We start from the raw sequence: 55910 nt of genomic DNA, 5'->3' as shown, positions 1-55910 counted from the left end.
AACTCGGTATTGACCTGTCCCGGCGAGAGCCGAGCAGCGTTGAGGAGGTCTGACGAGTAGTGGTCTGCGGCCGGGTGACCGCCAGCGGCCGGAGGCGGCGCGATCGCGAGGGGCCACGGGGGATCACGAGGTGATCTGCCCGAAGTCGCTGCGTTCGCGTCGCCGTGGCCGCGGACCACGCGGTCGGGACACGGTACCCGGTAGCCCGGAAACACCGGCCGTGTCGCGGTATCCCCGCAGACCTTGGACAAACTGACGGCCCAAGCCCACAGCCGCCGCCATCCTCACGAAGCCTGCCGGCGACAGCGGGCAGCCAGACGGCAGAGAGAGAAGACACGTGCTCGACGTCAACTTCTTCGACGAGCTGCGCATCGGCCTCGCCACGGCGGATGACATCCGCCAGTGGTCACACGGCGAGGTCAAGAAGCCGGAGACAATCAACTACCGTACCCTCAAGCCGGAAAAGGACGGGCTCTTCTGCGAGAAGATCTTCGGTCCGACCCGGGACTGGGAATGCTACTGCGGCAAGTACAAGCGCGTTCGTTTCAAGGGCATCATCTGTGAGCGCTGCGGTGTCGAGGTCACCCGCGCCAAGGTGCGTCGTGAACGGATGGGCCACATCGAGCTGGCCGCACCGGTCACCCACATCTGGTATTTCAAGGGTGTCCCGAGCCGTCTGGGCTACCTGCTCGATCTCGCGCCGAAGGACCTTGAGAAGGTCATCTACTTCGCCGCCTACATGATCACAAGTGTGGACACGGACGCGCGCCACCGCGACCTGCCCACCCTCGAGGCCCGTATCTCCGTCGAGAAGCAGCACCTCGAGGACAAGAAGAACGCCGACGTCGAGACCCGGCAGAAGAAGCTGGAGGCCGACCTCGCCCAGCTTGAGGCCGAGGGCGCCAAGGGCGACGTCAGGCGCAAGGTGCGGGAGGCGGCCGAGCGCGAGATGCGCCAGATCCGTGAGCGCGCCCAGCGGAAGATCGACGATCTGGACCGGGTGTTCGACCGTTTCAAGAGCATGAAGGTCCAGGACCTCGAGCCGGACGAGCTGCTCTACCGTGAGCTGCGGGATCGGTTCGGGCAGTACTTCGAAGGCGGCATGGGAGCCGAGGCCCTGCAGCGCAGGCTCAGCGACTTCGATCTGGCGGCGGAGGCCGAGTCGCTGCGGGAGACCATCCGCAGCGGCAAGGGGCAGAAGAAGGCCCGGGCGCTCAAGCGCCTCAAGGTCGTCTCGGCCTTCCTCAACACCCGCAACTCCCCGAACGGGATGGTGCTCGACTGCGTTCCGGTGATCCCGCCGGACCTGCGCCCGATGGTGCAGCTCGACGGTGGCCGGTTCGCCACGTCCGACCTGAACGACCTCTACCGTCGGGTGATCAACCGTAACAACCGCCTCAAGAGGCTGCTTGACCTCGGTGCGCCCGAGATCATCGTCAACAACGAGAAGCGGATGCTGCAGGAGGCCGTCGACGCGCTGTTCGACAACGGCCGCCGTGGCCGGCCGGTGACCGGTCCGGGCAACCGTCCGCTCAAGTCGCTGTCGGACATGCTCAAGGGCAAGCAGGGCCGGTTCCGCCAGAACCTGCTGGGCAAGCGTGTCGACTACTCCGGCCGTTCGGTCATCGTCGTCGGCCCGCAGCTCAAGCTGCACCAGTGCGGTCTGCCCAAGCAGATGGCGCTCGAGCTGTTCAAACCGTTCGTGATGAAGCGGCTGGTCGACCTCAACCACGCGCAGAACATCAAGTCGGCCAAGCGCATGGTGGAGCGGGCCCGCCCGGTCGTCTGGGACGTGCTGGAAGAGGTCATCACCGAGCACCCCGTGCTGCTCAACCGTGCGCCGACCCTGCACCGTCTGGGCATCCAGGCGTTCGAACCGCAGCTCGTCGAGGGCAAGGCCATCCAGATCCACCCGCTGGTCTGCACCGCGTTCAACGCGGACTTCGACGGGGACCAGATGGCCGTGCACCTACCGCTGTCCGCGGAGGCGCAGGCCGAGGCGCGCATCCTGATGCTGTCGAGCAACAACATCCTCTCGCCGGCGTCCGGGCGTCCGCTGGCCATGCCGAGCCTGGACATGGTGACCGGGGTATTCCACCTCAGCCGGATGGCCGTGGGCGGGGTCGGCGAGGGCAGGGCGTTCTCCAGCGTGTCCGAGGCACAGATGGCCTTCGACGCCAAGGAGATCGACCTACAGGCGAAGATCAAGGTTCGGCTCCGCGACACCACGCCGCCACTGGACTGGACCCCGCCGCCCGGCTGGGTCAGCGGCGACCCGTTCATCCTGGAGACCACCTTCGGTCGTTGCCTGCTCAACCAGGCGCTCCCCGAGGGCTACCCGTTCCTCAACTACCTGATGAACAAGAAGGCCCAGGCCGTCATCGTCAACGACCTGGCGGAGCGTTACCCGAAGATCCAGGTGGCCGCGACGCTGGACGCGCTGAAGAGCGCCGGTTTCTACTGGGCCACCCGCTCGGGAGTGACCGTCGCGATCGAGGACGTTGTCGCGCCGCCGAACAAGGCGCAGATCCTCGACGAGTACGAGCAGCGGGCCGAACGGGTGCAGAAGCAGTTCGACCGGGGCTTCCTGTCCGACGACGAGCGCCGTGGTGAGCTGGTCCAGATCTGGAACGAGGCGACGAACAAGGTCGCCGAGGCCATGGAGGCCAACTTCCCGGAGACCAACCCGGTCGCCGTGCTGGTCAATTCCGGGGCCGCCGGGAACATGATGCAGATCCGGCAGCTCGCCGGGATGCGTGGACTGGTCGCCAACCCCAAGGGTGAGATCATCCCGCGTCCGATCAAGGCGAACTTCCGCGAAGGGCTGAGCGTGGTGGAGTACTTCATCTCCACGCACGGCGCCCGTAAGGGTCTGGCCGACACGGCGCTGCGGACCGCGGACTCCGGGTACCTGACCAGGCGTCTGGTCGACGTCAGCCAGGACGTCATCGTCCGCGAGGACGACTGCGGCACCGAACGGGGTATCGGTACCCGCATCGCGCGCAGGGGAGCGGACGGCGTACTCGTCCGCGATCGCTATGCCGAGACTGCGGCCTACGCCCGGACGCTTGCCTCGGACGCGGTGAACGCTGCCGGCGATGTCGTGGTGCCGGCCGGCGCTGACCTCGGTGACGTGGTCATCAGTAAGATCATCGATGCTGGGATCGAGTCGGTGAAGGTGCGTTCCGCACTCACCTGCGCAGCCCGGATGGGTGTCTGCGCACAGTGCTACGGCCGGTCATTGGCTACGGGCAAGCTCGTCGATGTCGGCGAGGCCGTCGGCATCGTCGCCGCACAGTCGATCGGTGAGCCCGGCACGCAGCTGACGATGCGTACCTTCCACAGCGGTGGTGTTGCCGGTGACGACATCACCCAGGGTCTACCCCGGGTGGTGGAGCTCTTCGAGGCCCGGTCCCCCAAGGGCAAGGCCCCGATCAGCGAGGTCTCCGGGCGGGTGCGCATCGAGGAGACCGAGAAGACCATCAAGGTTGTGATCGTTCCCGATGACGGTAGCGAGGAGATCTCCTACCCGGTGTCCCGCCGGTCGCGGCTGAAGGTCGAGGAGGGTCAGCACATCGCCGTCGGTCAGAAGATCGTCGACGGTGCGGTCGACCCGCACGAGGTGCTGCGGATCCTCGGCCCGCGTCAGGTGCAGCTCCACCTGGTCGACCAGGTCCAGGAGGTGTACCGCTCGCAGGGTGTGTCGATCCACGACAAGCACATCGAGATCATCATCCGGCAGATGCTCAAGCGGGTGAACGTGCTGGAGTCGGGGGAGACCACGCTCCTGCCGGGCGAACTGGTCGAGCGGGCCCGGTTCGAGGAGGAGAACCGTCGAGTGGTCGAGTCCGGCGGTCAGCCGGCTTCGGCCCGCCCGGTCCTCATGGGTATCACCAAGGCGTCCCTGGCAACCGAGTCGTGGCTGTCGGCCGCGTCCTTCCAGGAGACGACCCGGGTGCTCACCGACGCCGCGATCAACGCCCGGTCGGACTCGCTGGTCGGTCTGAAGGAGAACGTCATCATCGGCAAGCTCATCCCGGCGGGTACCGGCATTTCCCGGTACCGCAACATCCGGGTCGAGCCGACCGAGGAGGCGCGGGCGTCGATGTACTCGGTGGGCGCGTACGAGGACGGTGCGACCGTGGAGTACGGCGCGTTCGGTACCGGCAGCGGCCAGGCCGTTCCGCTGGACGACTTCGACTACCGCAGCACCGGAGGCGACTACCGGTAGGTCCTTCTGCCTCGGATCCCCGGACTACCAGGCGGCCCGGGTGAGCGTCCTCGTTGGGCGCACACCCGGGCCGCCTGCCGTGTGGAGCCGGATTGCTGGTGAATGACCGCCGACCCGGTGACAACAGCGGGTGGTGGCAACAGCGGGTGACAGCCGCGGATGGTGACAGCCGTCTGCGAGGACAACCGCTCCAACACTTGTGCCCGGACCGCTATGGCGTGCGGTCCGGGCACAAGTGTTTTCCGGTGAGTTTTCCGATGGTTCTGCGGTGGTTCCTCCGGCGGTCCTACCGGCCGCCGTTCCTTTCCTTCTTCGCTTCCTTCCTCGACGTCCTCTCCGCCGGTCCACGGGTCAACTGGGCGTAGATACCGCCGCTGCGGATGAGCCGGTCGTGCGGGCCGGCCTCCATCACCGTGCCGTTTTCCAGTACGTAGATGCGGTCGGCGGCGACGGTCATCGTCGCCCGATGAGCGACGACGAGGCAGCTGCGATCGGCGAGAAGACGTTCGAGGGAGGCGCGCAGGAGATCCTCGGTCAGCGTGTCAAGGTTCGACGTGGCCTCGTCGAGGATGACGGTTCGCGGATTCTGAACGAGTACGCGGGCGATGGACAGCCGTTGCCGCTCCCCACCGGAGATCTGGTAACCGCTGTGTCCCAGCGGCGTGTGGATTCCCTCCGGAAGGGAGCGCACGAGCGTGACCAGACCGGTCGTCTCCAGGGCGGCCCAGAGCTCGTCGGTCGTTGCAGCCGGATTCCCGAAGCGGAGGTTCTCCGCAACAGTACGGCGCTGGATGAACGGTTCCTGCGAAACCAGGCCGACGGCGGCTCGGGCCGCGGTGGGGGAAAGCCCGGCGGCATCACGGCCGCCGAGCAGGACGCGCCCGCTGGTGGGGGTGAGCAGGCCGCTCGCGAGATGGCAGAGCGTGGTCTTCCCTGCGCCGCTGAATCCGACGACAGCCACCATTTCACTGCGCTCCACGACGATGTCGACGGAACGGACGGCCCAGCTGGGAGCCGGTACGTCGGGCGCGTAGGAGTAGGAGACGTTCTCCAGGACGAGATCGCCGTGAACCGGTGGTCTGGGAGTGCTTTCGGGGCCGGGGGCCGCTGGGTCCGTCGGCGCCGGAGTGCCCTTGGGCGGGTGCGGCCGATCGACCGTCGCCAATGGTCTGACATTGCTGCGGTCAGCCGCGTGCGCCGTCTCCAGCGGGATGTCGAGAAAGGCCAGGATGCGGATGAGGGAGGACTCGCCGTCGAAGAGCTGGGTACGTAGGTTGGCGAAGCCGGCAATGGAACGAAATGCCAGGAGGAGCACGCTGAGGAACGCTACGAAAGTGCCGACCGTCATCGTCTGATCCAGGGTGAGCCACACCCCGAACCCGATCACGGTTATGGTTGCCAGCACCGAACTTCCCGCGGCGATGAGCTGCAGGCGGGCGAAGACCTGCACGCGGGTGCGGGCGGCTGTCGAAATGGCCGAGCCCAGCCGTTCGAACTCCTCCTGGCCGACGCTCTGCGCGCGAAAGGCGCGCATGTGCAGCGCTCCCACCGGCCCGGTCAGCTCGACGAGATGATCGACCATGCGGCTGTGCCGTTCGATCTCCACCCTGCTGATGGCCCGGACGCGTCCACGCACCAGCCGCAGCAGGACGAGCGGAATCACGCTGATCACGGCCACGGCGAACGCGAGGCGCCACTGGAGCAGGTATGCGACCACTCCGGAGACGACGAGTTCGACCGCCATGGTCGCGATGGTGGGCAGACAGAGCGCGGCCGCGGTCTGGACCTTGGTGGTGTCGATGGTGAAGAGGGTGACGACATCACCGTGTCGGGCCCGGGCGAGGTGGGGGAACGGCAGCGCGATCGCGTGCTGGTACAGGTCGCGCCGGATCCGCAGGGCGAGTTTCTCGCTGAAATAGCCGATCAGTATGTATCGCAAGGTCGACACGGCGGCGCTGAGCACAAAGGCGCCGAGTATGAGGAATACCGGTAGGAGTATGCCGCTCGTCCGCAGCCGCAGGAGCCATCCGTCGATCAGGTTCCGAATTGCGAACGGGGCGACCACCAGTGCCGACGAACCCAGCAGAGAAAGAGCGGCGTGCGCGACGGTCGCCTTGTTCTGGTCCCGGATGAAATGCTCGACGCGGGCGGCCGCGGGATTCCCGGTGAGCCAGGCGAACAGGCGTCCGTACAGCCAGGATACAGTGGCGGTGGTCTTCGGGAATGTCGTCCCCGCCGAGGTCTGTTGGTGGTTCGGCTGCCCGATCCACCCGCTGGTCCCGGTGGACGACCGGCGAGATGTCGTCATTGTGAGCCGCTTGCCTGGTACTGGTCCGGAACTCAGCCGTCGCTGGGCGGGGTTTTCGTTGTGTTCTCGGCGCTGTCGGCCGCCGTTTCCAGATCGGGGATCGGGCCGGTGTCGGTGTCAGGGCCGGGATGGATGCTCAGAAGCTGGTTGTCGTGGCCGTCATCCGGCTGCGGGGCGCGGGTGACCAGCGATGCCAGGATCGGCTTTTCAGCAGCTTCTTCCGTTCCACTGAAAACGGATATCTCCACGTCCTCGGATACCTCTATAACCAGCCCGAAGGTGCTTGACGGGATAATTTCTGCGCAGTCGGTGGGCTGAAAAGAAGTGGGCATCTGTCCTCCATCGTGGTCAGCCGAACTTGACGGTGACAAAACCGAAGTTATCGGGACGCCGATTACTGGGCAAGGATCCAACATCATGACTCGGATCACAGCTTTCGCAGTACCCAAGTATTTGGTCTCGAACACGACATGTGCGATGTGACAAAGGCTGTGATGTGGCGGCGAATTTTTTTTGGTGACGCTGCGGCCCGCGGCGTTTTCGCAGGTGGCCAGGGGTGCCGGCGGGGGTAACCGGGGCCGGCGATGCCGGCCCGGGAAAACAGGCGCACCAACCGCTGCCCGCGGCCGCAGTCGGCAACCGGACCGGCGCGGCTGGGCCGGGCCTGTGACCCTCGATACGCTCGGCATGCCAGGCGTATCAAGGCCGGTGTCGGATGAATCGCACGGGCGTGACCGGCAGGGCGTCCGCGGTACCGTCACCGGCTGGTGGCTGGTGGCTGGTGGCTGGACCGATGGTGGGTATTTTGGCGATGGAGACGGTGTTGCCGGACCGGCGTACCCGTGGCCGGCGGCGCGATCAGGATGTGGCAGGGGGTTGGGTGAGCCGGAAGCGGACGCTGTTCGTGCGGCGGTTGTCCGAGATCCTTCAGCTGGCCGAATCCGAGGTGGTCGACCGTCTGTGCCTGGACCGCCGTACCGGCGTCCGGGTCAACCAGCTCTCACCGCTGGGCGTGGATGCGGTCCACCGCGCCATCGCGGATCTCGGGCTCACCCTAGACCCGCTCGGCTGGTGCCCCGACGGCTATCTCCTGCGTGGCGACAAGCGCGTGCTGTCGCGGTCGGAGGTGTTCGGCGGCGGCCACGCCTATATCCAGAACATCTCCAGTCTGGTGCCCGCGTTGGCCCTCGAGCCCGCACCGGCCGGGTCGATCATCGATCTGTGTGCGGCGCCGGGCGGCAAGACGGCGCACATCGCGGCGCTGGTCGGCAATGACGCGCGCCTGTGGGCGAACGACGGCATCAGACCCCGGCTGGACAAGCTGCGCGAAGTCACCCAGCAGTTCCACGTCCGCCTCGCCGAGACGACCTGTCACCCCGCGCAGTACGCCGACAAGTTCATAGCCGAGCGCTTCGACCGGGTGCTGTTGGACGCCCAGTGCAGCGGTGAGGGCCTGGTCGATCTGCGGGAGTCCTCGGCGCTGCGGTACTGGACCGAACAGCGAGTGATCGACTATGGCTGGCTGCAGCGCAAGATGCTGGTGGCGGCCTGCCGGCTGCTGCGTCCCGGCGGCATCCTCGTCTACTCCACCTGCACGTTCGGCCCGGAGGAGAACGAGGCGCCGCTGAGCTACCTTCTGCGTCACCATCCCGTCGAGGTGTGCCCGATCGAGGTCGACATCGATGGCTTCGCGCCGGGCACATGGCGGCCGGGTCTGCGGCACTGGCGGACCGAGACCTTCCATCCGGCGCTTGCCGGCGCCCGGCGCATCCTGCCGGGCCCGGCGTTCGAGGGCTTCTTCGTCTGCAAGCTGCGGAAACTGCCGGACTAGACCGCGGCCCGCAGCCTTTCGGCGCCGCGACAGCACGACCTGCCGACCGGGATGTCGTGCTCCTCGAGGCGCTTGCCGCACCCCGATTCGACACAGCCGTTGCCGGTTCTGTAGTCTCGCTTTCTGCGGCGCTATGCGTTGCAAGGTTGACCTGTGTCTTGCGCCATCTCATGGCACTGTGGCCCGTCCTGCCGGGCCGGCGGTGACGGGGATGACCCCGCCTTCACGAAGGCGGGCGGGCGTACTCCCATGGCAGACCGTCCCGATTGTTCCGGTCTTCCCAGGGATTGCGACACGCCCGACCGCGTGGGTCGGACACAGCTGACATAACAGCAGGTACCGGCAGGAACGGAACAGGAACGGGAGCGGCGTTGCCGACGATCCAGCAGTTGGTCCGCAAGGGCCGGCAGGACAAGGTCGAAAAGACCAAGACCCCGGCGCTCAAGGGGAGCCCGCAGCGTCGTGGCGTGTGCACCCGCGTCTACACGACCACGCCCAAGAAGCCGAACTCGGCGCTGCGCAAGGTTGCCCGGGTCCGGCTCCACAGTGGGATAGAGGTCACCGCCTACATCCCGGGGGTAGGGCACAACCTGCAGGAGCACTCGATCGTCCTGGTGCGCGGCGGCCGAGTGAAGGACCTTCCGGGCGTCCGCTACAAGATCGTTCGCGGGACGCTGGACACGCAGGGTGTCCGCAACCGCAAGCAGGCACGCAGCAAGTACGGAGCAAAGAAGGAGAAGGCCTGATGCCACGCAAGGGCCCGGCTCCCAAGCACGTCGTCGTCGTCGATCCGGTCTACGGCTCACCGCTGGTGACAGCGCTGGTCAACAAGGTTCTCCTGAGCGGCAAGAAGTCGCTGGCCGAACGGATCGTCTACGGGGCGCTGGAGGGCGCTCGGGAGAAGACCGGCAACGACCCCGTGGTCACGCTCAAGCGCGCTCTCGACAACGTCAAGCCGACCCTGGAGGTGCGCAGCCGCCGGGTCGGTGGCGCCACCTACCAGGTACCGGTCGAGGTACGCGCGAGCCGGAGTACGACACTCGCGCTGCGCTGGCTTGTCGGCTACGCCCGGCAGCGGCGTGAGAAGACCATGACCGAGCGCCTCATGAACGAGCTGATCGACGCCAGTAACGGTCTCGGCGCGAGCGTGAAGCGGCGCGAGGACACCCACAAGATGGCGGAGTCCAACAGGGCCTTCGCTCACTACCGCTGGTAACCAACAATGTCTGCTGACGTACATGCCGCGCTGGCCTCGACCCGCAACATCGGGATCATGGCCCATATCGACGCGGGCAAGACCACCACCACCGAGCGGATCCTGTTCTACACCGGCGTCAACTACAAGATCGGTGAAGTCCACGATGGCGGCGCCACCATGGACTGGATGGAGCAGGAGCAGGAGCGGGGGATCACCATCACCTCCGCCGCCACCACCTGTACCTGGCGCGATCACACCATCAACATCATCGACACTCCGGGGCATGTCGACTTCACGGTCGAGGTGGAGCGGTCGCTGCGTGTCCTCGACGGTGCCGTCGCGGTCTTCGACGCCGTGGCCGGTGTCGAGCCGCAGAGCGAGACCGTCTGGCGCCAGGCCGACCGTTACGACGTCCCGCGGATCGCGTTCGTCAACAAGATGGACCGGGTCGGCGCGGAGTTCCACCGGTGTGTGGAGATGATGGTCGACCGGCTCGCCGCGACCCCGGCCGTCATCCAGCTGCCGTGGGGTGTCGAGGCCGACTTCAAGGGCGTCATCGACCTGGTCCGGATGAAGGGCCTGCTCTGGCACACCGAGGACAAGGGCGCCTCCTACGAGACCGTTGACATCCCGCGCGACCACGTCGAGGCCGCGCAGGAGTGGCGGGACAAGCTCGTCGAGACCGTCGCCGAGAACGACGACAGCCTGATGGAGCTCTACCTGGAGGGCGAGGAGCCGACCGAGGAGCAGCTGCGGGCGGCACTGCGCCGGGCGACGCTGACCGGTTCGGTCAACCCGGTCCTGTGCGGGTCGGCGTTCAAGAACAAGGGCGTGCAGCCCATGCTCGACGCCGTCGTCGACTTCCTCCCGAGCCCGCTGGACATCGGCACCACCGTCGGCCACGCCATCGGCCGGGAGGACACCGAGGTCTCCCGCGAACCGGACGAGAACGAGCCGTTCGCCGCGCTCGCCTTCAAGATCATGACGGACCCCTACGTCGGGAAGCTGACCTACATCCGGGTCTACTCCGGACGCCTCACCTCGGGCTCTCCGGTGCTGAACTCGACCAAGGACCGTAAGGAGCGCGTCGGCCGCATCCTCCAGATGCACGCCAACCACCGGGAGGACCGTGAGGGCGTCGGCGCCGGCCAGATCGTCGCGGTCGTCGGTCTGAAGAACACCACGACCGGTGACACGCTGTGCGACCCGAACGCTCCGGTCATCCTGGAGTCGATGACCTTCCCGGCCCCGGTCATCAGCGTCGCGATCGAGCCGAAGACCAAGGCCGACCAGCAGAAGCTGGGCACGGCCATCGGCCGGCTGGCCGAGGAGGACCCGACCTTCCAGGTCCGCACCGACGACGAGACCGGTCAGACGATCATCGCCGGCATGGGCGAGCTGCACCTCGACGTGCTCGTCGACCGGATGCGCCGCGAGTTCGGCGTCACCGCCAACGTCGGCAAGCCGCAGGTCGCCTACCGGGAGACCATCCGGCGCAAGGTCGAGAAGGTCGACTACACGCACAAGAAGCAGACCGGCGGCTCCGGGCAGTACGCCCGCGTGATCATCAATCTTGAACCCTCCGGCGGCGACGGCGGCGGCTACGAGTTCGAGAACAAGGTCACCGGTGGCCGCATCCCGCGTGAGTACATCCCCTCGGTCGACGCCGGCTGCCAGGAGGCGATGGAGTTCGGCGTGCTCGCCGGGTACCCCCTCGTCGACGTGAAGGTCACCCTGACCGACGGCCAGTACCACGACGTCGACTCGTCCGAACTTGCTTTCAAGATCGCCGGTTCGATGGCGTTCAAGGAGGCGGCGCGGCGGGCCGACCCGGTGCTGCTCGAACCGATGATGGCGGTCGAGGTCACCACCCCTGAGGACTACATGGGTGACGTGATCGGTGACCTGAACTCGCGGCGCGGGCAGATTCAGGCCATGGACGAACGGTCCGGTGCACGCATCGTGAAGGCGACCGTCCCGCTGTCCGAGATGTTCGGCTATGTCGGGGACCTGCGGTCGAAGACCTCGGGCCGGGCCGTCTACTCGATGCAGTTCGACTCCTATGCCGAGGTTCCGGCAGGGGTCGCGAAGGAGATCATCGCAAAGGCACGTGGGGAGTGACCGGTGACCGGACGTAGCGATACTGTTCGCGAATCCGGCACCACCACTGATCATTAGCAGGCTACCAGTGGTCGGAAGGCGACGCGATCACAGATCTCGCGTCGCCGGAGGCCCCAGGGATCACTAGCACGGCACGACACCACCCGTCCTTGGAGGGACACCCGTGGCGAAGCAGAAGTTCGAGCGGAACAAGCCGCATGTCAACATCGGGACCATCGGTCACATTGACCACGGCAAGACCACGCTGACCGCGGCCATCACCAAGGTCCTGCACGACGCGCACCCGGATCTGAACCCCTTCACGCCGTTCGACCAGATCGACAAGGCGCCGGAGGAGAAGGCCCGCGGCATCACGATCTCGATCGCCCACGTCGAGTACCAGACCGACAACCGGCACTACGCCCACGTCGACTGCCCCGGCCACGCTGACTACATCAAGAACATGATCACCGGTGCGGCGCAGATGGACGGTGCGATCCTGGTCGTGTCGGCGACCGACGGCCCGATGCCGCAGACCAAGGAGCACGTGCTGCTCGCCCGCCAGGTCGGCGTGCCCTACATCGTCGTGGCGCTGAACAAGGCCGACATGGTCGACGACGAGGAGATCCTCGAGCTCGTCGAGCTGGAGGTCCGGGAGCTGCTCAGCTCGTACGAGTTCCCCGGCGACGACGTTCCGGTGGTGCGGGTCTCGGCGCTCAAGGCGCTGGAGGGCGACAAGGAGTGGGGAGCCAAGCTCCTCGAGCTCATGCAGGCTGTCGACGACTCCATCCCGGAGCCCGAGCGTGACATCGACAAGCCCTTCCTCATGCCGATCGAGGACGTCTTCACGATCACTGGTCGTGGCACGGTCGTCACCGGTCGCGTGGAGCGCGGTGTGGTCAAGGTCAGCGAGACGGTCGAGATCGTCGGCATCCGGCCGGACGTCACCACGACGACCGTCACCGGCGTGGAGATGTTCCGCAAGCTGCTCGACGAGGGGCGCGCCGGTGACAACGTCGGCCTTCTCCTGCGTGGTGTGAAGCGTGAGGACGTGGAGCGCGGCCAGGTCGTCACCAAGCCGAAGTCGATCACGCCGCACACCAACTTCGAGGCGCAGGTCTACATCCTCAGCAAGGACGAGGGTGGTCGTCACACACCATTCTTCAATAACTACCGTCCGCAGTTCTACTTCCGGACCACCGACGTGACCGGTGTGGTGACCCTCCCCGAGGGCACCGAGATGGTCATGCCGGGTGACAACACGGAGATGACGGTCGAGCTCATCCAGCCGATCGCCATGGAGGAAGGTCTGCGGTTCGCCATCCGTGAGGGCGGTCGTACCGTCGGTGCCGGTCGCGTCACCAAGATCCTGAAGTAGCCACCGCGGCGGCGGGCCCGGTATGCCCGATCCGGGGCATACGGCCCGCCGCTTGCGCAGTGCATGCACCTGACAACAAGCGGTACATCCGGCGGCAGCTCCGGCGAAGGAACGGACCCTGCAGGGCCTGCGAGCCGGACGAGACAGACAGGACAGGCGAAGCCCACCATGGCGGCACAGAAGATCCGCATCCGGCTCAAGGCCTACGACCACGAGATCATCGACAGTTCGGCGCGAAAGATCGTCGAGACGGTGACGCGGACTGGTGCGCAGGTCGCGGGACCGGTGCCGCTGCCGACGGAGAAGAACGTCTACTGCGTGATCCGGTCGCCGCACAAGTACAAGGACAGCCGCGAGCACTTCGAGATGCGTACGCACAAGCGGCTGATCGACATTCTTGACCCGACACCGAAGACGGTCGACTCGCTGATGCGGCTCGACCTTCCCGCCGGTGTCGACATCGAGATCAAGCTTTAAAGGGGCCGGCGCAGTCATGCTCAATCGCAACTACAGGGGGCTCCTGGGCACCAAGCTCGGGATGACCCAGGTATGGGACGCGAACAACCGCGTCGTTCCGGTCACGGTGATCAAAGCCGGGCCGAACGTGGTGACGCAGGTCAGGACACCGGATCGGGACGGCTACTCGGCGGTCCAGCTCGGCTACGGCGAGGTCGACCCCCGCCGGGTGACCCAGCCGCTGCGTGGCCACTTCGCGCGTGCGGGTGTGCCGCCGCGGCGGCATCTGGTGGAGCTGCGCACCGCGGACGCCGCCAACTACCGCCCTGGCCAGGAGCTGGCCGGCGAGGTCTTCTCCGCGGGCAGCATCGTGGACGTGACCGGCACATCCAAGGGCAAGGGCTTCGCCGGTGTGATGAAGCGGCACGGCTTCAAGGGCCTCGGCGCCGGCCACGGTGTCGAGCGCAAGCACCGCTCGCCCGGCTCGGTCGGCGGGTGCGCCACCCCCGGCCGCGTCTTCAAGGGCCTGCGGATGGCCGGGCGGATGGGGCACGAGCGGGTCACCATTGCGGGCCTGAGCATCCACGCCGTCGACACCGACCGCGGCTTCCTGCTGATCAAGGGTGCGGTTCCCGGCCCGGACGGTGGCCTGGTGCTCGTCCGCAGCGCGGCCAAGCGTCCCGCGCCGGCGGACTTCGAGCCCGTCGCCGAGACGGCCGCCGTCGAGGCACCCGCCGACGGCAGCGCCGCGACGTCCAGCGAGGAGGTATCGGCATGAGCGCCGTGACGGCGTCAGCGCGTAGGCGGTCGCGGGGTGTGGGTGACGACGACCAGAGCGCGCCGCCCCAGACTCGGACGGTCGTCGTCCACGCCCCTGTCGGCGGTGAGGCCGGCAGCGTCGAACTGCCGGGCGGGATCTTCGACGTGGCGGTGAACGTGCCGCTCATCCACCAGGTGGTGGTGGCACAGCTCGCGGCAGCCAGGCAGGGAACCCACTCCACACTGACCCGCGGCGAGGTCCGCGGCGGTGGGCGCAAGCCGTACCGGCAGAAGGGCACCGGTCGGGCCCGGCAGGGTTCGCTGCGTGCTCCGCAGTTCACCGGTGGTGGCATCGTCCACGGTCCCAAGCCCCGCTCCTACGACCAGCGGACGCCGAAGAAGATGAAGGTCGCCGCATTGCGCGGCGCCCTGTCCGACCGGGCGCGCAACCAGCGGGTGCATGTCGTGTCGTCGCTGCTGATCGGTGACACACCGTCAACGAAGGCCGCGCTCACGGCCCTGCGGACGATCACGGACACCCGCCGGGTGCTGGTGGTGGCGGCTCGTAACGACGAGCTCACCTGGAAGAGCCTGCGCAACGTTCCTGCCGTGCATCTGCTCGACCCCGGCCAGCTCAACACCTACGACGTGCTCGTCAGCGACGACGTGGTGTTCACCCGCAGTGCCCTGGCCGCATTCCTGGACCGTTCGCAGGCTCAGGCCTCCCGTGGCCGTGGGGTAAGGCCTGCCACCGCCGCGACCGACGCGCCGGAAGTGTCGGGGGCCCAGGCGCCGGCCGAGTCCGATGACGACGCGGAAGCCGAGGAGGAAGCCAAGTGATCCCCGACCCGCGCGACGTGGTCATCAAGCCGGTCGTGTCCGAAAAAAGCTACGGCCTGCTGAACGAGAACGTCTACACCTTCATCGTCCGCCCGGACGCGAACAAGACCGAGATCAAGATTGCGGTCCAGCAGATATTCAACGTCCGGGTGCTCAGCGTCAACACGAGCAACCGCTCGGGCAAGCGCAAGCGCACGCGCACCGGCTGGGGCCAGCGCAAGTCCACCAAGCGGGCCATGGTCAGTCTGGCGCCGGGAGACTCCATCGAGATCTTCGGAGGTCCCGGTGCGTGACATGCAAGCCGACGAGTACGCAGCCAGGGGCCTGCTGGGCCTGGCGTGCGGGGACTAGGACACGGTGGATAACGATGGGGATTCGTAGGTACAAGCCGACGACGCCGGGACGCCGTGGCTCGAGCGTCGCCGACTTTGTCGAGATTACTCGTGACCACCCGGAGAAGTCGCTGGTCCGCCCGCTGCACTCCAAGGGCGGTCGCAACGTCCACGGGCGCATCACCACCCGGCACCAGGGCGGTGGCCACAAGCGCGCCTACCGTCTGATCGATTTTCGGCGGGACAAGGACGGCGTGCCGGCCAAGGTCGCCCACATCGAGTACGACCCGAACCGGACCGCCCGGATCGCGCTGCTCCACTACGCCGACGGCGAGAAGCGCTACATCCTCGCCCCGGTGAAGCTCAAGCAGGGTGACGTGGTCAGCTCGGGTACGACCGCCGACATCAAACCCGGCAACTCCCTCCCACTGCGCAACATCCCGACCGGCACGGTGGTGCACGCCATCGAGCTGCGTCCCGGCGGTGGTGCGAAGATTGCGCGTAGCGCCGGGACCAGCGTCCAGCTGGTCGCGAAGGAGGGCCCTTTCGCCCAGCTGCGGATGCCGTCGGGGGAGATCCGCAACGTCGACGTCCGCTGCCGGGCCACGGTCGGCGAGGTCGGCAACGCCGAGCAGAGCAACATCAACTGGGGTAAGGCTGGCCGGATGCGCTGGAAGGGCCGTCGTCCCACCGTCCGCGGTGTGGCGATGAACCCGGTCGACCACCCGCACGGTGGTGGTGAGGGCAAGACCTCCGGTGGTCGCCACCCGGTGAATCCGAAGGGCCGTCCCGAGGGACGTACCCGCAGAACCCGCAAGTCGAGCGACGCGCTGATCGTCCGTCGTCGGAAGCAGAACAGGCGGCGGTGATCACGATGATTCACATCCGGCGTCCCACAACGCCTGACCACCGATTCTGAGCAGGAAGGAGGAGACACACGCCATGCCACGCAGCCTGAAGAAGGGCCCGTTCGTCGACGACCACCTGCTCAAGAAGGTGGACCTTCAGAACGCCAAGGGCACGAAGAACGTCATCAAGACCTGGTCACGGCGCTCGACGGTGATCCCGGACATGCTGGGTCACACGATCGCCGTACACGACGGTCGCAAGCACATCCCGGTGTTCATCACCGAGGGGATGGTCGGCCACAAGCTCGGTGAATTCGCACCGACCCGGACCTTCCGCGGCCACGTCAAGGAAGACCGGAGGTCACGTCGTGGCTGACGCTCTTGTTGACGGGCTGACCAGGTCCGGGCTGGAAGGCGCCCGCGCGTCGGCCCGCTACGTCCGAGTATCGCCGACAAAGGCCCGTCGGGTCATCGACCTGGTTCGTGGCCGGTCCGCCCGCGAAGCCCTCGACATCCTCCGTTTCGCCCCGCAGGCGGCGAGCGAGGACGTCTACAAGGTGGTCGCGAGCGCGGTGGCCAACGCCGAGCACAACCACGGCCTCGACCCGGCAACGCTCTGGGTCGGTGAGGCATATGTCGACGAGGGCCCGACCCTCAAGCGCATCCGCCCACGGGCGCAGGGCCGTGCCTATCGGATCCGCAAGCGGACCAGCCACATCACGGTCGTCGTGGAAAGCCGAAAGCCGGTTGCGGCGACCCGCGGCGCGTCGACCGGCGCACCGAAGACTGCAGGGAGGGCCCGGTAGTGGGTCAGAAAGTCAACCCGCACGGGTTCCGGCTGGGTATCACTTCGGAGTTCACCTCTCGCTGGTACGCCGACAAGCAGTACAAGGCGTACGTCGGTGAGGACGTGAAGATCCGAAAAATGATGTCCCGGGGTATGGAGCGCGCGGGTATCAGCCGGGTCGACATCGAGCGCACCCAGGGCCGGCTGCGGGTGGACATCCACACCGCCCGTCCCGGGATCGTCATCGGACGTCGTGGCGCCGAGGCCGATCGCATCCGTGGCGACCTTGAGAAGCTGACCGGCAAGCAGGTCCAGCTCAACATCCTCGAGGTGAAGAACCCCGAGGTGGACGCCCAGCTCGTCGCGCAGGGCGTGGCGGAGCAGCTGTCGAGCCGGGTCAGCTTCCGGCGGGCGATGCGCAAGGCCATGCAGTCGGCGATGAAGGGCGGTGCCAAAGGCATCCGGGTGCAGTGCTCCGGACGTCTTGGCGGGGCCGAGATGAGCCGCTCGGAGTTCTACCGTGAGGGTCGTGTGCCGTTGCACACGTTGCGTGCCAACATCGACTACGGATTCTACGAGGCCCGGACCACCTTCGGTCGCATCGGCGTGAAGGTCTGGATCTACAAGGGCGACGTCGTGCAGAGCCGTGCGGAGCGGGAGGCCCAGGAGGCACTTCAGCGCCAGCACCGCCGCGAGCGTCCGCGCCGTGGGCCGCGGTCGGGTTCGTCCGGTACCACCACGGGTGGTACCGATGCCGGTCGTGCGGCAGCTCGTCAGGGCGAGCGCCGTGGCCGCGGCGGCGGCGGTGGCGGCGATGCCGCGGCTGCCGGCAGCAGTAGCGCGGCTGCGGCCGAGTCGGCGCCGGAGCCTGCGGCCGCGCCCGAGGCCGCAGGCTCCGCGGTACCGGTCTCGCCTCCGGCCGACACCGCCGTGTCCGCTGGCGCGGCCACGCAGGAGACGGAGGGCTAGGACGATGCTGATTCCCCGCAAGGTCGCACACCGCAAGCAGCACCATCCCAGTCGTGACGGTGCGGCCAAAGGTGGCACCAAGATCGCGTTCGGTGAGTTCGGCATCCAGGCGCTCGAGTCCGCCTACGTGACGAACCGGCAGATCGAGTCGGCGCGTATCGCGATGACCCGCCACATCCGTCGTGGCGGCAAGGTCTGGATCAACATCTACCCGGACCGCCCGCTGACCAAGAAGCCGGCTGAGACCCGGATGGGTTCCGGTAAGGGTTCGCCCGAGTGGTGGATCGCCAACGTCAAACCCGGGCGCATGATGTTCGAGCTGTCGGGTGTTGCCGAGCCGGTGGCACGGGAAGCGATGCGGCGGGCCATCCACAAGCTGCCGATGAAGTGCCGGTTCGTGACCCGTGAGGGAGGTGCGTGATGGCGGCCGCGACTGTGACTGCGGACGAGTTGCGGGCCCTGTCCGGGCAGGATCTGGTGGACAAGCTGCGCGAGGCCAAGGAGGAGCTGTTCAACCTCCGCTTCCAGGCCGCGACCGGCCAGCTCACCAACAACCACCGGTTGCAGGTCGTCCGGCGTGACATCGCGCGTATCTACACGGTGCTGCGGGAACGCGAGCTGGGTCTTGCCGACGATCCGGAGCTCGTGGAAACCGGCGTGGCTGTCGTAGCTGACGACGCCGAGCAGTTGCAAACGGCAACCCAGGCGGAACGGGCGTGAGTGGGATGACAACGGACGACACCCCGACGACGGACAGCGCGGCAGCGATCGCGCAGAACGAGACGCCGGCCGCGGAAACCGGTCGTGGCTTCCGCAAGGTCCGTGAGGGCCTGGTGGTCAGCGACAAGATGGCCAAGACCGTGGTTGTCGCCGTCGAGGACCGGGTGCAGCACCCGCTCTACGGCAAGACGATCAGGCGTACCAAGAAGGTCAAGGCGCACGACGAGAACAGCACCACCGGTGTTGGTGACCGGGTTCTTCTCATGGAGACCCGTCCGTTGTCGGCGACAAAGCGCTGGCGTGTGGTGGAAATTCTGGAGAAAGCCAAGTAGGTCGACCCGCCGAAGGCGACGCGATGATGCTTTTCGCGTCGCCGGAGGCGTTGCAGGTCTGGGGATGGCCGAAGGTAACGCGATGATGTTCTTCGCGTCGCCGGAGGCCGCACAGTAGGTCCAGCGAGCCGGCCGCCGGCAGGCGGGCGCCGACGCAGTTCGGGAGCGGGAAGTGATCCAGCAGGAGTCGCGACTTCGGGTCGCCGACAACACGGGTGCCAGGGAACTGCTGTGCATCCGCGTACTCGGTGGTTCGGGGCGTCGTTATGCCGGTATCGGCGACATCATCGTCGGGACCGTGAAGGACGCCCTGCCCGGGGCCGGCGTCAAGCGTGGTGACGTGGTCAAGGCGGTCGTCGTACGCACTACCAAGGAGCGTCGGCGCCCCGACGGCTCCTACATCCGGTTCGATGAGAACGCGGCTGTGCTCATCAAGGACGGCGGAGATCCCCGAGGCACACGTATCTTCGGGCCGGTTGGTCGCGAGTTGCGTGACAAGAAGTTCATGAAGATCATTTCGCTGGCGCCGGAGGTGCTGTGACCGTGGCCGGAATGAAGATCAGAAAAGGTGACACGGTCCAGATCGTGACGGGCAAGGACCGCGGTCTGAAGGGAAAGGTCATCAAGGCCTTCCCAACCGAGAACAAGGTGCTCGTCGAGGGCGCCAACCGGGTCACCCGGCACACCCGGGTGAACACCTCGGCTCGCGGTTCGCAGTCCGGCGGGATCATCACCCAGGAAGCGCCCATCCACATCAGCAACGTCATGATCGTGGATCCTTCCGACGGCCGCCCCACCCGGATCGGCTACCGCATCAACGACGACGGCACGAAGGTGCGGATCTCCCGCCGTACCGGCACCGAGCTGTAGACAGACATGGCTAATGTGATCGACGGGATTACCGGCGGCGCCCAGGCGGCGCCTGGCGGCGTTCCTGTCGGCTTGCGTGCCCTCCGGGCACGCGGCGTCTCCCACGGCCCTGCCGGGTCGCCGTGGGGATCGCGGTCCGTTGGGCAGAGGCTGCAAGGAAACGAGAGATGACAACTACCACTGAAGCCCGTCCGCTGCCGCGGCTCAAGCAGCGGTATCGCGAGGAGATCGCGGTAAACCTGCGTGAGCAGTTCCAGTACGCGAACGTGATGCAGATTCCGACCGTGGTCAAGGTCGTGGTCAACATGGGCGTCGGTGACGCCGCCCGGGACGCCAAGCTCATTGACGGGGCGCTGCGGGATCTTGCTTCGATCACCGGCCAGAAGCCGGCCGTCCGGCGGGCGAAGAAGTCCATCGCGCAGTTCAAGCTGCGCGAGGGAATGCCCATCGGCGCGAAGGTGACCCTGCGCGGCGACCGTATGTGGGAGTTCCTGGACCGGCTGGTCTCGATCGCCCTCCCGCGTATCCGCGACTTCCGGGGGCTGTCGCCGAAGCAGTTCGACGGTTCCGGCAACTACACCTTCGGCGTGATCGAACAGTCGATCTTCCATGAGATCGACATCGACCGGATCGACCGGGTCCGCGGTATGGACATCACGGTTGTCACGACCGCAACCACCGATGACGAAGGTCGGGCGTTGCTCCGGGCATTGGGCTTTCCCTTCCGGGAGAGCTAGCCAGGCAAAGGCCGTGCGATGATTTTTTCGCACGGCCGGAGGCCTGGGAGAGGCTGTTGGCCAAAGGCCGTGCGATGATTTTTTCGCACGGCCGGAGGCCCTGGAAGAAACAGGTCAGATGGCGAAGAAAGCACTGATTGAGAAGGCGATCCGCAAGCCGAAGTATGGTGTGCGGGGTTACACCCGCTGCCAGCGGTGCGGGCGTCCGCGGTCGGTCTACCGGGCGTTCGGCCTCTGTCGGGTCTGCCTGCGGCAGATGGCGCACCGCGGCGAGCTCCCTGGGGTCACCAAGAGCTCGTGGTAGCGGCCGTACCGCTGTCCGTCAGTACGACGCACTGCTAGACGCACTGCTAGTCGTTGCATGGCGAACTGCGCCGACGTCGGCGAAGCCTCCGGCAGCTGACGCACACCACCCACCGTTCGCGGTAGGCCCCGTACCTGTGCTGCGGGGAACCGTCGCGAGGAAGGTTCCAGCCCCATGACGATGACAGATCCGATTGCGGACATGCTGACTCGTGTCCGCAACGCCAACCGGGCGTACCACGATCAGGTGGTGATGCCGAACAGCAAGATCAAGACGCATATCGCGGAAATCCTCCAGCAGGAGGGGTACATCGCCGGGTGGCACGTTGAGGAGCCACCGGACGGGGCTGTTGGCGCGTCCCTTGTCGTGGAGCTGAAGTACGGCCCGAACCGGGAGCGGTCCATCGCCGGTGTGAAGCGCATCAGCAAGCCGGGCCTGCGGGTCTACGCGAAGGCGACCAACCTTCCCAAGGTGCTGGGTGGGCTTGGCGTGGCGATCATCTCCACGTCATCGGGTCTGCTGACCGACAAACAGGCGAACAAGCGCGGGGTAGGCGGGGAAGTCCTCGCCTACGTCTGGTAAGGAGTCGCGCGATGTCACGTATCGGACGTCTACCGATTCCGGTGCCAAGCGGTGTGGACATCTCCGTCGATGGCCCGGAGATCGTGGTCAAGGGCCCCAAGGGCACTCTCAGTCACTCGGTGGCAGAGCCGATCACTGTCAGTGCACAGGACGGCCGGTTGCTCGTCAGCCGTCCGGACGACGAGCGTCGCTCCCGTGCGCTGCACGGTCTGACCCGCACCCTCGTGGCGAACATGGTGACCGGCGTCACCGCCGGATACTCCAAGACGCTTGAGATCGTCGGTGTCGGCTACCGCGTGCAGGCTCGGGGTTCCGACCTGGAGTTCGCTCTCGGTTTCAGCCACCCGGTCGCGGTGAAGGCTCCCGAGGGCATCAGGTTCGAGGTGCAGACGCCGACCCGTTTCGTCATCTACGGGATCGACAAGCAGCAGGTCGGTGAGGTGGCAGCCAAGATCCGGCGGCTCCGCAAGCCCGACCCGTACAAGGGCAAGGGCGTGCGGTACCAGGGCGAGGTCGTCCGCCGCAAGGTCGGCAAGTCCGGGAAGTAGAGGAACGGATCATGGTTGTCAGTGTCAGCGCTCAGCGGCGTACGGCGAAGCTTCGCCGGCACGTGCGGATACGCAAGAAGGTGGCGGGTACTCCCACCCGCCCGCGACTCGTGGTCACCCGCTCGGCCCGTCACATCTACGCCCAGGTCGTGGACGACCTCGCCGGCCACACGTTGGTCTCGGCGTCCACGCTGGACGCCGCGCTGCGTACCGTGGACGGCGACAAGACCGCCCGCGCGAAGGCCGTCGGCCAGCTGGTCGCCGAACGCGCCCGCAAGGCCGGGATCACCACGGTGGTCTTCGACCGCGGCGGTCGGACCTACCACGGGCGTATCGCCGCGCTGGCGGACGCCGCCAGGGAAGGCGGGTTGGAGTTCTGATGCCTCGGCCTTCCACGCGCGGACATTCAACGAACAGGGAGATTGACTGATGCCAGGCCAGCAGCGCCGCGGAGGCGGCTCCGGCGGCTCTGACCGTCGGGAACGCCGCGACCGCCAGGGCGGCGGTCCGGCGCAGGACAAGAACGCCTACGTCGAACGGGTTGTCGCCATCAACCGGGTGGCAAAGGTCGTCAAGGGCGGTAGGCGCTTCAGCTTCACCGCTTTGGTCGTGGTCGGGGACGCCGACGGCACCGTCGGCGTCGGCTACGGCAAGGCCAAGGAGGTGCCGGCCGCCATCGCCAAGGGTGTGGAGGAGGCCAAGAAGCACTTCTTCAAGGTGCCGCGGATCGGCTCGACGATCCCGCACCCGATCCAGGGCGAGGCCGCGGCAGGGGTCGTGCTCCTGAAGCCGGCTTCCCCGGGTACCGGTGTCATCGCCGGCGGCCCGGTCCGCGCGGTGCTTGAGTGCGCGGGCGTCCATGACGTCCTGTCGAAGTCGCTCGGCTCGTCGAACCCCATCAACATCGTGCACGCCACTGTTTCGGCGCTACGGGGTCTGATGCGCCCTGAGGAGATCGCAGCCCGCCGGGGTCTGCCCATCGAGGACGTGGCGCCGCCGGCGATGCTGCGTGCCCGCACGGTCGGGGCCGGTCTCTGATGGCCCGTCTCAGGATCACACAGATCCGTTCGGAGATCGGCGGGACCCGTAACCAGCGTGAAACGTTGCGGACCCTCGGCCTGCGCCGGATCAACGCGACGACCGAACGGGACGACCGTCCAGAGGTGCGCGGGATGATCGCGACCGTGACTCATCTGGTCAAGGTCGAGGAGGTGGATGCATGAGCGAGCTGACCAAGGCAACCGAGCCGGAGACCGCCGATGCCCGACGGGGACGTGGCCTCAAGGTCCATCACCTGCGGCCCGCTCCGGGTGCCCACAAGGCCAAGACCCGTGTCGGTCGTGGTGAGGGATCCAAGGGCAAGACCGCCGGTCGCGGCACCAAGGGTTCGAAGGCCCGCAAGCAGGTTCCGGCCCGCTTCGAGGGTGGCCAGATGCCGTTGCACATGCGGGTGCCCAAGCTCAAGGGCTTCAAGAACCGGTTCCGCACCGAATACCAGGTCGTCAACGTCGCGATTCTTGCCGAACTGTTCCCCGACGGTGGTGAGATCGGCGTTGATGATCTTGTTGACGCCGGTGCCGTCCGCCGCAATGCTCTGGTCAAGGTGCTGGGTGACGGGGAGATCGGGATCGCGTTGAGCGTGCGCGCCCATGCCTTTTCCGCAACGGCCAAAGAGAAGATCACTGCTGTCGGCGGCAGCGTCACCGAGATCTAGAACGCGCACCGGACAGCTCACGCCGGAGGGCTGCCGTCCGGCGATCCCGCCTGTTCCGCCCGCTACGGCCGCCGCGCCGCCCGAGTTTGCTGGCTTCGGGCGGCGCTCTACCGTTACCCTTACCCCGAACGCCTCGAACGCCGAGGTTGATGCCCTGATGCCGCTGGTTGCCGGAGGTGGACGACAGCTCCGCACCCTTCCGAGTCCTGTGGTGACCAGGGAGGCTGGACCTGCCGCAGGCCCATGTCGGGACGAGTGGACCGTCTCTACTGTTACAGTCGGCACACCGCGCACTGCCGGTCCTAATCTTCGGTCGGGACAGTCGTCCACCGAGTGCGTTTGCCGTGACGATCAGCAGGAGGAGTCGTGCTCACCGCCTTCACACGGGCTTTCCGCACGCCTGACCTGCGCAAGAAGCTGCTCTTCACGTTCGGGATCGTCATTTTGTTCCGGATCGGCAGCGTGTTGCCTTCCCCCGGGGTGTCGACCAAAGCGATCAACGCCTGTCTGTCCTCGGCGAGTGCTGACAGCAGCAACGTCTATTCGCTGATCAACCTGTTCAGTGGCGGTGCGCTGCTACAGCTGTCCGTCTTCGCGCTCGGGATCATGCCGTACATCACGGCAAGCATCATCATCCAACTGTTGGTCGTGGTGATCCCCAGGCTTGAGCAGCTGAAGAAGGAAGGCAGCTCCGGTGAGCAGAAACTCACCCAATACACCCGTTATCTGACGATTGCGCTGGCCATCCTACAGGCCACGGGCATCGTCGCCCTCGCCCGCAGCGGCAACCTGTTCCCCGGCTGCGCCACGCCGATCATCCCGGACACCAGCCTGTTCCGGGTGGCGGTCATTGTGATCACCATGACCGCCGGCACCGCTGTCATCATGTGGCTGGGTGAGCTGATCACCGCTCGTGGCGTGGGTAACGGAATGTCCCTTCTGATCTTCACGTCGATCGCGGCGGCGTTGCCCTCCCAGGGGAGCCGGATCCTCCAGGTGGCTGGCGGGGTGGTCTTCACCCTCGTCTGTCTGCTCGGGCTCGCGATCGTCGTGTTCGTCGTGTTCGTCGAGCAGTCGCAGCGCCGCATCCCGGTGCAGTACGCCAAACGTCTCATCGGGCGCAGGATGTACGGCGGTACCTCGACCTATCTGCCCATCAAGGTCAACCAGGCGGGCATCATCCCTGTGATCTTCGCATCCGCGCTGCTACAGCTGCCGCAGCTGCTCGGGCAGGTATGGAGCAACACGACCTTCCAGGACTTCGAACAGCGCTATCTGGCTCGTGGCGACCATCCGTTGTACCTTGTCATCTACGCCGGATTGATCATTTTCTTCACTTACTTCTACGTGGCCATCACTTTCAACCCGACCGAGGTGGCGGACAACATGAAGAAGTACGGCGGTTTCATCCCCGGCATCCGGCCAGGACGCCCCACCGCGGAGTACCTCGACCGGGTGTTGTCCAGGATCACGCTGCCGGGTTCGCTCTTCCTGGGTGCCATCACCGTCCTCCCACTGGCCCTGCTGAACCTCACCAAACAGCAACCCTTCCCGTTCGCCGGGACTTCAGTACTGATCATTGTTGGGGTGGGGTTGGAGACGGTGAAACAGATCGAAAGCCAGCTTATGCTCCGCAATTACGAAGGTTTTCTGCGGTAGTGCGCCTCGTACTGGTCGGACCGCCGGGTGCCGGCAAGGGCACCCAGGCCGCGTTCATCGCCCAGGCGCGGTCAATTCCCAAGATTTCCACGGGAGACATCTTTCGGGCGAACGTCCGGGAGGGCACCGAGCTGGGGGTGCTCGCCAAGCAGTACATGGACGCCGGTGACCTTGTCCCCGACGAGGTCACCATCGGTATGGTCCGCAACAGGCTGGCCGAGGACGACGCGGCCAAGGGTTTCCTGCTCGACGGCTTCCCCCGCAACGTGCCCCAGGCTGAGGTGCTGGGTCAGCTGCTCGAGGAGATGGGGACACGCCTGGACGTCGTCCTGGAGCTCGTAGTCGATGACGACGAGGTGGTGCGGCGCCTGTCCGGGCGGCGGACGTGCCGTAACTGTGGTCACATCTGGCATATGGACTTCGATCCACCCGCGCTGGAAGGCATATGTGACCGCTGTAACGGCGAGCTGTTCCAGCGGGACGACGACCGTTCTGAGACGGTACGTCACCGTCTGGAGGTCTATGCCGAGCAGACCTCGCCGTTGGTTGCCTACTACGCGGCGAAGGGCCTGCTGATCGGCATCGACGCGACCGGCCCGGTGGACAACGTTACCGACCGCGCGCTCGACGCCCTGCGTCACTACGCGAGCTGACGTCCCTGACCATTGAGCCTGCCCCGCGGATGGCATGCCTCGCGGGATCGGGGCCGGTACCACCGGGCACCGTGCGACCGGCACCGTGCGGTTGGCATCATGTGCCCGGGGCATTGTGTGGCCGCTCTGATACGACCGGCAACGTGGCAGCGCGACAGGCACACTTGGGCGGGGCGGGGTACCGATGGCAAGCTCACGGGCACGGGACCAGCCGGCTCCGATAGCGTGATCTCCACTGTTCGCGCCACCGGAGGCGTATGGGACGACCGCCGTCACAGGCGTGCAGGACAAAGGGTTACTAGGGATACGGACCGGGGCGACGAGCGTGGCGCGACGAGAGCATGTCCAGATCAAGACCGACAGTGAGATCGCGAAGATGCGCGTGGCGGGACTTGTTGTCGCGCGTGCCCTGGAAAAGCTGCGTGCAGCGGTCGAACCGGGGATCACCACCGAGGAGCTCGACGCGATCGCGGAGAAGTCGATTCGCGACGACGGTGCGATCCCCTCCTTCAAGGGCTACGGTCAGCCCCCCTTTCCCGCGTCGATCTGTGCGTCGGTGAACGACGAGGTCGTCCACGGGATACCGCACCGCAAGCGGGTACTGCGCGAAGGAGACATCATCTCCGTCGACTGCGGCGCGATCGCGGATGGCTGGCACGGCGACTCCGCGATCACTGTCCCGGTCGGGACGGTGCCCCAGCCTTTTCTCGATCTGATCGAGGCGTGCGAACAGGCGCTGTGGCAGGGTCTGGCAACCGCGCAGCTGGGTGGCAAACTGACCGACATCTCCGCGGCGGTCGAACGTTCTGTCAGCCCTCGGGGGTACGGCATAGTGGATCACTACGGCGGTCACGGTATCGGGACCGAGATGCACCAGCCACCACATGTTCTCAACCACGGGCGGCCGGGCCGGGGGATCCGCCTGGTCGAGGGGATCGCGCTGGCGATCGAGCCGATGATCACGATGGGTCGGCCGGACACCCGGGTTCTCGACGACGAGTGGACCGTGGCCACCACGGACGGCTCCTGGGCGGCGCACACCGAGCACACGGTCGCGGTGACCTCACGCGGGCCCTGGGTGTTGACGGCCCTGGACGGTGGTACGGCGCAGTTCGCCGAGCTGGGAGTGACCTGCGGCCAGCCGGCCGAGACCCCCGCGTCCTGACGTCATCCCGTCGCCGCGGTCGCCCCCGCCGCACCTCCGTCCGCTCCCGACACCCGACGTCGACGGCGGGGCCGCGTGGGCAGGCCCCGCCTTGCGCGGCCCGGGAACCTGGGCCTCCGACAGCAGTGACGGAGCCGGGTTGGCCCTTGACGGGTGGGCCACGTACACTTAAAAGCCGACGGTTAGCGGGGCATTGATGTTCGTCTGTGTCCACCGTCGGACACCCGAGGGTAGGACAGCGGAGGACATGCCGAAGAAAGACGGGGCTATCGAGATCGAAGGCCGAGTTGTGGAGCCACTCCCGAACGCGATGTTCCGGGTCGAGCTCCAGAACGGTCATCGAGTGCTCGCCCACATCAGTGGCAAGATGCGTCAGCACTACATCCGAATCCTTCCGGAGGACCGGGTGGTGGTCGAGCTGTCGCCCTACGACCTGTCCCGTGGTCGGATCGTCTACCGCTACAAGTAAGCTACCTGGCTACCGACAGCGTGATCCTGCTTCCCGCTGTCGTCGGCAGTCTGGTGACAACCCCAGCCATTCGCACGCGCGCCCCAGCGGCTGCGCAAGGGAGGTTCGTGCAGCCGTGAAGGTCAAGCCGAGCGTCAAGAAGATATGCGACAAGTGCAAAGTGATCCGTCGCCATGGTCGTGTGATGGTCATCTGTGACAACCTGCGCCACAAGCAGCGTCAGGGCTGACCGCTCCGCCGGGTAGCCCCAGGCCCAGGCTGGTGCCTGTGGTTGCCGAGGTGGCGCAACGCCCGTCCAAGCGTCACCAGGCCGCGTCACGCGGTACTCACCCCCGGTCGGAGGCCGGGGCCCGGGCCGGCGAACAGCTCGTCGGTACGGGACGGGGACGCTCAAGACCTCCGGTACAGGAAGGAAACACCTGGCATGGCACGCCTGTCCGGCGTAGATCTCCCGCGTGAGAAGCGGGTGGAGATTGCTCTCACCTACATATTCGGGATCGGCCGTAGCCGCTCCCTGGAGACTCTTGCCGCAACCGGAGTCAACCCCGACACGCGCGTTCGGGACCTGACCGACGAGGAGATCGTCCGGCTCAGGGAGTGGATCGACGCGAACTACCGGGTTGAGGGTGACCTGCACCGGGAGGTGCGTCAGGACATCCGCCGGAAGATGGAGATCGGTTGCTACCAGGGGCTGCGGCATCGGCGCAATCTTCCCGTCCACGGTCAGCGAACCCACACCAACGCGCGTACCCGCAAGGGCCCGCGCCGTGCCATCGCCGGTAAGAAGAAGGCCGGTAAGAAGTAGTAAGTAGTCAGCGGCCCCGGCCGACGTGGCCACCGATGGCAGCCATGACCGGGCTCTGACCGACGACCTCGCAAACGGAGATCACGAACGCATATGCCGCCAAAGACGCGTGCCGCCGGCATCAAGAAGGTCCGGCGCAAGGAAAAGAAGAACGTCGCGCACGGCCACGCCCACATCAAGAGCACCTTCAACAACACGATCGTTTCGATCACCGATCCCAGCGGGAACGTGATCTCTTGGGCGAGCGCTGGCCATGTCGGATTCAAGGGATCACGGAAGTCGACTCCCTTCGCCGCGCAGATGGCAGCGGAGAACGCCGCCCGTAAGGCGCAGGAACACGGGATGCGCAAGGTGGACGTCTTCGTCAAGGGTCCCGGTTCGGGGCGGGAGACCGCGATCCGCTCCCTGCAGGCAGCTGGCCTTGAGGTCGGCGCCATCCAGGACGTGACCCCGACTCCTCACAACGGCTGCCGGCCGCCCAAGCGACGCAGGGTCTGACCAACAGCAGTATCACGGCTTCCGGTGGCGCGGGGCAGGACATGATCGTGTCACCTCCGGTCGGGTTCGCGCCAGCAACACCAGGGCTTAAGGCCTCCGATGGCGCGAAGAAGCACATCGTCGCGCCATCTCTGGCCGAAAAAGGAGAGAAGGACAAGCATGGCCCGCTACACCGGCGCGGACTGCAAGCGCTGCCGCCGTGAGAAGACGAAGTTGTTCCTCAAGGGCAGCAAGTGCGAGTCGCCCAAGTGCCCGATCGAGATCCGGCCCTATCCTCCGGGCGAGCACGGCCGGGGCCGCACCAAGGAATCCGAGTACCTGCTGCAGAAGCGTGAGAAGCAGAAGTGCGCGCGTATCTACGGCGTTCTGGAGAAGCAGTTCCGCGGCTACTACGACGAGGCCAACCGGCGTACCGGCAAGACCGGTGACGAGCTGCTGAAGATCCTTGAATCGCGGCTCGACAACGTTGTGTACCGCGCCGGCTTCGCTCCTTCCCGGGACGCCGCGCGTCAGGCCGTCCGCCACGGCCACGTCGTGGTCAACGGCGGCAAGGTCGACATCCCCAGCTACCGGGTCAGCGAGAACGACATCATCGAGATCGCGCCCAAGGCACGTGAGCTGACCCCGTTCATCATCGCTCGTGAGACTGCCGGTCAGCGCACCGTCCCGGCCTGGCTGGAGGTCATTCCCAGCCAGTTGCGGGTGCTGGTGCACTCACTGCCGGCTCGCCAGGTGATCGATACCCAGGTTCAGGAGCAGCTCATCGTCGAGCTCTACTCCAAGTAGTCTTGTTCCAGGTGGGTCCGTTCCAGGTAGTCCAGACTGGAACAGGCACGACGTGGGCGGGGTGGACAGAGGCCTCGTCCACGGGCTCCGGCCGGAGCCGTAGTCACGGCGTCATATAGCGGTCGCCGTGTCCGGAAGGATGTAACCATGCTTATTGCCCAGCGCCCGACGTTGATCGAGGAGCCGATCTCGGAGTTCCGCTCGCGGTTCGTCATCGAGCCGCTTGAGCCGGGTTTCGGCTACACCCTCGGCAACTCGTTTCGAAGGACCCTGCTGTCGTCCATCCCCGGTGCGGCGGTGACCAGCATCCGCATCGACGGGGTGCTGCACGAGTTCTCCACCGTCCCCGGTGTGAAGGAGGACGTCACCGACCTGATCCTGAACCTGAAGGAACTGGTCGTCAGCTCGGAGAACGACGATCCGACCGTGATGTACCTGCGCAAGCAGGGCCCGGGAGTGGTGACCGCGGCGGACATCGCTCCGCCGGCTGGCGTCGAGGTCCACAGCCTCGACCTGGTGCTGGCAACCCTGAACGACAAGGGCAAGCTCGAGATCGAACTGACCGTCGAGCGAGGTCGTGGCTACGTCAGTGCCACCCAGAACAAGCAGCCGGGGCAGGAGATCGGCCGGATCCCGGTGGACTCCATCTACTCCCCGGTACTCAAGGTCACCTACAAGGTCGAGGCAACCCGCGTCGAGCAGCGTACCGACTTCGACCGGCTCATCGTGGACGTCGAGACGAAGCAGTCGATCTCGCCGCGGGACGCGATGGCCAGTGCCGGAAAGACACTCGTCGGCCTCTTCGGCCTTGCGCAGGAACTGAACGCCGAGGCAGAGGGCGTCGACATCGGCCCGTCCGCCGCGGACGCCGCGCTTGCCGCGGATCTGGCACTGCCGATCGAGGAGATGGACCTCACCGTCCGTTCCTACAACTGTCTCAAGCGTGAGGGTATTCACACCATCGGTGAGCTGGTGTCCCGCAGCGAGGCGGACCTGCTCGACATCCGCAACTTCGGGCAGAAGTCGATCGACGAGGTCAAGACGAAGCTTGCCGCGATGGGTCTGCAGCTCAAGGACTCCCCGCCCGGATTCGACCCGCGGCAGGCAGTGGACACCTACGGCACCGACACGTACTCGGCCCCGTTCAGCGACCCGGCCGATGACAGCTCGGAGTTCGTCGAAACCGAACAGTACTGACGAAATAGTACTGAGGAGCACCACAAACCCAGGCCGAAGGCGGCGCGGTATCATTTTTTGCGCCGCCCGGCAGCCTGCATATATTGATCTTTCCCTCGCCCGGTCGTCGAAGGCGACCGGGCGGCTCTTGGACGGTGGCCTTCCCATGAGCTCGGGTCTCCGGATCGCGGCGGAGTCGCTCGGTAGGGTAGTTAGGTTGTGATGGAGCGTGATCGCCGAAGGTGATTACGCCGCCCTGGGTAGTGGTCAGTCCACGAGCTAGGGGGTCCCCGGATAGCGGCGGAGCTGCTATCCGGGGGAAGCGGACAGCGAAAGGATCGAGGAGCACCTGTTATGCCCACGCCTACCAAGGGCCCCCGGCTCGGTGGCAGTCCCGCGCATGAGCGGCTGTTGCTGGCCAACCTCGCCACCGCGCTGTTCGAGCACGGCGGCATCACCACGACCGAGGCCAAGGCGAAGCGGCTTCGCCCATATGCCGAGAGACTGGTCACCTTCGCCAAGCGCGGCGACCTGGACGCCCGTCGACGTGTGCTCAGGGTCGTTCGGGACAAGTCCGTGGTACACGTCCTGTTCACCGAAATCGGACCGCGCTACGCGGATCGCAACGGCGGCTATACCCGCATCGTCAAGCTCGGGCCACGCAAGGGGGACAACGCCCCGTTGGCCCGTATCGAACTGGTCGAGGCCCTGACAGTTGCCCAGGAGGCGGTGCGGGAGGCCGAGCGGGCTCGCGGCAGCCGCTTCGCGTCCCGTCGCAGTCCCACTGGGGCGACGGCCGAGGCCGCGGCCGACCTGGCGAAGGAATCGCCCACTGCGGCAGCGGTTGCCGCTGAGGTCGAGTCCGACGCCGCCGAACCCGACGTCACCGAGGTTGACGTCATCGAGGCCGGGGCTGGTGCCGCGCAGGCCGACGTCCGCGCTGAGCAGGCACAGGCGCTGTCGGCGGAGGAGACCACCGGCGATGACACAGACACCCCCAAGGCCGGCTGAGCAGCCGACTCAAGCCGACCGGACAAGAGCCACACCTTGGCTCAGGTCCTGCAAGTCCTGACTGAGCAGGAGCCGCATCGCACAGGCCCACCATCCGATGGAGGATGGTGGGCCTCGTGTTTCGTTCACCACGGTGATCCCGGTGATTCCCGATGTGCTTACATCATTATCTTTGTATCCTGCGGGACGATGTGATCCGAAGTATGATCCAGGATCGTGTAACCCGAATCGCCAGGAAGCGGTGAGCACTCTCGACGGGCTGGTCCGGCTACGCCTCGATCTTGCCTATGACGGCACTCCGTTCGCGGGATGGGCGCGTCAGCCTGGGCAGCGCACTGTTCAGGGAGACGTCGAGGACGCGCTGATGCGGGTGGCGCGGTTGCCGGCGGTCCGGCTCACGGTCGCAGGGCGTACCGATGCCGGCGTCCATGCCCGTGGTCAGGTGGCCCACGTGGATATCCCTGACGACGTGCCGCTCGGTGGGCTTGCGCGCAGGCTCAACGGTGTGCTGGACCGCGCGGTGCGGATCACGGCCCTGGCGCCGGCCTCACCGGGTTTCGACGCCCGCTTCTCCGCGTTGTCCCGCCGCTATGTCTATCGGATCGGTGACGCGTCGTATGGGGTTGACCCGCTGCGCCGGCACGACACGCTGGCGTGGCCGCGCCCGCTGGACGCCGAGCGGATGGGGGACGCTGCCCTTGCCCTGGTGGGGGAGCGCGACTTCGGCGCCTTCTGCCGGCGCAGGGAAGGCGCGACCACGGTACGCACGTTGCTGCGCCTGGACGTGGCCCGTGTACACGACGGTGTGGTTGTCGCGGACGTGGAGGCGGACGCCTTCTGCCATTCCATGGTGAGGGCTCTGGTCGGGGCGCTGCTGGCGGTGGGGGAGGGCCGGCGACCGCGCCAGTGGCCGGCGGGCGTCCTTGCGCGCGGTGTTCGCGACTCGGCGGTGACGGTGGCTCCGCCGCATGGGCTCACTCTCGTCGAGGTCCGTTACCCGCCCGACGCTGATCTGGCTGCCCGGGCAGCGGTGACCCGGGCGGTCCGGGTACCCACGAGTCCGTCCGGATAGTCCGTCCGGACAGTTCGTCCAGGTACCTACGAGTCCGTCCGGACAGTTCGTCCGGACGGCTGGGCCTCCGGTCGTGTTCGTCCTGCTCCGCTGCCTGCGCTGCCGATCGGGATCAGCGTGGCCCGTGGCCGGTGAGGACCCGCTGCGAGATCGGCTGGCTGGCCAGCAGCGGAAGGTCACGACGTGCCGTGGTCAGTGCCGGGTCGGTGGCGGCCCCCTGGGTCCCGTCCGTGTAGGCCAGTTGTATCACGATCAGGTAGCGCCCGGTTACGGGCGCGGCCCGCCAGGAGTTGTCACGGGTCGGGTCCGTCACCGTCGCACCGGGAAGCGATTCGGCCGGCACCGGCAGGGGTGATATGCCTCCCCTGCCCGCGGTAACCGACTTCGCCGCGTTCTGGGCGGTGCTCACGTCGTCCAGAACGAGCACCGAGGCCGCCGCGAGAACCCGATGTCCGGAGGCGTCCGGTTCGGTCAGGTACACCGCGCGAACGAGCTGCCGGCACCGGTCACCCGACAGCGCGGAAGCGAGTTCACCGGTCAGACCCGGGCACCCGGAATCCAGCTTGTACGCGAGTCGCGTGTAGGAGTGCAGATCGAGGGTGACCCGGGGGGAGTTGAAGAACTCGGTGGGCGTGACCGGGTCGGAGTCCGTCCGGGCACTGTTGATGAAGTTGGGGTTGGTGCCCGGTGCGGTGGTGGCCGCCACGGCCGACCGCCTCTTACCGTTGTGGCGGTCACGACTTGCCAGGACTGCGACGGAGGCGATGACTATGATCGCGACGACACCCGTGATCGCTATCAGCCTGGCGACGTAGCCTGCGGGCACGCGCTGTCCGCCGCGGGCAGTAGCAGCGCGGCGATGACTGCCTGTCGCATCACCGAATGTCCTGGTAGAGGTGCCGCTGGTGGCCTTGGGGCCGGCACTGCCGGAGGCGTCGAGGCCGGCGTCGTCGGCACCGGGTGCACCTGCTTGCGTGACGAGCGGGACCGTCTGGTTGCGCTGGTTTCGTACGTTCCCTATGACGGGGGCTGAGGTTGTGGACGGCACCGGGGTTTCGGGCAACACCGGGGTTTCCAGCGGCGCTGAGATTTCCAGTGGCACCGGGGTTGCGGACGGCACCGGGGTCTTGGGTGTCGCGGAGTCCGGTGCCGGGTTGCTGCCGGTGTCATTCTCCCTGCTCGGTGACACCGCATCATCGATTGGAACCTTCAGCGAACTGTCGGTGACGGCTTCTGGTGGATCGTCTGCTGCTGGATCGTCCTGTGGCGAGGAGCCGGTCTCATCGGGCGCGGGCGAGGCGGCAGTCGGCCTGAGCGCGGTGTCCAGTGGCTGGACCGGGGCCGCCGCCGTGTCGAAAACCCCGACGTCGGACGTCCACACAGGTCTGCGGATGGAGGACGGCAACGTGCTGAGTGGGCCGAACAGCGGGTCGTCCGCCGGTGGGACCCACAGATCCACATCCTCGACGGCGTCCCCCGAGACGCCTGGTGACTGCTCTGGCTTCTCGTCCATCCCCCGTAGACTACGGTGCCCGGCAGAATCTTCGCAGGGCCGAATGATCATTTCGTGGGGGTCGGCGGCCGGTTGCGCCGACCGCCTGGTAACCTCAAGGACTGCCGCTCATGACAGGTTGCGAGACCTACGCGGCCGGCAGCTCTTGAGCCACTCATCTGAGCGACTCGAAGGCACAACACGCATCCGCTGACAAGAAAAGGCAGACCTGTGCGCACGTACCAGCCCAAGCCCACAGACGTCCAGCAGGCTTGGCACGTCATCGATGCCACGGACGTGGTGCTCGGCAGGCTGGCCAGCCAGGCCGCCCAACTGCTGCGTGGCAAGCACAAGCCGACATTCGCCCCACACATCGACACCGGCGACTTCGTCATCATTGTGAACGCCGGCAAGGTGGCCCTCAGTGGCAACAAGCGGGAGCAGGCGAAATACCATCGCCACTCCGGCTACCCGGGCGGTCTGCGCAGCGTCTCCTATGGATCGCTGCTCGACACCCGGCCGCAGCTCATCGTCGAGAAGGCCGTCAAGGGCATGTTGCCGAAGAGCAAGCTGGGCCGGGCGCAGGCCACCAAGCTGAAGGTTTACGCCGGGCCGACGCATCCCCACCAGGCCCAGCAGCCTCAGCCGTTCGAAATCATCCAGGTCGCGCAGTAAGCCGCGGACCATCTGACCAGGAAGGACAGGCGACGTGGCTGTCGTGACCGACGCCCAGGGCAATCCCCGCGCCACCGGCCGGCGTAAGGAGGCTGTTGTCCGAGTACGCCTTCTGCCGGGTAGCGGCAAGTGGACTTTGAACGGACGCTCCCTGGAGGAATACTTCCCCAACAAGGTGCACCAGCAGCTGGTCAACGAGCCGCTCAAGGCGCTGGACCGGGCCGAGTCCTATGACGTGGTGGCACGGCTGCATGGTGGCGGAGTCTCCGGCCAGGCCGGTGCGCTTCGCCTCGCGCTCGCCCGGGCTCTGATCACCGTCGAGGAGGAATCCCGGCCGGTGCTGAAGAAGGCCGGCTTCCTGACGCGGGACGCCCGGGTCAAGGAGCGGAAGAAGTACGGCCTGAAGAAGGCTCGGAAGGCGCCCCAGTACAGCAAGCGCTGACTTTCCGGGATCGCCCCTCTCTCCGTCCTGTTTGTGTGGAACACCGTTCGTGCGCTCGCGGGCCGCGCGGCGTCCGCCAGGCCGGAGAGCGCGCCGTTATGCTTCTTCTCGCGCGCTCGGAGGCTCCAGGACATCCGCTAAGCTGAAGAGCACGTATTGTGCTTCTCTTCGCACGCTCGGAGGCTCCAAGGCTTCGGTGGTCCGAAGAGCGTACGACCATGGTTCTTTTCGTGCGCTCGGAGGTCCCGGGGAACCTGGGCGGGGCTGCGGTCCGCGGGTGGCGTCCGACACGGGATGGACTGACGGCGGTGACCACATGGTGGTGAGGCTTTTCGGTACCGATGGCGTTCGCGGGGTTGCCAACGCCGATCTGACGGCCGAACTGGCGCTGGGGTTGTCGGCGGCGGCCGTGGCGGTGCTCACTGAGCACCGTTCTCCCGGCTCCGGGCGTCCGGCCGTGGTAGTCGGGCGCGACACCCGTCCGTCCGGGGAGTTCCTGGAGGCGGCGGTTGTCGCCGGACTGGCGTCGGCCGGTGCGGACGTCCTGCGCATAGGCGTGGTCCCCACTCCCGCGGTGGCGCATGCGGTCATCGGCTCGGGGGCGGATCTCGGTGTGATGCTCTCAGCAAGCCACAACCCCATGCCTGACAACGGCATCAAGCTGTTTGCCGCGGGCGGGCAAAAGCTGCCGGACGAGATCGAGGACGAGATCGCCGAACGTCTCGCCCTGCCGGTGTCGGACCGTCCCACCGGTGCGGCGATCGGCCGGGTTCGTGACGATCAGACCCTTGTCCAGCGGTATGCGGACTTCCTGCTGACAGCTGTTCCCGCTCCGCTGACCAGCCTTCGGGTCGTGGTCGACTGCGCGCAGGGAGCCGCGTGCACATTGGCACCACGCGTGCTGCGGGCTGCCGGGGCCGACGTGATCGCCCTGCACGCGGACGGGGACGGCGTCCGGATCAACGACGGTTGTGGTGCCACGCACCTGGAGGTTTTGCAGGCGGCCGTGCTGGAACACGGTGCTGACGCCGGTATCGCGCACGACGGCGACGCCGACCGTTGCATGGCAGTGGACGCCAACGGAGAGATCGTCGACGGCGATCAGATCCTCGCCCTGTCCGCTCTGGGGTTGCGGGAGCACGGCGAGCTCACCGACGACACGGTCGTGGTGACGGTGATGTCGAACCTGGGCTTTCACCACGCGATGCGTGACGCCGGGATCAACGTGGTCGCGACCCCGGTCGGCGACCGCTATGTGCTGGAGGCCATGCGCGAGCGCGGGCTGTCCCTGGGGGGAGAACAGAGCGGGCACGTCGTCTTCCTCCGCCATGCGACGACCGGGGACGGGCTGCTGACCGCTTTGCAGGTGCTCGGCCGCATGGCCGAGACGCAGCGTCCACTCGCGGAGCTTGCCAAGGTCATGACGAAGCTGCCGCAGGTGCTCGTCAACGTCAGGGGCGTGGACCGGTCGAAGGTGCCCACGTCACCGGAGCTCGTCGCCGCGGTCGCCGCGGCCGAGGCCGAGCTCGGGGACGATGGTCGGGTCCTGCTGCGTCCGTCCGGAACGGAGCCGCTGGTCCGGGTCATGGTGGAGGCGCCTACCGGTGAGCAGGCCAAGGCGGTCGCCACCCGCCTGGCCGCGGTTGTCCGCAGTGCCCTGGGCTGATGCCGGCTGAGCGCCTGGCGTGTGTCTGCGGCGCCTGCGTGTGCCCGCTGAGCCCACGCGGATCGCGGCAGACCCGCATCCGAAGCGCTATTACCACCAGCGAAAACAAAGGTGCGTAATGAGTCCTGCCCGGTTGGCCCGGGCCGCTGGTTGCGTACGCTGACCGCATGTGTGGGATCATCGGGTACATCGGGGGACAGCCCGCGCTCGAGGTGGCTCTGGCCGGGCTTCGCCGGTTGGAATATCGGGGCTACGACTCGGCGGGCATAGCCGTTGTCGTCGACGGCGGGCTGCGTACCTTGCGCAGGGCGGGCAAACTGGCCAATCTGGAAAAGGCGCTGGCCGAATCAGGGACCGGCCTGGAGGGCCAAAGGCAGAACGATCATGGTTTTTCCGCGCTGCCGGAGGCCTGGATTTCCGGGTCGTTGTCGGGAACCGCTGGTATCGGCCATACCCGCTGGGCGACGCACGGCGGGCCGACGGATGCCAACGCACATCCGCACACCGACTGCACCGGCGCCATCGCGGTGATCCACAATGGGATCATCGAGAACTTCGCGAGCCTGCGGGCCGGACTTGAGCGCGGCGGGCACGAGCTGGCCAGCGAGACCGACACCGAGGTCGTCGCGCACCTGCTGGAGGACGAGCTCGCCGCGGTGACCGGTCCGGGCGAGCCCTCAGCGGCCGGGGCGAGCCTGCTGACCGAGGCCTTCCGCAGGGTGTGCCGCCGCCTTGAGGGCGCTTTCACGCTGGTCGTGGTGCACCGGGACCATCCTGACGTGGTGGTCGGAGCACGGCGCAACAGCCCGCTCGTGGTCGGTATCGGTACGGACGAAACCTTCCTGGCCAGTGACGTCGCGGCCTTCATCGCGCACACCCGTAGCGCCGTGGAGATCGGACAGGACCAGATCGTCGAAGCCCGCCGCGATGGTGTGACCATCACCGACTTCGCCGGCAATCCGGTGGCGGGCCGTCCGTACCACGTCGACTGGGACGCGAGCGCCGCGGAGAAGGGCGGTCACCCCTACTTCATGCTCAAGGAGATCAGCGAGCAGCCGACTGCCCTTGCCGACACCCTGCGCGGACGCCTGTCCAACGACGCCGAAATCGTCCTCGACGAGGAACGCCTGTCCGTCCAGGACTTCCGTGACGTCGACAAGGTCTTCATCGTCGCCTGTGGTACGGCCTACCACGCCGGACTGATCGCCAAATATGCCATCGAGCACTGGACGCGGTTGCCCTGCGAGGTGGAAATGGCCTCGGAATTCCGTTACCGCGACCCGGTTCTGGACCGTTCCACGCTCGTCATCGCCATCAGCCAGAGCGGTGAGACGCTGGACACCCTGATGGCGGTCAAGCACGCGCGGGAGCAGAAGGCCCGGGTCCTCGCGATCTGCAACACGAACGGGTCGACGATTCCGCGGGAGTCCGACGCTGTCCTGTACACCCGCTGCGGTCCCGAGGTCGGGGTGGCCTCGACGAAGACCTTCCTCGGCCAGGTGGCTGCCTGCCTGCTGGTCGGGCTGTACCTGGCGCAGGTGCGAGGGGTGCTCTACGGCGACGAGGTCGCCCGGTACGTCGAGAAGCTGCAGACCATGCCGGCCCTGGTGCGGGAGACCCTGGCCACGATCGAACCGATGAGGGCACTCGCCCGGACTCTCGTCGACGCCAAGGCCGTGCTTTTCCTCGGCCGTCACGTCGGTTACCCGGTCGCTCTGGAAGGCGCTCTCAAGCTCAAGGAGCTCGCCTACATGCATGCCGAGGGCTTCCCCGCCGGAGAGCTGAAGCACGGCCCGATCGCGCTCGTCGAGGCGGGTCTGCCGGTCGTCGTTGTGGTGCCGTCTCCGCGGGGGCGCTCGCACCTGCACAGCAAGATTGTTTCCAATATCCAGGAGGTCCGGGCCCGTGGTGCCCGGACGATCGTCATCGCCGAGGAGGGCGACACCGTTGTGGAGCCCTACGCCGAGCATCTGATCCGGGTGCCGGCGACGCCGACCTTGTTCGCCCCGTTGGTGACGACGTTGCCGTTGCAGGTCTTTGCCTGCGAGTTGGCTCTTGCCCGTGGCCTCGACGTCGATCAGCCGCGAAACCTCGCCAAGTCCGTCACCGTCGAGTAGCTCTTTCCACTCCCGCGTCGGCGGGGTCTTCTCCCGTATCGATCGGGTCTTCTCCCGTGTCGGAGCGGTGGCAGGCCGGACTCGGGTTTATCTCCGCGCGCCGAAGTGGGGTTCATCCAGGTGGCGAACGGTGTATCTCCACCGAGAGCAGTGCGACAAGTTGTCGAATATTTGATTTTTCAGAGCGAAATCGGTGACAATTTCCGTCTGTGAGTGTTGTTGTGTTGACCTGGATCAACGTCGGCTACGAAACTTTCTCCAGGCTCACGGACGGACTGGCCGGCTCCCCGGGCACGAGGAGCGCAGTCCCGGGCCGTAAGGGGAACAGAACCGATGCGCCGGCTCCTGTGAGCGACCCGGGGACTTGGGTCTCCCGGCGGCGCGAGAAAAACATGATCGTGCTGTCTTTGGCCCCGCTGGTCGTGGCCTGCCGCGGGCATCTCGCCCACGGCAGGCCACGGGCCGCTGCCGCCGTCCGTACCGCAGGCGTGTCTGCGGGTGGGCTGGCCAGCCGATGATCGTCGAGATCGTGCGGCTGGATCGTCCGACCGCTCGCTCACGCCTCACCCTGGCGGTCTAGGTCCCGCATCCGATGGGACCGTTGACCATTGCCGCGGGCGCCGTGACCCCGCGTCCGCGGCGACAGGTTGTCGCAGGCCGCAATAGGCTTTCGGAGAGAAATACCCCTGATCAGGAGAAATGCCTCTGTCCAGGGGAAACGCCCGGTCTGTGGTCAGCAGGCTCGGGCCTGCTCAGGGCTCGGGCTCATCCGATCGGATGCGGACGCCGCCAGCGTGCCGCGGCCTCGCGCAGATCCATGGCCAGGACATCGTTGACGGCGGCGAGGTCGACCACCAGATCAACCAGCGCCGGCCCGTCCAGGCTCTCGAGGAAGTCACGCAGGTCGATGGGTTGGCCGTCGGCGTCGTAGAAGCCGTCATCAGTGTGGTCGAAGTCGTCGCTGTCCTCGCTCGGATCGATGGCACCCGTGGCTACCAGAGCCAGCGCGACAGCGTGTGCACAGAACTGTTCGACGGCGCCGGTCGGACAGGTACAGGTCGACCCCGGCGTCCCGTCGATCACTGACAGTTGGGTGTGGGTGAGCTGGTCGCCGTCCACGGTGCCGGACGCGCTGCTCGGCCGGATCCGTAGGTCGCCGACCCGTCCCTGCAATGCGAGGGCGACACCGCGGGTGAACTCGCCCAGACCCGCGAGGCGCGCGCACTCGTCCTCGTCGAAGACAGCATGCAACGGTGTGATGGCGATGTCGTCATGTCCGTTTGGCCCCGACTGGTTGACGATCATCGGGTAATTCTACGAGACATGCTGTCCGCGGGCGCGGGGCCCTGACAGTCGGCCGCAGCTCACGGTCGTGACTCATGGCTGCGGTTCACGGCTGACATGATCTTGTAGCGGCTGTCGGCTTGTAGAGGACGGCGACCGGCAGCCGTCCGTGGCATGGACCGCCGGTCGCGGCCGTACGTGGGAGGCTCGGGCGCATGGCCGTGGTGGGTGTTGGAGCACCTCCTGGCATGACGCAGAGGTGGTCGGCGATCCAGGCGGCCGCCCACGGATCCGGGTGACCGACACCGTTGCGGCCGTTGCCGACAGCCTGGCCATCCGGTCGTGGCATCTCTCCCTCACTCACGACGGTGGGCTGGCAGCGGCGTTCGTCGTCGCCGAAGGCTGACTACAAGCGCCGTAGCGTGACCTCCGGTCAACCATTTCGGGCAACCTCCCCGCAAGCATCGACGAGGTGGGCAGGACACTCCGTCGGAGAAGACGAGAGCATGGGCGGCATGAGGCTTGCTCACACGGTCGTCCAGGTCCGGGAGGCCGAGACGCGGCTGCTCGCCAGTCTGCCTCCAGGCTTGCTGATGCAGCGGGCCGTGCATGGGCTGCTGTCACATGCGGTACGCCGGCTCGGGGGGGTGTACGGCGCTCGGGTCGTCGTTCTGGCTGGCAGCGGTGACAACGGCGGCGACGCGCTGTGGACGGGCGCGCGACTGGCTGCCCGGGGTGCTCGCGTGGACGTGCTTGCTCCGGGGGCCACGCATCCGGCCGGGACGGCGGCTCTGCTTGCGGCGGGTGGTCGCCTGCATGCCGTGTCCGGTCCCGATCCCGACCCTGCGGGTGCGCAACCGCCGGGACCTGGCCTACCGGCCGGCGATGACACCGCCGCGCGCCTGCTCGCCACGGCTGATCTCGTCCTCGACGGTCTGCTCGGTATAGGTGGCAAGGGCGGCCTGCGTTCGGGACATGCCCGGCTGGCAGCACGTGCTCCCAGGGAGCGAACTGTCGCCGTGGACGTTCCGAGCGGGGTGGACTCCGACACCGGTGCGGTGGCAGGCCCGGCCGTCCACGCGAGCAGCACGGTGACCTTCGGGACCTACAAACGTGGCCTGCTGATCGGGCCGGGAGCGGAGCACGCCGGCCAGGTGGAGCTGGTCGACATCGGCCTCACCCTCCCGGCCGCGGACCTTGCCGCGTTGGACGATGCCGACGCGGACCGCCTCCTACCCGTCCCTAGACCGGGGGACTCCAAATACACCCGCGGGGTGCTGGGTCTGGTCGCAGGCAGCGACGCCTACCCGGGCGCAGCAGTGCTCGCCACCGGTGGGGCGCTGCGAGGAGCCGCAGGCTACCTGCGAGTGGTGAGTACCCGCGTGGCCGCCGACCACGTACGCCGTGCGCATCCCGAAGCGGTGGTCACCCAGATCGACCCCGGTGACGCCGACGCCGTTGTCGCGGCCGGACGGGTACAGGCGTGGGCCGTGGGCCCGGGGTTGCCCGCGGACGGCCATACCGCCCGGGTGGTGGCAGCTGTGCTGGCCATCGACATTCCCCTGCTGCTCGACGCTGGCGCGCTGGGCGTGTTGGCCGGGGACGCCCGGTGCGCCGGTGCGCTGCGGGAGCGCACCGCACCGACCCTGCTCACACCCCACGAAGGGGAGTTCGTCCGGCTCGCGGAGGCGCTCGGCTGGGACGCCGACACGACCGTGGGTGAACTGGCCGCGGACCGGCTCGCGGTTGTGCGCCGCTGCGCCGCCGAACTCGGTGTGACCGTGCTGCTGAAGGGAAACCGCACGCTGATCGTCGACCCGAACGGGCCGGCGCGGGTGAACACCACGGGCACGCCATGCCTCGCCACGGCCGGCAGCGGTGACGTCCTGACGGGCCTGTGCGGCTCGTTGCTTGCCGGTGGCTGCTCTGCACTGGACGCCGGCAGCGTGGGCGCCCATTTGCACGGCCGAGCGGCCTCGCGGGCGGGTCGGCCGCTGGCGGCATCCGACCTGCCTGCGCTTTTGCGGCGGCGCCGGCGGCCGTGACGGCTCGTCCGCCGACATCGAAGATCATGGTGACCTCTCTGAGTGATCCGGGGACCTGGGCCTCCGGCGACGCGAGAAAAGCATGATCGCGCCACCTTTGGTCCCTGGGCGAGACGTTCGAGCGACGCCTCCACGGTGATCTCCATATCTCTCGTACGCCAGGCCCGCGGCGCAGCTGTGGATAACCGGCTTCTATCCACAGCTCTGGCCGGCATCCTCGGCATGGTGCTGCCGGCTGTGTTGTCATCGACATCCCGGCACAGCCGGTCGGGGCCGCCGGCCACGAGCAGAGTGGACGGAATCGGGCTGCTGGCCGGAATCTGCTGGCCGGAATGAGGTGAGGTGAGATGATCTCAGGATCTTCTGCCCCGGCGTCGGCGTCGGCGACTGGGATGAACTTGTTACCGTCGAAGCACAGTGCGCCACGACATTCCGACGCGAGTCGGCACAGCTGGCCGGGTAGGTCAGGAAGGCTTCCGGATGACACCGCAGAGTGATGGCCTGCGCGCCTGCGCCATCGTGGACCTGGACGCGGTCCGCGATTCGGTGGCGACTCTGGTCGCCTGTGCCGGGAACGCCGCGACCATGGCAGTGGTGAAGGGCGACGGTTACGGGCACGGGATGCTTGCATGCGCACGTGCTGCTGTGGAAGCGGGTGCAAGCTGGCTCGGGGTCGCCGTCATCGAAGAGGCGCTCGCGTTGCGTGCTGCCGGCTTCACCGTCCCGATCTTCGCATGGCTCACCACCCCGGGAGAGCCGCTCGCGGACGCGGTCGCCGCTGACATCGACCTGTCCGCGTCGGCTCCCTGGGCGCTGGCAGAGATCGCCGCGGCCGCCCGACTTTCCGGTCGGACCGCCCGTGTCCACCTCAAGGTCGACACCGGTCTCAGCCGGGGCGGTGCCACCGAGGCGGACTGGCCGTCCCTGTGCGACGCGGCGGCGGCGCTGGCCGCCGAAAACCTGATCGACGTGGCCGGTGTGTGGAGTCACCTGGCTTTCGCCGACTCGCCCGGCCATCCGACCGTCCGTGGCCAGACCGGGCGTTTCGCCGACGCGGTCACCGTTGCCGAGAAGATCGGCCTGCGTCCGCAGGTGCGCCATCTGGCCAACTCGGCGGCGACGCTGGTCAGCCCGGACGCCCATTTCGATCTGGTTCGCCCTGGAATCGCCGTGTACGGACTGTCACCCGGACCGCAAGTCGGTTCGTCCATGGCCCTGGGTCTGCGCCCGGCCATGACGCTGACCGCCCGGCTGGCGCTGGCCAAACGGGTACCGGCGGGCAGCGGTGTGTCCTACGCCCACCGGTACACCACCACGACGGAGTCAACCCTTGGACTGATACCGCTCGGGTACGCCGACGGCATCCCGCGGGCGGCCGGCAACACCGCCGAGGTGCTGCTCGCGGGCCGGCGTCGGCGTATCGCCGGAACCGTCTGCATGGACCAGTTCGTGGTGGACGTCGGCGACGATCCGATCCAGGCAGGCGACCAGGTGGTCCTGTTCGGGCCGGGGGATCACGGCGAACCCACCGCACAGGACTGGGCGGACGCCCTCGGCACGATCAACTACGAGATCGTCACCAGGGTCGGCGTCCGGGTGCCCCGCGTCCATCTGAATGTCTCCGTCGAGCCTCGTGGCACCGGCCGGCGGTCGTCCGCTTCGCCGGGCGCCGGCCCGTCCACTCCCGGCCAGTCCGGCATCGCTTCCTCCAGCGTCGGCCCGTCCGGCGCTGGTTCGTCGGCGCTGGAGCAGCTTCCGTCATGAGTGCGTCCCTGGAGCCGGATGGCGCCTTACGGACCGCGGCGGCTGGCCGGCTCCCCGGTATCGGGCGCAGCCTTGGCCGGGCGGGCCGCGCTGTTGCCCGGATGCGGGCGGCGCGAACAGCGGGAATTGCGGGCCTCGTCACAGCGGTCGTCATAGGAACGGCGGCGGAACGGCGGTTGGCGCGCATCCGTTCCGAGCGGGTCGGCGCGAGTAACGAGGAGCCGGTCGCCCCGGTCGGCGGGCATCCGACCACGGTGATCGCCTCTGACGGGGTGCCGTTACACGTCGAGATCGTCGACGATTCCAGCGCGCCGCTCACCCTCGTGTTCGTTCACGGCTTCTGTGTCAGCCTCGACTGCTGGACGTTCCAGCGCCGGGACCTGGCCGACTGCGGCCGGTTGGTGTTCTACGACCAGCGAACACACGGTGCCTCGGGCCCCTCGGAGCTTGAGGGGTGCACGATCGAGCAGCTTGGTGACGATCTGTATCGGGTGCTGACCGAGGTGGTACCGACCGGACCGGTGGTTCTCATCGGGCACTCGATGGGCGGGATGACGATCCTCGCGCTGGCCGACGCCCATCCGGGGCTCTTCGGTGACCGGGTCGCCGGGGTCGCGCTCCTGTCGACCAGCGCCGGCAGCCTGGCAACGGTCACCTTCGGCCTGCCCGCGACGGCTACGGTGGCGCTGCGGGCCTGTCTGCCCGGTCTCGCGGTCGGTATGCGCTACGCTCCGTCGCTGTTGGAACGGGGGCGCAGCCACGGCAGCGACATCGCCTGGGTCCTCACCCGCCGGATCGGCTTCGGCTCGACCAGCGTCGGGCCGCCTGTGGTGGCATTCCTGGAAAAAATGGTGGCTGCCACACCGCTGCGCGTGATTGCGGCCTTCCTGCCCGCTCTGATCGCTCATGACAAACTGGTTGCCGCGGCGGTGCTGGTGGCGACTCCGACGCTGATCCTTGTCGGTGACGCCGATGTGATGACTCCGGTGGAGCACAGCCGCACACTTGCCGACGCGCTCCCCGAAGCGGACCTTGTGGTCATACCCGGAGCCGGGCACACCGTCGTCATGGAGCGTCCGGACGAGGTCAACGCGGCACTGCGTACCCTCGTCCAGCGAGCAACCACCCATCAGCCGCAATCGCGCAATCCGGTCGTCCCCGCCCCTCGGGACCACGGCCCGGACGACATCTCCGTATGGAAACCCTGAGATGGACACCGTGAGTATGGGGTTGCGAACCTGATGTTGCGAACCTGACGTTGCGAGCATGATGTCGTGAGGTGGACGTTGTGAGTGGCCCGGACATGCCGCTGCCGACCCCCGCCGGCGGTCCGGTGGGGGTCGGTGGTGCCGGGTTGGTGGTCGAGGCCCCGGACGCCGACACCATGCGCGAGGTCGGCAGGCGGCTGGCCGGTGTGCTGCGCGCAGGCGACCTCGTGGTCCTGGCCGGGCCGCTCGGCGCCGGTAAAACCGTGCTCGTCCAGGGCATTGCCGCGGGCCTGGGTGTCGCCGGGGCAGTCACCTCGCCGACCTTCGTGATCGCCCGGGTACACGCGGACGGCCGCGTGCCCCTGGTGCATGTGGATGCCTACCGCCTGGGCGGGTTCGTCGAGGTCGAGGACATCGACCTCGACGCCGACATCGAGGAATCCGTGACCGTGGTCGAATGGGGTTCGGGCCTGGTGGAGGGGCTGGCCAGCACGCATCTACGTGTGGAGATCGAGCGTCCCGAGGACGCGATGCCGCTGCCCCTTGCGGGTACCACCGACGCCCGCGAGGTCCCCGACGCCGGGGGGAGACGCGTGATCCGCATGGTTGGCAGCGGTGGGGACTGGCCGCAGCGCATGCTGTCGTTACTGCCCTCGTTGCCGGACGCGGTGACCTCGCCGACCTCGCCACGCCGGTGGCGAGATCGAGCTGTCCCGTAAGGATCAAGGAATGATCTTATGGTTGGCAGCGGGCTAGGCTGTCGAACGTGCTGCTCATCGCTCTTGACACGGCGACACCCGCCTGCTCGGTTGCGCTCGTCGACGTGGACCGTGTGCGCACGGCCGGCGCGGCGGAGGCGGGCAGGGAGTCCGGGGCGGATGCGGGCAGGCGGGCCGTCAGGGTGACGGGCCGAGCGTTGCGCCAGGTTGTCGATCCGCGACGGCACGCCGAGCTGCTTGTACCGCTGGTACGGGAGGTTCTCGACGAAGCGGCCGTACGTCCTGCCGATCTCGACGCCGTGGTGGTGGGTCTCGGGCCCGGTCCTTTCACGAGCCTGCGGGTGGGAGTGGTGACCGCTGGAGCATTCGCGGACGCTCTTGGTAAGCCTGCCTACGGCATCTGCTCGCTGGACGGTGTCGGTGCCGACATCCCGGGCCGGGTGGCTGTGGCAACCGACGCGCGACGCCGTGAGGTCTACTGGGCGGTCTACGCCGACGGCGCACGCATCGCCGGACCCTCCGTGGGGCGACCACAGAGCGTCGTCGACGCACTGCGTGAAATGTCCATTGACCGGGTGGTCGGCTCGGGGGTCGCTCTGTACCCGGACGCGTTCGCCGACCTCACCGGCACCGACCCGGATTCCGGTCCGGGTGGCGGTCCGGGGCCTGGCGCAGGCGCGCAGGTTGCTTCGACTTCGAGCCTGGATCAGGCCTGCGGGTCGGTCCGCTCGGTCGACCCTAGGTACCCCTCTCCGATCAGTCTCGCCCGCCTGGCCGCCTCGGATGCTCTCGCCCGCCGGCCGCCGGCGCCGCTGGTTCCGCTGTACCTGCGTCGGCCGGACGCGGCCGAGCCGCACCCGCCGAAGGCGGTGGCCGTGTGACGGGTCATGGAGGTCATGCAATGGTCCTGATGCGCCGGACGCCCGATCATCGGCGTGTCTTCGCATGGGCCTCACCCGGGGTGCGATCGTGAACTCTCCCATTCCGCCGGATGGCACAGACAGCGCCCGGCAGGACGCGGGCAGCCCTCGGAGTGCGGGCGGTGCTCCAGGCGTAGGCAGTACTCCCGCCGCAGGCGGTGCTCGGCATAACCATGTTGCGTTCGAGCCGCTGCGCTGGTGGCACCTTGACGACGTCGTCACCCTGGAACGGGAGATCTTCACCGAGGACGCCTGGACGCCCGAGCTGTTCTGGTCCGAGCTCGCCCAGGGCGTGGCACGGCACTACCTGGCCGCCGTCCGTGACAACCGGATCGTCGGCTACGGAGGGCTCGCTGTTCATGACGACGAGTCCTACATACAGACCCTCGGTGTCGCCGCGGACGCCCGCGGCGGCGGTGTCGCCACCCGGCTGCTGGTCGCGCTGCTGCGCCATGCCCGCGGGTGCGGCGCCCACCGTTGCGAGCTGGAGGTACGCACCGACAACACCGTGGCCCAGTCCCTCTACCGGCGCCTGGGGTTCGTCGAACTCGGGGTACGCAGGGGCTACTACCAACCGTCCGGAGCCGACGCCTTTGTGATGTTGGCCGACCGGATACACCGCAGCGACTACGGCAGGATGCTGGACGCGGCCGAGCAGGCGGTATCGGGGTGACAGCGGTGCCGGGAGCAACAGAAGCAGAGGTAACAGGAGTGACGGCGGTGCCGTGGGCTGACGGCGTTGCCGGGGCCGGTGGTGCTACCCCGGTGACGGCGGCAATGAGGACAACAAGAGGTAATACGCGGTGATGACGGTGTCGTGGGCTGATGGCGTTGCCGGGGCCGATGGCGCTGTCCCGATGACGGTGGTGTCCCGATGACGGTGGTGTCGAGGTGACGGTGGTGTCGGGGTGAGTGGGGCCCGCGCGGGTGACGCGCCGCTGGTGCTGGGGATCGAGACCTCCTGCGACGAGACCGGGGTGGGCCTGGTCCGGGGCGGGGTGCTGCTCGCGGACACGCTCGCGTCGTCCGTCGACGAGCACGCCCGCTACGGCGGGGTCATCCCCGAGATCGCAGCCCGCGCGCACGTCGAGGCGATGGTGCCCACGGTGGAGCGGGCGCTGTCCCAGGCGGGGTTGCGGCACCGCGACGTGGACGCGGTCGCGGTCACTGCCGGTCCCGGTCTCGCCGGTGCGCTGCTGGTCGGGGTGGCCGCGGCAAAGGCCTATGCGTTCGCGCTCGGCGTCCCGCTCTACGGCGTCCATCATCTGGCCGCGCATGTGGCGGTCGACACCCTTGAACACGGACCGCTGCCCGGACCGTCCATCGCGTTGCTGGTCTCCGGCGGGCATTCGTCGCTGCTACTCATCCCGGATCTCGCCAGCGGCGAGGTGAGCTCGCTGGGGGCGACCGTCGACGACGCCGCGGGTGAGGCATACGACAAGGTTGCCCGGCTGCTCGGAATGCCGTTCCCGGGCGGGCCGCCCATCGACCGGGCGGCCCGCGACGGGAACCCGACGATCGCCTTCCCGCGCGCCAAGGCGACCGACGGCACCTTCGACTTCTCCTTCAGCGGGTTGAAGACCGCTGTGGCCCGGTGGGTGGAGGCACGCCGCCGGGCCGGGGAGCCCGTGCCCATCGCCGATGTCGCCGCGTCCTTCCAGGAGGCGGTCGTGGACGTGCTGACCGCGAAGTCGGTCGCGGCCTGCCGGGCCCGCGGGGTGGACACTCTGGTGATCGGCGGCGGTGTGGCGGCGAACAGCAGGCTGCGGGCGCTGGCGGCGGCACGCTGCGAAGCCGCGGGCATCACGCTGCGGGTGCCCCGGCCGGGGTTGTGCACCGACAACGGCGCGATGGTCGCCGCGCTCGGCTCCCTCCAGGTCGAAGCCGGGGTGCCCCCGTCCCCGCTGGACATCCCCGCCTCTTCGACCCTCCCGTTCTGACCAGGCCGCTTCCCAGCACGACCGCTTCCCGACATGACCGCCGCCTGCTGGGGGTCGCGGATCGGCGTGGACGTCCCGATGGCGATGATTGTTCCTTGTGGGGGGACGCGGAGGCAGACGCCGGCGGCCGGTCGGCATGCTGCTGGGGCTCGCTGGTGCGGCGGGGGCGGTAGCCGCATGGCGCAGCGGACAGGGCGCGGCTGCCACCCTCGCCGTGGTCGTCGCCGCGGCAGGGCTGTATCTGGCCTGGGCGGGCTACGCCGCCGACCGGCGGGACGCCCAGGCCGGGCCCGCGCCCTGCTGGCCGCCGGGCTGGTCCTGCCCGTCCTCGACGGGCTCGACGAGATCGACGAGATCGACGAGATCCATTCCGGTGGCCGCGACCAGGCCCTAATGGGAGCTACCGGGTCGCCGTAAGGCAGGCTCGGTTCCGGTAGCCGCTGGTAGGTGAGCACTCCAGGCCCCTCATGGGGTTCATGGCCGTGTTCATGATGCCAACGGTTGTGCCCGTGTGGCTCGCAGTCGTGTTTGTGGCCGTGGCCGGGCTCGCGCTTGGACTTGGTGGCATCACTGCGGACACGCAGCGAGCAGCGGACCCACGGTCTGTTCTGGTCCAAGATCGTTCCAGGGTGCTCGCGAGCATGCTTGCAGTCGGACCTATGATCATGCTTTCTTGGGGTTTATCCAGCTCGTGGCCGGACTCGCGGGCCTGTTCGGGCTCGTGGCCGGACTCGAGAGCGGTCTTGTGACAAGACTCACGAGCGACCTCGGGGCCGGACCTGTGTTTGAGCCTGTGGCTGGGCTCGCGAGCGGCCTCGGGGCCGGGCTCGTGTTTGGGCTTGTGGCTGGGCTCGCGGGCGTGTTCGGGCTCGTGCTCGGGCTCGACTCGGCATGGGGGCGTTTGGGCCTCGCCCGGCTCTGGCTGGCCTGGCACGGTCATCAGCCCCCGCGGCTGATGGCGTTTCTTGCTGACGCCCACGAGCGGGGAATCCTTCGGCAGGCCGGGGCGGTGTGGGAGTTCCGTCATGCCAACCTGCAGCGTCGCCTCGCCAACAGACCCTGACTTGCCAACCGATCGCTGACATGCGTCGGCTGGACGTCCAGCCGACGCATCCGGTCACGGCGCCGGTTGTGGTCGAAGATGGAAGCTGTGGCTGGTGTGACGCGTATGTGGGAGGCACGGGCGGCGCGGGGGCGCATGGACGATCTCCTCGCCTGGCTCGGCCGGGCCGTGGCGGGCACTGCGGCGGAGATCTACCGGGGGGCCGGCGACAACCGTGACGTCGTGGTGGTCCTTTTCCATCCGTCCGTGACCGACCCGTCGGCGGCTCCACCGGCGCACCGCGACCACGTGTCCGTCATCGCGGACATTCCGCCGGGCCTGCTCGCGCGTTCTGCGCAGGAGTGGGACTTCGAGCGCGTATCGTCACCCGGACCGGATATCAATGACCGGTAGGGAGACCGATGAAAAGAAGCGTTGTCACCGGAGGTGCCGGCTTTCTGGGGTCGCACCTGTGTGAACGGTTGCTCGACGAAGGCCATGCGGTCATCTGCCTGGACAACTTCGTCACCGGGACCCCGGTGAATGTCGCGCACCTGACCGGGCACGAGCACTTTCGGCTCGTCCGTTGTAATGTGACTGATTATGTTCATGTTACTGGTCCGGTCGACTATGTGCTGCACTTCGCCTCACCGGCGAGTCCCATCGACTATCTGAATCTACCGATTCACACCTTGAAGGTCGGCTCGATCGGTACCCTGCACGCTCTCGGTCTTGCCAAGGAGAAACACGCGCGTTTCGTGCTGGCGTCCACCTCGGAGGTCTATGGCGATCCGCAGGTCCATCCGCAGCCCGAGGACTACTGGGGTCACGTCAATCCGGTGGGGCCGCGGGGTGTGTACGACGAGGCCAAGAGGTTCGGTGAAGCGCTTACCATGGCCTATCGCCGTAGCCACGGGGTGGACGCCGGAATCGTCCGGATCTTCAACACCCATGGGCCTCGGATGCGCCCCAACGACGGCCGGGCGATTCCCGCCTTCGCGACCCAGGCGCTGCGCGGTGAACCCATCACCGTCGCCGGTGACGGAAGCCAGACCCGGTCGATCATATATGTTGACGATCTGGTGGAGGGGATCGTGCGGATGACATTTTCTGGTCACCCCGGTCCGATGAACATCGGAAATCCCCACGAGCTGTCCATCCTCGAACTTGCGGAGCTCGTCCGCGAGGTGGCCAAGAGCGAATCCGTCATCTCGTTCATTCCGCGTCCGGAGGACGACCCGACGGTCCGCCAGCCCGACATATCCCTGGCCCGGGAGATCCTCGGCTGGGAACCCGCCGTCGACCTGCGCAGCGGACTCGACAGTACGGTCTCCTGGTTCCGTGGACACCCTGACGTTATCCGGCGGGACGCCAGCCGGCCGGACTGAGGGACGACAGCGGTCGGGGCGGCGCGCCGGTTGTTTCCGGCTGTCCCCGCCGCGCCTGCCCTCCCGGCCGCGCCCATCGTCCCTGCCGTCCCCGCGGCGTCCGGCGCCATGTCCGGTGCCGGGGGTGTGTCGCCAGTAAGCGGGGCCGGCGTGGTCGGCGGGGGTCGGCAAGCTGGCAGGCGCAGCCGGGGCCGCAGCCTGGGAGCGGCTTGTCCGGCTCGGCGAGGGCCGGCAGGGTGGCAGGGTTGCCGCTCATCGCCGTCCAGGTCGCTCTTGACAGTTCTGACCGTGTTGGTTGACGTGGGCGGAGCGGGTGCTAAGTTGGCACTCGGCACGTGAGAGTGCCAGCGACAACAGGCGCCTGTTCACCCGCGACGGCAGGCCGCCAGGGTCGCTCTCTCATCCAGCGCAGGAAGGGGGAGGTCGATCGTGACGACCGCCACCAAGGTTGCGATCAAGCCACTCGAAGATCGCATTGTCGTACAGCCGTCCGATGCCGAGCAGACCACGGCGTCAGGCATTGTGATCCCGGACACGGCCAAGGAGAAGCCGCAGGAGGGCACCGTCCTCGCTGTGGGGCCGGGCCGCTTTGAGGACGGCAAGAGGGTTCCGCTCGACGTCAAGGTCGGTGATGTCGTGCTGTACAGCAAGTACGGCGGCACCGAGGTCAAGTACGCCGGCGAGGAGTACCTGGTTCTCTCCGCTCGCGATGTTCTGGCGATCATCGAGAAGTAGGTATTCCGGCAAGGATCCAAGGGTGTGTTTCGCCAGTCTGGACGGTATTCGTCCGGATCGGCGAAACACGCCCGGTCGCCATCGGGCCGTGCCCGGTGGACATTGGTCGATGCGGACGGTCGTCGTCTGGGCGCCGATTCGCGCGATTGACGATCCGCCGGACGCGGCCTAGGGCCACAAGGGTGCACGATCATGGCTTCTTGCGCGTGCCCGGAGGCCCGAAGGGATTCCAGGGCACGCCCTGAGCCGGTTCGGGAGGACCACCTAAATGCCCAAGATTCTGTCATTTAGCGAGGATGCTCGCCATGCTCTTGAGCATGGGGTGAACGCCCTCGCGGACGCTGTGAAGGTGACGATCGGTCCGCGTGGCCGCAACGTCGTCATCGACAAGTCCTACGGCGCGCCGACGATCACCAACGACGGGGTGACGATCGCGCGCGAGATCGAACTGGACAACCCCAACGAGAACCTGGGTGCCCAGCTCGCCAAGGAAGTCGCCACCAAGACCAATGACGTTGCCGGTGACGGCACCACCACCGCGACCGTCCTCGCTCAGGCGATGGTTCGCAGCGGCCTGCGTCAGGTCGTGGCCGGCGCGCCGCCGATATCGCTCAGGGTCGGTATCGAGGCTGCTGTCGAGGCCGTCTCGAAGGCCCTGCTGGAGCAGGCCATCGGGGTCGACTCGAAAGAGGTCATCGCCCATGTCGCGGCCATTTCGGCCCAGGACGCGAAGGTCGGCGAACTGATTGCCGAGGCGATCGACCGGATCGGCAAGGACGGTGTGATCACCGTCGAGGAGAGCCAGACCCTGGGTCTGGAACTCGAGCTCACCGAGGGAATGCAGTTCGACAAGGGCTACATCTCCCCGTATTTCGTCAGCGACGCCGAGCGCATGGAGGCCGTCCTCGAGGACGCCTACGTGCTGCTGCACCCCGGCAAGATCAGCGCGTTGAGCGATATCCTTCCCCTCCTCGAGAAGGTGGTGGAGGCGCGTAAGCCACTGTTGATCATTGCCGAGGACGTCGAGGGAGAGGCGCTGTCGACCCTTGTCGTCAACGCCATCCGTAAGACCTTCCAGGTCGTCGCGGTCAAGGCCCCCGGCTTCGGTGACCGGCGCAAGGCGATCCTGCAGGACATCGCCGTCCTCACCGGCGGGCAGGTCGTCGCGTCCGAGGTTGGTCTAAAGATCGACTCGGTCGGCCTGGACGATCTCGGTCGGGCGCGCAGGATCGTCGTCGACAAGGACAACACGACCATCGTCGACGGTGTCGGCGACGAGACGAGCGTGGTCGACCGGGTGCGTCAGCTCCGCAGTGAGATCGAGGCCAGCGACTCCGACTGGGACCGTGAGAAGTTGCAGGAGCGGGTCGCCAAGCTCGCCGGCGGTGTCGCGGTGATCAGGGTCGGCGCGGCCACCGAGGTCGAGCTCAAGGAGAAGAAGCATCGCCTGGAGGATGCCATCTCGGCCACGCGTGCGGCGGTGGAGGAAGGCATTGTCGCTGGTGGTGGGTCGGCCCTGTTGCATGCCGCCGCGGTGCTCGACGACGGCTTGGGGCGTACCGGGGACGAGCTGGCCGGGGTGCGCATCGTTCGTGACGCGCTCGCCGCCCCGCTGACCTGGATCGCACGCAATGCCGGTTTCGAAGGAGCGGTGATCGTCTCTCGGGTCAGGGAGCAGCCGGTCGGCAGTGGCTTCAACGCCGCCCGTGGCGAGTTCACCAACCTGATCGCCGACGGTGTGGTCGACCCGGTGAAGGTGACTCGGTCGGCCGTGGTGAACGCCGCGTCGATCGCCGGGCTGCTCATCACGACCGAGAGCCTGGTCACGGAGAAGCCGGCCAAGCCCGCGCCGGAGGCCGGCGGCCACAACCACGGTGGGCACTCGCACTCGCACGGACCGAGCTTCTGAGCAACTGGATCACCGTGGTGGGCTTGTCTCAAGTAGCAAGAGCATCTGATCGGTAAGAGCGCCCGAGGATAGGACCGTCCGGCTCACGGGGTCCTGCCCTCGGGGGCTCCGGAGATTTTTCTTTCAAGATCTTGCTTGTGTTCAAGATCTTGCATCTGCCGGTATCTCGTCGCGTGGGAACGCCGGAGGGTAACGCTGTAGATACGCCAAGAGGCCTGGTAGGACGATGTTGGACGTCCTACCAGGCCTCTTGCGCGTTCACCGTTGGTGCCCCTGGAGCGCTGCGGTCACACATCGCGGGTGATCCAACCGGTGGGGTCGCCTTGTCCGTACATCTCGTTACGAGACTGGGGACGCCGGAGGCACCTAGCCGGCACGGCGATCATCGTGACTGTGATTGCGGCGGCCCTGACATACATGATCACGTATGAACATGATCATGCATGAATCAGCATGCCGGAGCAAGCCCCGGGCGGGTCGGGCTGTGCCGCCCCGCCCCGCGCCGCGTTCGGCCGGTCAGGATGGCCTCCCGCTCGGATTCGCTCAGCCCGCCCCACACCCCGTAGGGTTCGCGGGCCTGCAGGGCGTGCTCCGCACATGCCTGGATCACGGGACATCGCGCGCAGACGGCCTTGGCAGCTGCCTCACGAGCCGCACGCGCCGGGCCTCGCTCCCCTTCGGGGTGGAAGAAGAGCTCGGTGCTCTCCCCACGGCAGGCGCCGTGAAGCTGCCACTCCCACTTCTCGGCACCGGGGCCTGGAAGTCGTCGGACGTCGGTCATCGGCCTGAGCCCCCCCTCTCAACCATGGGCGGCTGGCGCCGCAGCTACACCGTAGTACCGCGCCATATGTTGTTCAACATAGAGAATCACTCGGCGCGTAGTCGTTCGGAGCCGGTTCGTCGCCAAGTTGTGGGTACGGTCGCCGAGAGCCACCATGAGCGCTGTGACCCCCTCCCCGGACCCGGCGGAGCGCAATCCGCGGTACACCGTTGCCGCGGTTGCCCGGCGGCTGGGAATCGCGCCCGCGACCCTGCGTACATGGAACCGCCGGTACGGGCTCGGTCCAGCCGACCATGTTTCCGGTACCCGCCGCAGGTACGGCCCACACGACCTGGCTCGGCTGGAGTTCATGTGCCGTCTCACGCAGGCTGGGATCGCGCCGGCAGAGGCGGCCCGCATGGCCAAGAGCGTGCTTCCCGACGACCTGCCGGAGCCGCGGTGGCCGGCACCGCTTCGACAGGTCGAGGACGGACCACGTTCCGTAGCCGACTCCGGGCAGTCGGGCGAGCCTGACACCCGGGGAATCGATCAGCAGCGCACCGGTAAGCCGGTCGTGCTCGCGCTTTCCTCCCACGACGGCCGTAGAGCTGCCGAGAACATCTCCGGGCCCACGGTCATGACCGGGCCCGCCGTCGTCACCGGGCC

The 55910-nt window shown here is 67.3% G+C and carries 63 protein-coding genes (1 of these 63 only partly in view); 58 read left to right on the top strand and 5 right to left on the bottom strand.

All coding sequences use genetic code 11. The features are described from left to right. Positions 1-53 carry the end of a DNA-directed RNA polymerase subunit beta gene (gene rpoB, locus CV1CTNOD_RS20860; protein WP_131787664.1) on the top strand. 3370 nt of this gene lie to the left of the window's left edge, so 53 of the gene's 3423 nt are visible here — the last part of the coding sequence; the start codon falls outside the window, past its left edge; the stop codon is at positions 51-53. Positions 54-337: 284 nt separating this feature from the next. Next, a complete protein-coding gene (locus CV1CTNOD_RS20855; protein ID WP_131787663.1) occupies positions 338-4231 on the top strand; it encodes a DNA-directed RNA polymerase subunit beta' in 3894 nt (1297 codons plus the stop codon). 286 nt (positions 4232-4517) lie between these two features. Here the strand turns inward: CV1CTNOD_RS20855 and CV1CTNOD_RS20850 are convergent, their stop codons facing one another. Next, entirely contained in the window at positions 4518-6539 is a 2022-nt protein-coding gene (locus CV1CTNOD_RS20850) for an ABC transporter ATP-binding protein (protein ID WP_131787662.1), read from the bottom strand. 32 nt (positions 6540-6571) lie between these two features. Further along, a complete protein-coding gene (locus CV1CTNOD_RS20845; protein ID WP_131787661.1) occupies positions 6572-7006 on the bottom strand; it encodes a hypothetical protein in 435 nt (144 codons plus the stop codon). A 248-nt stretch (positions 7007-7254) separates the two neighbouring features. On the opposite strand from CV1CTNOD_RS20845, the gene CV1CTNOD_RS20840 reads away from it, so the two are divergent. The 37 genes from CV1CTNOD_RS20840 (at position 7255) to truA (ending at position 33138) form a co-directional block, all read left to right on the top strand. Continuing rightward, a complete protein-coding gene (locus CV1CTNOD_RS20840) occupies positions 7255-8370 on the top strand; it encodes an RsmB/NOP family class I SAM-dependent RNA methyltransferase (protein ID WP_131787660.1) in 1116 nt (371 codons plus the stop codon). 371 nt (positions 8371-8741) lie between these two features. Then, on the top strand, positions 8742-9116 hold the full coding sequence (rpsL, locus tag CV1CTNOD_RS20835) for a 30S ribosomal protein S12 (protein WP_047221564.1): 375 nt from the start codon (positions 8742-8744) through the stop codon (positions 9114-9116). Further along, entirely contained in the window at positions 9116-9586 is a 471-nt protein-coding gene (rpsG, locus tag CV1CTNOD_RS20830) for a 30S ribosomal protein S7 (RefSeq protein ID WP_047221565.1), read from the top strand. The genes rpsL and rpsG overlap by 1 nt, the downstream gene beginning before the upstream one ends. 6 nt (positions 9587-9592) lie before the next feature. Then, positions 9593-11689 carry an elongation factor G gene (gene fusA, locus CV1CTNOD_RS20825; protein ID WP_131787659.1) on the top strand — a complete coding sequence of 699 codons (2097 nt, stop codon included), beginning with the start codon at positions 9593-9595 and terminating at the stop codon, positions 11687-11689. A 163-nt stretch (positions 11690-11852) separates the two neighbouring features. Next, positions 11853-13046 (top strand): elongation factor Tu, encoded by a 1194-nt coding sequence (gene tuf, locus CV1CTNOD_RS20820; protein WP_131768537.1) that lies wholly within the window; start codon positions 11853-11855, stop codon positions 13044-13046. 168 nt (positions 13047-13214) lie between these two features. Beyond that, entirely contained in the window at positions 13215-13523 is a 309-nt protein-coding gene (gene rpsJ / locus CV1CTNOD_RS20815) for a 30S ribosomal protein S10 (RefSeq protein ID WP_013875113.1), read from the top strand. Positions 13524-13539: 16 nt separating this feature from the next. Further along, complete coding sequence (rplC, locus tag CV1CTNOD_RS20810; RefSeq protein ID WP_131787658.1) at positions 13540-14280, top strand: 50S ribosomal protein L3; 741 nt, start codon at positions 13540-13542, stop codon at positions 14278-14280. Beyond that, positions 14277-15101, top strand: coding sequence for a 50S ribosomal protein L4 (gene rplD, locus CV1CTNOD_RS20805; protein WP_131787657.1), 825 nt, complete (start codon positions 14277-14279; stop codon positions 15099-15101). Before rplC ends, rplD begins: the two co-directional genes overlap by 4 nt. Beyond that, positions 15098-15394, top strand: a complete 297-nt coding sequence (gene rplW / locus CV1CTNOD_RS20800) for a 50S ribosomal protein L23 (RefSeq protein WP_131768534.1) — start codon at positions 15098-15100, stop codon at positions 15392-15394. Before rplD ends, rplW begins: the two co-directional genes overlap by 4 nt. Before the next feature lie 74 nt (positions 15395-15468). Then, the gene (gene rplB, locus CV1CTNOD_RS20795) at positions 15469-16302 is read left to right on the top strand and encodes a 50S ribosomal protein L2 (RefSeq protein ID WP_131787656.1); all 834 of its coding nucleotides are present in this window, start codon (positions 15469-15471) and stop codon (positions 16300-16302) included. Between the two features lie 73 nt (positions 16303-16375). Next, positions 16376-16657 carry a 30S ribosomal protein S19 gene (rpsS, locus tag CV1CTNOD_RS20790; protein ID WP_131768532.1) on the top strand — a complete coding sequence of 94 codons (282 nt, stop codon included), beginning with the start codon at positions 16376-16378 and terminating at the stop codon, positions 16655-16657. Beyond that, the gene (gene rplV, locus CV1CTNOD_RS20785; protein ID WP_131787655.1) at positions 16650-17087 is read left to right on the top strand and encodes a 50S ribosomal protein L22; all 438 of its coding nucleotides are present in this window, start codon (positions 16650-16652) and stop codon (positions 17085-17087) included. Before rpsS ends, rplV begins: the two co-directional genes overlap by 8 nt. After that, a complete protein-coding gene (gene rpsC, locus CV1CTNOD_RS20780) occupies positions 17087-18037 on the top strand; it encodes a 30S ribosomal protein S3 (protein WP_131787654.1) in 951 nt (316 codons plus the stop codon). The genes rplV and rpsC overlap by 1 nt, the downstream gene beginning before the upstream one ends. A 4-nt stretch (positions 18038-18041) precedes the next feature. Continuing rightward, entirely contained in the window at positions 18042-18458 is a 417-nt protein-coding gene (rplP, locus tag CV1CTNOD_RS20775; protein WP_131787653.1) for a 50S ribosomal protein L16, read from the top strand. Then, on the top strand, positions 18458-18757 hold the full coding sequence (gene rpmC / locus CV1CTNOD_RS20770; RefSeq protein WP_131787652.1) for a 50S ribosomal protein L29: 300 nt from the start codon (positions 18458-18460) through the stop codon (positions 18755-18757). The genes rplP and rpmC overlap by 1 nt, the downstream gene beginning before the upstream one ends. Positions 18758-18762: 5 nt before the next feature. Next, positions 18763-19089 carry a 30S ribosomal protein S17 gene (gene rpsQ / locus CV1CTNOD_RS20765; RefSeq protein ID WP_242606885.1) on the top strand — a complete coding sequence of 109 codons (327 nt, stop codon included), beginning with the start codon at positions 18763-18765 and terminating at the stop codon, positions 19087-19089. A gap of 172 nt (positions 19090-19261) precedes the next feature. After that, positions 19262-19630: a 50S ribosomal protein L14 gene (gene rplN / locus CV1CTNOD_RS20760; protein ID WP_013875102.1), complete on the top strand. Its 369-nt coding sequence runs from the start codon at positions 19262-19264 to the stop codon at positions 19628-19630. An 11-nt stretch (positions 19631-19641) separates the two neighbouring features. Next, a complete protein-coding gene (rplX, locus tag CV1CTNOD_RS20755) occupies positions 19642-19959 on the top strand; it encodes a 50S ribosomal protein L24 (RefSeq protein WP_131768653.1) in 318 nt (105 codons plus the stop codon). A gap of 167 nt (positions 19960-20126) precedes the next feature. Further along, complete coding sequence (gene rplE, locus CV1CTNOD_RS20750) at positions 20127-20696, top strand: 50S ribosomal protein L5 (RefSeq protein ID WP_131787651.1); 570 nt, start codon at positions 20127-20129, stop codon at positions 20694-20696. Positions 20697-20814: 118 nt separating this feature from the next. Continuing rightward, the gene (locus CV1CTNOD_RS20745; RefSeq protein ID WP_131768525.1) at positions 20815-21000 is read left to right on the top strand and encodes a type Z 30S ribosomal protein S14; all 186 of its coding nucleotides are present in this window, start codon (positions 20815-20817) and stop codon (positions 20998-21000) included. Positions 21001-21174: 174 nt separating this feature from the next. Next, entirely contained in the window at positions 21175-21582 is a 408-nt protein-coding gene (rpsH, locus tag CV1CTNOD_RS20740) for a 30S ribosomal protein S8 (RefSeq protein ID WP_131768524.1), read from the top strand. Positions 21583-21593: 11 nt separating this feature from the next. Next, positions 21594-22130, top strand: a complete 537-nt coding sequence (gene rplF / locus CV1CTNOD_RS20735) for a 50S ribosomal protein L6 (protein WP_131787650.1) — start codon at positions 21594-21596, stop codon at positions 22128-22130. 11 nt (positions 22131-22141) lie between these two features. Then, positions 22142-22510, top strand: a complete 369-nt coding sequence (rplR, locus tag CV1CTNOD_RS20730) for a 50S ribosomal protein L18 (RefSeq protein WP_131787649.1) — start codon at positions 22142-22144, stop codon at positions 22508-22510. A 49-nt stretch (positions 22511-22559) separates the two neighbouring features. Next, the gene (rpsE, locus tag CV1CTNOD_RS20725; protein WP_131787648.1) at positions 22560-23168 is read left to right on the top strand and encodes a 30S ribosomal protein S5; all 609 of its coding nucleotides are present in this window, start codon (positions 22560-22562) and stop codon (positions 23166-23168) included. Further along, positions 23168-23353: a 50S ribosomal protein L30 gene (rpmD, locus tag CV1CTNOD_RS20720; protein ID WP_131768520.1), complete on the top strand. Its 186-nt coding sequence runs from the start codon at positions 23168-23170 to the stop codon at positions 23351-23353. The genes rpsE and rpmD overlap by 1 nt, the downstream gene beginning before the upstream one ends. Beyond that, the gene (gene rplO / locus CV1CTNOD_RS20715) at positions 23350-23844 is read left to right on the top strand and encodes a 50S ribosomal protein L15 (RefSeq protein ID WP_131771015.1); all 495 of its coding nucleotides are present in this window, start codon (positions 23350-23352) and stop codon (positions 23842-23844) included. The genes rpmD and rplO overlap by 4 nt, the downstream gene beginning before the upstream one ends. 366 nt (positions 23845-24210) lie before the next feature. Next, positions 24211-25503, top strand: a complete 1293-nt coding sequence (gene secY / locus CV1CTNOD_RS20710) for a preprotein translocase subunit SecY (protein WP_131787647.1) — start codon at positions 24211-24213, stop codon at positions 25501-25503. Beyond that, on the top strand, positions 25503-26156 hold the full coding sequence (locus tag CV1CTNOD_RS20705) for an adenylate kinase (protein ID WP_131787646.1): 654 nt from the start codon (positions 25503-25505) through the stop codon (positions 26154-26156). Before secY ends, CV1CTNOD_RS20705 begins: the two co-directional genes overlap by 1 nt. A 325-nt stretch (positions 26157-26481) precedes the next feature. Beyond that, positions 26482-27321, top strand: coding sequence for a type I methionyl aminopeptidase (map, locus tag CV1CTNOD_RS20700; RefSeq protein WP_131787645.1), 840 nt, complete (start codon positions 26482-26484; stop codon positions 27319-27321). 247 nt (positions 27322-27568) lie between these two features. Then, complete coding sequence (gene infA, locus CV1CTNOD_RS20695) at positions 27569-27790, top strand: translation initiation factor IF-1 (RefSeq protein WP_006541558.1); 222 nt, start codon at positions 27569-27571, stop codon at positions 27788-27790. A gap of 115 nt (positions 27791-27905) precedes the next feature. Then, on the top strand, positions 27906-28019 hold the full coding sequence (rpmJ, locus tag CV1CTNOD_RS20690) for a 50S ribosomal protein L36 (protein WP_003956441.1): 114 nt from the start codon (positions 27906-27908) through the stop codon (positions 28017-28019). 195 nt (positions 28020-28214) lie between these two features. Further along, complete coding sequence (rpsM, locus tag CV1CTNOD_RS20685; protein WP_131768515.1) at positions 28215-28595, top strand: 30S ribosomal protein S13; 381 nt, start codon at positions 28215-28217, stop codon at positions 28593-28595. 93 nt (positions 28596-28688) lie between these two features. After that, positions 28689-29093: a 30S ribosomal protein S11 gene (gene rpsK, locus CV1CTNOD_RS20680; RefSeq protein ID WP_013875088.1), complete on the top strand. Its 405-nt coding sequence runs from the start codon at positions 28689-28691 to the stop codon at positions 29091-29093. 159 nt (positions 29094-29252) lie between these two features. Continuing rightward, complete coding sequence (gene rpsD / locus CV1CTNOD_RS20675) at positions 29253-29879, top strand: 30S ribosomal protein S4 (RefSeq protein ID WP_131787644.1); 627 nt, start codon at positions 29253-29255, stop codon at positions 29877-29879. Between the two features lie 147 nt (positions 29880-30026). Further along, entirely contained in the window at positions 30027-31076 is a 1050-nt protein-coding gene (locus CV1CTNOD_RS20670; protein WP_131787643.1) for a DNA-directed RNA polymerase subunit alpha, read from the top strand. Between the two features lie 333 nt (positions 31077-31409). Further along, on the top strand, positions 31410-32066 hold the full coding sequence (rplQ, locus tag CV1CTNOD_RS20665) for a 50S ribosomal protein L17 (protein WP_131787642.1): 657 nt from the start codon (positions 31410-31412) through the stop codon (positions 32064-32066). Between the two features lie 241 nt (positions 32067-32307). Then, positions 32308-33138, top strand: a complete 831-nt coding sequence (gene truA / locus CV1CTNOD_RS20660) for a tRNA pseudouridine(38-40) synthase TruA (RefSeq protein WP_131787641.1) — start codon at positions 32308-32310, stop codon at positions 33136-33138. A 112-nt stretch (positions 33139-33250) separates the two neighbouring features. Here truA and CV1CTNOD_RS20655 read toward each other — a convergent pair whose 3' ends face one another. Further along, on the bottom strand, positions 33251-34651 hold the full coding sequence (locus tag CV1CTNOD_RS20655; RefSeq protein WP_131787640.1) for a hypothetical protein: 1401 nt from the start codon (positions 34649-34651) through the stop codon (positions 33251-33253). A gap of 210 nt (positions 34652-34861) precedes the next feature. Here CV1CTNOD_RS20655 and rplM point away from each other — a divergent pair, with 210 nt between their 5' ends. From rplM to CV1CTNOD_RS27460, 5 genes are all read left to right on the top strand, one after another. Then, on the top strand, positions 34862-35305 hold the full coding sequence (rplM, locus tag CV1CTNOD_RS20650; RefSeq protein ID WP_131787639.1) for a 50S ribosomal protein L13: 444 nt from the start codon (positions 34862-34864) through the stop codon (positions 35303-35305). A 34-nt stretch (positions 35306-35339) separates the two neighbouring features. Beyond that, positions 35340-35747: a 30S ribosomal protein S9 gene (gene rpsI / locus CV1CTNOD_RS20645; RefSeq protein ID WP_131787638.1), complete on the top strand. Its 408-nt coding sequence runs from the start codon at positions 35340-35342 to the stop codon at positions 35745-35747. Positions 35748-36066: 319 nt separating this feature from the next. After that, positions 36067-37413 carry a phosphoglucosamine mutase gene (gene glmM, locus CV1CTNOD_RS20640; protein WP_131787690.1) on the top strand — a complete coding sequence of 449 codons (1347 nt, stop codon included), beginning with the start codon at positions 36067-36069 and terminating at the stop codon, positions 37411-37413. Positions 37414-37580: 167 nt separating this feature from the next. Continuing rightward, complete coding sequence (gene glmS / locus CV1CTNOD_RS20635) at positions 37581-39530, top strand: glutamine--fructose-6-phosphate transaminase (isomerizing) (RefSeq protein WP_131787637.1); 1950 nt, start codon at positions 37581-37583, stop codon at positions 39528-39530. A 392-nt stretch (positions 39531-39922) separates the two neighbouring features. After that, complete coding sequence (locus CV1CTNOD_RS27460) at positions 39923-40048, top strand: hypothetical protein (RefSeq protein WP_278043951.1); 126 nt, start codon at positions 39923-39925, stop codon at positions 40046-40048. 247 nt (positions 40049-40295) lie between these two features. On the opposite strand, the gene CV1CTNOD_RS20630 is transcribed toward CV1CTNOD_RS27460, so the two are convergent. Further along, on the bottom strand, positions 40296-40835 hold the full coding sequence (locus tag CV1CTNOD_RS20630) for an SWIM zinc finger family protein (protein WP_131787636.1): 540 nt from the start codon (positions 40833-40835) through the stop codon (positions 40296-40298). A 494-nt stretch (positions 40836-41329) separates the two neighbouring features. Here CV1CTNOD_RS20630 and CV1CTNOD_RS20625 point away from each other — a divergent pair, with 494 nt between their 5' ends. The 13 genes from CV1CTNOD_RS20625 to groL all read left to right on the top strand — a co-directional run bounded on the left by CV1CTNOD_RS20625 (position 41330) and on the right by groL (position 54484). After that, positions 41330-42859, top strand: coding sequence for an NAD(P)H-hydrate dehydratase (locus CV1CTNOD_RS20625; RefSeq protein ID WP_131787635.1), 1530 nt, complete (start codon positions 41330-41332; stop codon positions 42857-42859). Positions 42860-43339: 480 nt separating this feature from the next. Beyond that, positions 43340-44623, top strand: coding sequence for an alanine racemase (gene alr, locus CV1CTNOD_RS20620; RefSeq protein ID WP_131787634.1), 1284 nt, complete (start codon positions 43340-43342; stop codon positions 44621-44623). Then, positions 44620-45831: an alpha/beta fold hydrolase gene (locus CV1CTNOD_RS20615; protein WP_131787633.1), complete on the top strand. Its 1212-nt coding sequence runs from the start codon at positions 44620-44622 to the stop codon at positions 45829-45831. Before alr ends, CV1CTNOD_RS20615 begins: the two co-directional genes overlap by 4 nt. Positions 45832-45926: 95 nt before the next feature. Next, entirely contained in the window at positions 45927-46550 is a 624-nt protein-coding gene (tsaE, locus tag CV1CTNOD_RS20610) for a tRNA (adenosine(37)-N6)-threonylcarbamoyltransferase complex ATPase subunit type 1 TsaE (protein ID WP_431607164.1), read from the top strand. Positions 46551-46597: 47 nt separating this feature from the next. Then, positions 46598-47431, top strand: a complete 834-nt coding sequence (gene tsaB, locus CV1CTNOD_RS20605; protein ID WP_131787632.1) for a tRNA (adenosine(37)-N6)-threonylcarbamoyltransferase complex dimerization subunit type 1 TsaB — start codon at positions 46598-46600, stop codon at positions 47429-47431. Positions 47432-47519: 88 nt separating this feature from the next. Then, the gene (rimI, locus tag CV1CTNOD_RS20600) at positions 47520-48143 is read left to right on the top strand and encodes a ribosomal protein S18-alanine N-acetyltransferase (RefSeq protein ID WP_347402966.1); all 624 of its coding nucleotides are present in this window, start codon (positions 47520-47522) and stop codon (positions 48141-48143) included. Positions 48144-48378: 235 nt separating this feature from the next. Beyond that, entirely contained in the window at positions 48379-49410 is a 1032-nt protein-coding gene (gene tsaD / locus CV1CTNOD_RS20595; protein ID WP_131787630.1) for a tRNA (adenosine(37)-N6)-threonylcarbamoyltransferase complex transferase subunit TsaD, read from the top strand. 177 nt (positions 49411-49587) lie between these two features. After that, positions 49588-49827, top strand: coding sequence for a hypothetical protein (locus CV1CTNOD_RS20590; RefSeq protein ID WP_131787629.1), 240 nt, complete (start codon positions 49588-49590; stop codon positions 49825-49827). 256 nt (positions 49828-50083) lie between these two features. Next, positions 50084-50473 carry a hypothetical protein gene (locus tag CV1CTNOD_RS20585; RefSeq protein WP_207386579.1) on the top strand — a complete coding sequence of 130 codons (390 nt, stop codon included), beginning with the start codon at positions 50084-50086 and terminating at the stop codon, positions 50471-50473. Positions 50474-50569: 96 nt separating this feature from the next. Beyond that, positions 50570-50866, top strand: coding sequence for a hypothetical protein (locus CV1CTNOD_RS20580; protein ID WP_207386578.1), 297 nt, complete (start codon positions 50570-50572; stop codon positions 50864-50866). An 8-nt stretch (positions 50867-50874) separates the two neighbouring features. Then, positions 50875-51840, top strand: coding sequence for a UDP-glucuronic acid decarboxylase family protein (locus CV1CTNOD_RS20575; protein ID WP_131787628.1), 966 nt, complete (start codon positions 50875-50877; stop codon positions 51838-51840). Positions 51841-52266: 426 nt separating this feature from the next. Beyond that, entirely contained in the window at positions 52267-52575 is a 309-nt protein-coding gene (gene groES / locus CV1CTNOD_RS20565) for a co-chaperone GroES (protein WP_043604033.1), read from the top strand. 268 nt (positions 52576-52843) lie between these two features. Further along, positions 52844-54484, top strand: a complete 1641-nt coding sequence (gene groL, locus CV1CTNOD_RS20560) for a chaperonin GroEL (RefSeq protein WP_131787627.1) — start codon at positions 52844-52846, stop codon at positions 54482-54484. Positions 54485-54932: 448 nt separating this feature from the next. Here groL and CV1CTNOD_RS20555 read toward each other — a convergent pair whose 3' ends face one another. Continuing rightward, positions 54933-55265, bottom strand: a complete 333-nt coding sequence (locus tag CV1CTNOD_RS20555) for a WhiB family transcriptional regulator (RefSeq protein WP_131768503.1) — start codon at positions 55263-55265, stop codon at positions 54933-54935. A gap of 154 nt (positions 55266-55419) precedes the next feature. On the opposite strand from CV1CTNOD_RS20555, the gene CV1CTNOD_RS20550 reads away from it, so the two are divergent. Further along, positions 55420-55910: MerR family transcriptional regulator (locus CV1CTNOD_RS20550; RefSeq protein WP_131787686.1), on the top strand; the 491-nt coding region annotated here is incomplete at its 3' end.

It is taken from the genome of Protofrankia symbiont of Coriaria ruscifolia, from assembly GCF_900634745.1.
GTDB lineage: Bacteria > Actinomycetota > Actinomycetes > Frankiales > Frankiaceae > Protofrankia > Protofrankia californiensis.
Note: the sequence above shows the minus strand (reverse complement) of the source record. Positions and strands in the feature narration are given on the sequence as shown.

Excerpts from the sequence above, each read along its gene's own strand:
- CV1CTNOD_RS20745 (WP_131768525.1), top strand. The coding sequence starts at position 20,815 with ATGGCGAAGAAAGCACTGATTGAGAAGGCGATCCGCAAGCCGAAGTAT.
- rpmC (WP_131787652.1), top strand. The coding sequence starts at position 18,458 with ATGGCGGCCGCGACTGTGACTGCGGACGAGTTGCGGGCCCTGTCCGGG.
- rplP (WP_131787653.1), top strand. The coding sequence starts at position 18,042 with ATGCTGATTCCCCGCAAGGTCGCACACCGCAAGCAGCACCATCCCAGT.
- rplB (WP_131787656.1), top strand. The coding sequence starts at position 15,469 with ATGGGGATTCGTAGGTACAAGCCGACGACGCCGGGACGCCGTGGCTCG.
- rplE (WP_131787651.1), top strand. The coding sequence starts at position 20,127 with ATGACAACTACCACTGAAGCCCGTCCGCTGCCGCGGCTCAAGCAGCGG.
- rplC (WP_131787658.1), top strand. The coding sequence starts at position 13,540 with ATGCTCAATCGCAACTACAGGGGGCTCCTGGGCACCAAGCTCGGGATG.
- rpsD (WP_131787644.1), top strand. The coding sequence starts at position 29,253 with ATGGCCCGCTACACCGGCGCGGACTGCAAGCGCTGCCGCCGTGAGAAG.
- tsaE (WP_431607164.1), top strand. The coding sequence starts at position 45,927 with ATGCCGCTGCCGACCCCCGCCGGCGGTCCGGTGGGGGTCGGTGGTGCC.
- CV1CTNOD_RS27460 (WP_278043951.1), top strand. The coding sequence starts at position 39,923 with ATGATCGTGCTGTCTTTGGCCCCGCTGGTCGTGGCCTGCCGCGGGCAT.
- rpsS (WP_131768532.1), top strand. The coding sequence starts at position 16,376 with ATGCCACGCAGCCTGAAGAAGGGCCCGTTCGTCGACGACCACCTGCTC.
- rpmD (WP_131768520.1), top strand. The coding sequence starts at position 23,168 with ATGGCCCGTCTCAGGATCACACAGATCCGTTCGGAGATCGGCGGGACC.
- alr (WP_131787634.1), top strand. The coding sequence starts at position 43,340 with ATGACACCGCAGAGTGATGGCCTGCGCGCCTGCGCCATCGTGGACCTG.
- CV1CTNOD_RS20840 (WP_131787660.1), top strand. The coding sequence starts at position 7,255 with ATGAATCGCACGGGCGTGACCGGCAGGGCGTCCGCGGTACCGTCACCG.
- rpsJ (WP_013875113.1), top strand. The coding sequence starts at position 13,215 with ATGGCGGCACAGAAGATCCGCATCCGGCTCAAGGCCTACGACCACGAG.
- fusA (WP_131787659.1), top strand. The coding sequence starts at position 9,593 with ATGTCTGCTGACGTACATGCCGCGCTGGCCTCGACCCGCAACATCGGG.
- CV1CTNOD_RS20630 (WP_131787636.1), bottom strand. The coding sequence starts at position 40,835 with ATGATCGTCAACCAGTCGGGGCCAAACGGACATGACGACATCGCCATC.
- rpsE (WP_131787648.1), top strand. The coding sequence starts at position 22,560 with ATGCCAGGCCAGCAGCGCCGCGGAGGCGGCTCCGGCGGCTCTGACCGT.
- CV1CTNOD_RS20615 (WP_131787633.1), top strand. The coding sequence starts at position 44,620 with ATGAGTGCGTCCCTGGAGCCGGATGGCGCCTTACGGACCGCGGCGGCT.
- CV1CTNOD_RS20625 (WP_131787635.1), top strand. The coding sequence starts at position 41,330 with ATGAGGCTTGCTCACACGGTCGTCCAGGTCCGGGAGGCCGAGACGCGG.
- infA (WP_006541558.1), top strand. The coding sequence starts at position 27,569 with ATGCCGAAGAAAGACGGGGCTATCGAGATCGAAGGCCGAGTTGTGGAG.
- rpsK (WP_013875088.1), top strand. The coding sequence starts at position 28,689 with ATGCCGCCAAAGACGCGTGCCGCCGGCATCAAGAAGGTCCGGCGCAAG.
- rplX (WP_131768653.1), top strand. The coding sequence starts at position 19,642 with ATGAAGATCAGAAAAGGTGACACGGTCCAGATCGTGACGGGCAAGGAC.
- rpsQ (WP_242606885.1), top strand. The coding sequence starts at position 18,763 with ATGACAACGGACGACACCCCGACGACGGACAGCGCGGCAGCGATCGCG.
- CV1CTNOD_RS20555 (WP_131768503.1), bottom strand. The coding sequence starts at position 55,265 with ATGACCGACGTCCGACGACTTCCAGGCCCCGGTGCCGAGAAGTGGGAG.
- rplR (WP_131787649.1), top strand. The coding sequence starts at position 22,142 with ATGGTTGTCAGTGTCAGCGCTCAGCGGCGTACGGCGAAGCTTCGCCGG.
- rplD (WP_131787657.1), top strand. The coding sequence starts at position 14,277 with ATGAGCGCCGTGACGGCGTCAGCGCGTAGGCGGTCGCGGGGTGTGGGT.
- rpsH (WP_131768524.1), top strand. The coding sequence starts at position 21,175 with ATGACGATGACAGATCCGATTGCGGACATGCTGACTCGTGTCCGCAAC.
- CV1CTNOD_RS20670 (WP_131787643.1), top strand. The coding sequence starts at position 30,027 with ATGCTTATTGCCCAGCGCCCGACGTTGATCGAGGAGCCGATCTCGGAG.
- CV1CTNOD_RS20590 (WP_131787629.1), top strand. The coding sequence starts at position 49,588 with ATGGCGCAGCGGACAGGGCGCGGCTGCCACCCTCGCCGTGGTCGTCGC.
- rpsM (WP_131768515.1), top strand. The coding sequence starts at position 28,215 with ATGGCACGCCTGTCCGGCGTAGATCTCCCGCGTGAGAAGCGGGTGGAG.
- rplO (WP_131771015.1), top strand. The coding sequence starts at position 23,350 with ATGAGCGAGCTGACCAAGGCAACCGAGCCGGAGACCGCCGATGCCCGA.
- rpsG (WP_047221565.1), top strand. The coding sequence starts at position 9,116 with ATGCCACGCAAGGGCCCGGCTCCCAAGCACGTCGTCGTCGTCGATCCG.
- CV1CTNOD_RS20850 (WP_131787662.1), bottom strand. The coding sequence starts at position 6,539 with ATGACGACATCTCGCCGGTCGTCCACCGGGACCAGCGGGTGGATCGGG.
- CV1CTNOD_RS20575 (WP_131787628.1), top strand. The coding sequence starts at position 50,875 with ATGAAAAGAAGCGTTGTCACCGGAGGTGCCGGCTTTCTGGGGTCGCAC.
- CV1CTNOD_RS20655 (WP_131787640.1), bottom strand. The coding sequence starts at position 34,651 with ATGGACGAGAAGCCAGAGCAGTCACCAGGCGTCTCGGGGGACGCCGTC.
- groL (WP_131787627.1), top strand. The coding sequence starts at position 52,844 with ATGCCCAAGATTCTGTCATTTAGCGAGGATGCTCGCCATGCTCTTGAG.
- glmS (WP_131787637.1), top strand. The coding sequence starts at position 37,581 with ATGTGTGGGATCATCGGGTACATCGGGGGACAGCCCGCGCTCGAGGTG.
- rplQ (WP_131787642.1), top strand. The coding sequence starts at position 31,410 with ATGCCCACGCCTACCAAGGGCCCCCGGCTCGGTGGCAGTCCCGCGCAT.
- rplF (WP_131787650.1), top strand. The coding sequence starts at position 21,594 with ATGTCACGTATCGGACGTCTACCGATTCCGGTGCCAAGCGGTGTGGAC.